This window comes from Microbacterium sp. Leaf159, from assembly GCF_001423615.1.
Lineage (GTDB): Bacteria > Actinomycetota > Actinomycetes > Actinomycetales > Microbacteriaceae > Microbacterium.
In genome coordinates, this window is the sequence record NZ_LMOU01000003.1 from 79,710 (window position 1) to 135,217 (window position 55,508).

The window sequence follows — 55,508 nt, forward strand, 5'->3', positions numbered from 1 at the left end:
CGAAGGGGGCGATCGTCGTGCCGACCGTGAAAACGAGCGTCTGACCCAGCAGGCGGAAGAAGTCGCCGGTCAGCACATCGATGATGTTCTGGAATCCGACGAACTCGCGACCGGGCTCGACGAGGCTCTGCTTGAAGAACGCGGTGATCAGAGCGGTGATCAGGGGGTAGACCACGACCGCCGCGAGGAGCGCCAGGCCGGGGGCGGTGAGCAGCAGTGCGAACATGCCGTCGGTGAGCCGTCGAGGCTTGCGACCTGTGTCTAACTGTGTAGAACTGCTCGTTTCTGTCATCTAGGTCATCCTTGGCCTTGGGGTGGACAGGAGCACAAACGCTGTGCTGCGGGGGAGACTCCAGTATTTCCGGAGAATCAGGCCAAGGTCAACTGAGATCGACAATCGGTAAAAGTTGTTAAGAAGTGCGCGTTTATGTGCCTTACGTAAGACGGTCTTCTGGCCTCGGCGGGGTGGTGGAGGATGTGTCGAGGGGTGGAGACTCAGGCGCTCGCGCGCCGTGCGCGGTACGCGGCCACGGCGTTGCGGTTCGTGCAGGTCGTCGAGCAGTAGCGCTTCGAGCGATTGCGCGAGAGGTCGAGGGCGAGAGCGTCGCACGTGTCGTCGGCGCAGATCGAGATGCGCGAGCCCTCGTCCGCACGGATGACGTCGATCAGCGCCATGGCGGTCTCGATCAGCACGCGCTCGGCGAGCGGGCGTTCGTCGGCGACGGCGTGCAGGTGCCAGTCCATGCCGTCGTGGCGCACGAGCCTCGGCGCGAGGGAGGACTCGGCGAGGGCTGCGTTGACGTGTGCGGCCATCTCGTCTCGGGGCGCGAGCAGCAGGGCGCGCAGACGCGGGCGCAGGTCTCGCAGGGAGGCGAGCTCGGCCTCGTCCCGGTCGAGCCGACCCGAATAAGGGAAGTCCACGAGGAAGGCGTCGTAGTCGGCGAGCGTCTCGAGAGTCTCAGGCTCCTCTGCCGAGTTCACCAGCCAGACGGCCGAGCGCAGGGCCTCTTCCGTGTCATCGGTGAAGTTCATGTTGACACCTTACATCCTGCGCGAGTAGCGTCACCTGTCATGAGCAAGGTTGCAAATGACATCACCGCGCCGGGCGTGCGCCTCGGTCTGCCGTTGGCGATCGGCGCGGCCTTCGCGTTCGGGATGTCGGGCGCCTGGGCCCGCGGCCTCATCGATGCGGGGTGGACGCCGGGAGCAGCGGTAACCGTCCGCGTCTGGGTCGCGGCGCTCGTGCTGCTCGTGCCGAGCATCCTGTCGCTGAGGGGTCGATGGGGCGTGCTCAAGAAGAATGCCGGCATGGTCGCCGCCTACGGCCTGCTCGCCGTGACCGCCACCCAGCTCTGCTACTTCCAGGCCGTCGCCGTGATGGACGTCGGCCTCGCGCTGCTCATCGAATACACTGCGCCGATCGCCGTCATCCTCTGGCTGTGGCTCCGCCGGGGCGAACGGCCCAGCCGTCGCAGCGTGATCGGCGCCGCCATCGCCTTCGTCGGCCTCGTGCTGATGCTCGACATCATCACCGGCGCCGAGGTCAATGTCGCCGGCATCCTCTGGGCGCTCGCCGCGATGGTGGGGGCGGCGACCTACTTCCTGCTCTCGGCCAAGGCCGACACCGGGCTGCCGCCGATCGCGCTCGCCGGGGGAGGGCTGCTGCTCGGCGCGGTCGCTCTCACGATCGCCGGCCTCATCGGCATCCTGCCCATCGCCTGGACGACCGACGACATCACCTATCGTTTCGGCACCGTGCCGTGGTTCCTGCCGGTGCTCGCGATCGGCCTCATCGCGACCGCCCTCGCCTACGTGCTCGGCATCGCCTCGACCCGGATGCTCGGTTCCCGCCTCGCGTCGTTCGTCGCGCTCTCCGAAGTGGTCGCCGCGCTCCTGTTCGGCTGGCTGCTGCTCGGTCAGCTGCCCGATCTCCTGCAGGCTCTCGGTGGCGTGCTGGTGCTGGTCGGCGTGGTCGTGGTGAAGCTGGGCGAGCCGCGGCCCGCCGAGTTCGTCGAGCCGATACCGGATGCCGTCGAGCAGCCGCAGCGTTAGTGCAATGTATACGCGAAGCACTCGTCGGTCACCCGAATGACCGCGTTACTGCATTTGTGTATACACTGAGAGCATGAGCTCTGTCGCCGATCGCATCACCGCGAGCGACCGAGCGCACGCGGCGTTGCTGGATGAGATCCAGTCGGGCGCCCTCCCCGCCGGGTTCGTACTGGGCGAGGTCGAACAGGCCGCCCGCCTCGGGATCAGCCGCACGCCGATGCGCGAGGCCCTCCGCCGCCTGGCAGCCGACGGGCTCGTCGTGCAGCAGTCGCCGCGGGTCACGGTGGTGGCAGACCTGGATGCCGACGACATCCGTGCCCTGTTCGAGATCCGCCGCGCGCTCGAGGAGACATCCGCCCGTCTCGCCGCCCAGCGAGGAGACGCCTCCCTCTTCGCCGCGCTCGCCGACGAATTCGCGCACGTCGACCTCGCCGCCGTCGAAGGCCGCGACGCGTACTACGCCCTGATCGCCCGGTTCGACGCCGCGCTCGACCAGGCCGTCGACAACGACTACATCGCCTCGGCGCTGCGCACCGTGCGCACCCACCTCGTGCGGGTGCGGCGCATGGCCCGCGACAAGCCCGACCGCCTCGCGGCCTCGGCGGCCGAGCACCGCACGATCGCCGCAGCCCTCGGCGCGCGAGACGGCGACCTCGCCGCCCACGCCACGCACGTGCATCTGCACAACGCGCTCACCGGCATCCTCGACTCCCTGACAGCCAACCCAGAAGGTGTGAAATGACCGTCACCCACCACGTCCGCGTCCACCGCAGCGACGAGAACCTCGCTCGCGAAGACCAGCTCGCCTGGAAGATCGCCGAGGTCGCCGCCGATCCGGTCGAGGTCGAGCAGGACGTCACCGACATGATCATCAACCGCATCATCGACAACGCGTCGGTCGCCGCGGCATCGCTCACTCGCGGCCCCATCAACGCGGCCCGCGCCCAGGCGTTCAGCCACCCCGTCTCGACCGGCGGCATCGGCGCCACGGTCTTCGGCGCGGCGCTCGATCACCGCACCAGCCCCGAGTGGGCGGCCTGGGCCAACGGCGTGGCCGTGCGCGAGCTCGACTACCACGACACGTTCCTCGCGGCCGAGTACTCGCACCCGGGTGACAACATCCCGCCGATCCTCGCCGTCGCCCAGCACGTACAGGCCGACGGTCGCGCGCTGCTGCGCGGCATCGCCACCGGTTACGAGATCCAGATGGACCTCGTGCGCGCGATCTGCCTGCACAAGCACAAGATCGACCATGTCGCGCACCTCGGCCCGTCGGCCGCAGCAGGCATCGGCACCCTGCTCGGCCTCGACGTCGAGACGATCTATCAGGCCGTCGGCCAGGGTCTGCACACCACCACCGCCACCCGCCAGAGCCGCAAGGGCGAGATCTCGACCTGGAAGGCGCACGCCCCGGCGTTCGCCGGCAAGCTCGCGGTCGAGGCCGTCGACCGGGCGATGCGCGGCCAGACCAGCCCCGCCCCGATCTACGAGGGCGAAGACGGCGTGATCGCCTGGATGCTCGACGGCAAGGATGCCGCCTACGAGGTGCCGCTGCCCGCCGCGGGCGAGGCGAAGCGTGCGATCCTCGACTCGTACACGAAGGAGCACTCGGCCGAGTATCAGGCGCAGGCGTGGATCGACCTCGCCCGCAAGCTCGGCACCGAGAACCCGGCGCTGCGCGACCCCGCGAACATCGAGGCCGTCGTGCTGCACACCAGCCACCACACGCACTACGTGATCGGCTCGGGCGCGAACGACCCGCAGAAGTACGACCCCACCGCATCGCGCGAGACGCTCGACCACTCGATCCCGTACATCTTCGCCGTCGCCCTGCAGGACGGCGGCTGGCACCACGTCGACTCGTACACCCCCGAACGTGCGGGCCGCGAAGACACCGTCGCGCTGTGGCACAAGATCACCACGGCCGAGGATGCCGAGTGGACGCGCCGCTACCACTCGGAAGATCCCGATGTGAAGGCGTTCGGCGGTCGCGTCGAGTTCCGCCTGACCGACGGCACGACCGTCGTCGACGAGATCGCGGTCGCCGACGCGCATCCGCTCGGCGCCCGTCCGTTCGCACGGGACAACTACATCGCGAAGTTCCGCCTGCTGGCCGAGCCCGTGCTCGAGCCCGCCGAGATCGAGCGGTTCCTCGAGCTGGTGCAGCGTCTGCCCGAGCTCACGGCGGCCGAGGTCGGCGAGCTGTCGATCATCGCCAAGCCCGGCCTGCTCGAGGGTGCCGACGCCCCGAAGGGCCTGTTCTGATGCTGTACTCCCACGTCACCCCGGCCGAGAAGCGCCGCCTGTTCCGCGAGCGGCTCGAGAGCGGTGAGCTGCTGCGGTTCCCCGGCGCCTTCAACCCGCTGAGCGCCCGACTGATCGAGCAGAAGGGCTTTGACGGGGTCTACATCTCGGGCGCGGTGCTCTCTGCCGACCTCGGAGTCCCTGACATCGGCCTCACCACACTGACCGAGGTCGCCGGCCGGGCCAAGCAGATCGCGCGGATGACCGACATCCCCGCGATCGTCGATGCCGACACCGGCTTCGGCGAGCCGATGAACGTCGCCCGCACGATTCAGGAGCTCGAGGACGCAGGCCTCGCCGGCACGCACATCGAGGACCAGATCAACCCGAAGCGCTGCGGCCACCTCGACGGCAAGAGCGTGGTCGACGAGAGCACGGCGATCCGTCGCATCCGCGCGGCCGCCGACGCGCGTCGCGACCCGAACTTCCTGATCATGGCGCGCACCGACATCCGTGCGGTCGAGGGACTCGATTCGGCGATCGATCGCGCCAAGGCGCTGGTGGATGCCGGGGCCGATGCGGTCTTCCCCGAGGCGATGCGCACGCTCTCGGAGTTCGAGGCGATGGCGGAGGCGCTCGACGTGCCGATCCTCGCCAACATGACCGAGTTCGGCAAGAGCGACCTGTTCTCGGTCGACCAGCTGCGGGATGCCGGTGTGAACATGGTCATCTGGCCCGTCTCGCTGCTGCGCATCGCGATGGGCGCGGCGGGCCGTGCGCTCGATACGCTGAACGAGGAGGGGCACCTCACCTCGAAGCTCGGTGAGATGCAGCACCGTGCCGATCTCTACGACCTGATCGACTACGAGTCCTACAAGGAGTTCGACTCGGGCGTCGCAGGCTTCACCGTCACGAAGGAGTGAGCATGACCGAGCCGGACATCAAGAAGGGCCTCGCCGGGGTCGTCGTCGACACGACAGCGATCTCGAAGGTCAACCCCGAGACGAACAGCCTGCTCTACCGCGGGTACCCCGTGCAGGAGCTGGCAGCGACCCAGCCTTTCGAGGCGGTCGCCTACCTGCTGTGGCACGGCGAGCTGCCGACGTTCGAAGAGCTGGCGGCCTTCCGCGCGCAGGAGCGCCCGCATCGAGCCCTGACCGACAACGTCAAGGCGGCGATCGACCTGATCCCGCTCGAGGCGCACCCGATGGACGAGGTGCGCACGGCTGTCAGCCTGATCGGCGCCTCCGACACGAACGCCGGCGGGTCTGTGCTCGATGCCGGCGGCAGCCCCGAGGAGAACCTCGAGCGCAGCATCCGCCTGTTCGCCGCTCTTCCGGCGATCGTCGCCTACGGCCAGCGCCGACGCCGCGGCGAGGAACCGATCGCGCCGCGCGACGACCTCGACTACTCGGCGAACTTCCTCTGGATGACGTTCGGCGAAGAGCCCGATGCGGTCGTCGTCGACGCGTTCAACCGCTCGATGATCCTGTACGCCGAGCACTCGTTCAACGCCTCGACCTTCACGGCCCGCGTGATCACGTCGACCCTCAGCGACCTGTACTCGGCCGTGGTCGGCGCGATCGGCGCGCTCAAGGGGCCGCTGCACGGCGGCGCGAACGAGGCCGTGCTGCACATCTTCGACGAGATCGGCGAGGCCTCGAACGTCGTGCCGTGGCTCGACAAGGCTCTGGCGGAGAAGCGCAAGATCATGGGCTTCGGACACCGCGTCTACAAGAGCGGCGACTCGCGGGTGCCGACGATGAAGGCGGCACTCGACACCCTGGTCGAGCACTACGACAAGGCAGAGGTGGCAGAGCTCTACGACGCTCTCGAGTCGGAGTTCGTGGCGCGCAAGGGCATCTACCCGAACCTCGACTACCCGTCGGGCCCCGCGTACAACCTGATCGGCTTCGACACTCTCACCTTCACCCCGCTGTTCGTCGCGGCGCGGGTGACCGGCTGGACGGCCCACGTCATCGAGCAGGCCGGCGCCAACGCGCTGATCCGCCCGCTGTCGTTCTACGACGGTGTCGACGAGCGGCACATCGAGGGCTGACCGCTCACCGCGTACCGCTCACCGCAGACGCAGAGATGCCCGGGCCCTCCGCGGACCCGGGCATCGCTGTGTCAGGGGATCAGGCCAGCTCGATCACCGACCACGACAGCGGCGGCAGTGTCGCGCGCACCGCGCCGTCGACGACCTCGGCACCCGCCAGCGGCACCATGTGCACGGCATCCTGCGTGGTCTCCAGGTTCGCGGTGTGGCGGTCGCCGCCCTCGGGGATCGTCAGGGTCTCGGCGTTCACGACCCGGAGCCCCGTGAGTCCGCGGAGCTCCACCGTCAGGTCGCTCTCCTCATCGAGCGAGCGGTTCGCGACGAAGACGACGACGCGTCCGGTCTCCTCATCCCAGGTGGCTGCCGCGTCGACCGCGTCGACCCCGCCGTAGCGCTTGGTCTCGATCTGCGGCGCCGACACCGCGAGGCGCAGGATGCGGCCCTTCGCGAGACGAGCCATGCGCTCGAAGGGCCAGAAGCTCGTCTGACGCCACGCCGGACCGTTCTCCTCCGAGCGGATCGGCGCGATCACGTTCACGAGCTGCGCCTGGTTGGCGATCTTCACGCGGTCGCCGTGGCGCAGGAGGCTGTTGAGCAGCGTGCCGACGACCACGGCATCCGTCACGTTGTAGCTGTCTTCGATCAGACGCGGATGCTTCTTCCACCCGGCCTTGGCGATCTCGACCGACTCGACGTCGTTGAACTGCACCTGGTCCCACACGTTCCACTCGTCGAACGAGATGTCGACCTGCTTGGTGTGCTTGCCTGCGGCCTTCACGGCGTCGATCGTCGCGATGACGCCGTCGATGAAGGCATCCATGTCGACCGACTCCGCGAGGAACGACTCGGCGTCGCCGTCGTGCTCCTGGTAGTACGCGTGCATCGAGATGAAGTCGACCTCGTCGTAGGCGTGGGTCAGAACCGTGTTCTCCCAGGTGCCGAACGTCGGCATCGACCGGCCGGACGAGCCGACCGCGACGAGCTCGATGGTCGGGTCGACGAGCTTCATGGCCTTGGCCGACTCCTGGGCCAGGCGTCCGTACTCGGTCGCGGTCTTGCCGCCGATCTGCCACGGTCCGTCGAGCTCGTTGCCCAGGCACCACAGCTTGATGTCGAACGGCTTCTCGGCGCCGTTCTTGCGACGGAGATCCGACCAGTAGGTGCCGCTCGGGTGGTTCGCGTACTCGACGAGCGAGCGGGCCTCTTCGACGCCGCGGGTGCCGAGGTTGATGGCCTCCATGACCTCGACGTCGGCCTCCTTCGCCCAGTCCATGAACTCGTGCAGACCGAACGCGTTGGTCTCGATCGTGTGCCAGGCGCCGTCGATGCGCACGGGGCGATCCTCGACGGGGCCCACCCCGTCTTCCCAGCGGTAGCCGGAGACGAAGTTGCCCCCGGGGTAGCGGACCACGGTCGGACCCATCTCCTTCACCAGGGCGAGGACGTCCTGACGGAAGCCGCGCTCGTCGGCCTGCGGGTGCCCCGGCTCGTAGATGCCGGTGTACACGCAGCGCCCCATGTGCTCGACGAACGACCCGAAGAGCCTCCGGGGGACGTCGGCGATGGTGAAGTCGCGGTCGATGGTGATGCGGGCCTGAGACATTGCTCTCCTAGATTTCTGGCTCTCGAGCCGGGTGGGGGACTACTGACCGCCGAAGCCGCTGGTCGCGACTCCCTTGACGATCTGCTTCTGGAAGATGATGAACACGATGATCAGCGGCAGCGCCGCGAGCACGGCCTGCGCCATGACCTGGGCGTACTGCACGCCGTAGGCGCTGATGACCGTCTGGAGTCCGACCGGCAGCGTCATCAGTGTGGTGTCGTTGATGACGAGGAACGGCCAGAGGAAGTTGTTCCACGCGCCGATGAACACGAAGATCGCGACGGATGCCAGGATCGGCCGCGAGAGCGGCAGCACGATCGACCAGAAGATGCGCAGTCGGCTTGCGCCGTCGACCCGCGCCGCATCTTCGAGCTCGATCGGGATCGCGTCGAAGAAGCGCTTCAGGATGAACACCATCGCCGGGGCGACGACCTGCGGCAGGATCAGACCCCAGTAGGTGTCGATCATGTTGAACGCGAGCATCTCGTAGAACAGCGGGATGATCAGCACCTGCGGCGGCACCACGATCGAGGCGATGATCGCCACGAACAGCCACTTGCGACCGGTGAAGTCGAGTCGAGAGAACGCGTAGGCGGCCAGGGCCGAGATGGTCAGCGTGATCAGGGTCACGGCGATCGAGGTCCACAGGCTGTTGAACGCCCAGGTGTAGACGTTGCCCTGCGACAGGATCGCCGTGAAGGCCTCGACCGTCGGCCCGGTGGCGCCGATCCACGACGGGTCGCCGCTGGCGGCATCCGTCTCGGTCTTGAAGGCGGTCGCGACCGCCCACAGGAACGGCAGCAGCCAGCCGACCGCGAGGATGATCAGCACGACGAGAGCGCTGATGCGGAGGGCGCCGAACGGCTTCTGACCCGGCAGGTGCGAGCGGCGGGCGCGCGCGGGCTTGGCGGTGGTGATGGTCTCGGTGAGAGTGGCGGTGGACATCACAGCTGCGACTCCTTCCGGCGGCGCGAGATCAAGGCCTGCGCGACGCCGATGATGACGATGAGAGCGAAGAACACATAGGAGATCGCGGCCGAGTAGCCGAATCGGTAGCTGACGAAGCCGGCTTCGTAGATGTACTGGACGATCGAGCGGGTGGTGTCGCTCGCGACGCCGCCGAGCATCTGGTACGCCTGGTCGAACAGCTTGAGCGACGCCAGGATCTGCAGGATCAGGATCAGGACGGTCGCGGGGCCGAGCTGCGGGAGCGTGATCGACCAGAACTGCCGCCACGGGCCCGCGCCGTCGAGGGATGCCGCTTCGTACTGCTGCGGCGGGATGTTCTGCATCGCCGCGAGGTAGAGCAGGAAGTTGAATCCGACCGTCCACCAGACGGTGGCGATCACGATCGACAGCATGTTCGTGTCGGGGTTCTGCAGCCAGGCGAGCGGCTCGAGACCGAAGGCCTTCAGGATGTTGTTGGCCGCGCCGATCTGCGGGTTGAAGATCCAGACCCAGATCTGCGAGATCACGGTCGAGGCGAGCAGGTACGGCATGAAGAACGACAGCCGCCACAGCCACTGGCCGGGGATGCCGCGGTCGACGAGTGCGGCCATGATCAGAGCGATCGCGACGAGCGGGACAGTCGAGAGCAGCGTGAACCACACCGTGTTGCCCATCGAGCGCCACATGACCGGGTCGGCCAGTGCCTCGGCGTAGTTCGCGAAGCCGACGAAGGCGCCGCCTGCGCCGGTGAGCGACTGGTCGGTGAAGCTGAGGATGATGCCGTGCACGATCGGCCAGGCGAGGAACAGCACGAAGGCGATGAGGAACGGGGCGAGGAACGCCCAGCTGATGAGCTGCTCGCGGTTGCGAGAGCCGGCGCGACGGATCGGCAGCGCGGCCTTGGAGCCGGTGACGATCGTGCGGGTGGAGTCGGTTGCCGTGGTCATGATGCGAACTTCCCCTCGGGATCAGCCGGGTTCGGCTGGCTGAGGAGCGTGTTCACGCGGGCCTCGAACCGGTCGATCGCGGCGGCGGGGTCGTCGCCCGAGAGCAGCACGCCCTGCACGGCGGCGCCGAACTCGCCCTGGAAGTTCGATCCTGATCCGGTGAACCACGCGGTCGGGTCGTAGACGACGTGCTGAGCGGCCTCGGCATAGTGCGCCTGCGGGATCAGGTCGTCGTACTCGGGGGATTCGGTGACGGGAAGGAAGGCGGGGATGTGTCCGGCTTCTGCCCAGCCGAACGAGCCCTTCAGCATGTCGGCGACGAACTGGTAGGTCAGGTCGCGCTTCTTCTCGTCGGCGTTGGTCTGGTGCGGCAGCACGAACGAGTGCGAGTCGGCGTAGACCGCCGGCGTGCCGTAGAGAGTGGGGATCATGGTCGCGTCGAACGGGATCCCGGCGTTCTGCATGGTGCGCAGCTCCCAGACTCCGGTGAACAGCATCCCGCTCTTGCCGGTCGCGAATTCGGCGACGGCGCTGCCGTAGTCGGCCTGCGCGAGGGCGATCTCGCCGTCGAGCAGGGTGCGCATGAGCGAGAGCGATTCGACCGCGGCATCCTTGTCGATCACGGCCTTGCCCCCAGGCGGGAGCTCCATCGCGCCGCCGTGCTGCGAGTAGAAGGTGTAGAAGAGGCGCCACATCTGGGCGCCGTCGCCGAGGTAGCCGTACGAGAGCGCATGGCCGTCGGCCTGGCCGCCGATCGTGCGCAACTGGTCGACGAACTCGTCGGGGGAGGAGGTCTCGATCAGGCGGCCGTCGCTGTCGAGCACACCCGCGGCGTCGCAGATGTCGGTGTTGAACATGGCGACGAACGGATGCGCGTCGAGCGCGATGCTGTACATGTTCTCGCCGACGAAGCCCTTCTCCCAGATGGGCTTCGGGAACTTCGTGCTGTCGACGCCGAGCGAGGAGAGCCGGTCGAGGTCCCACGTGTCGAGCAGGCCCCCAGGAGCCCAGCCGACGGTGCGGGTCGCATGCATGATCGCGACATCGGGGGCCCGGCCACCGGCGCCGGCCATCGCGAGCTTCGTGTAGTACGGGGTGCCCCAGGCGAGGACCGTGGGTCGGATGCGGTACGCGCTCTGCGCGGAGTTCGCGGTGTCGAGCAGCTGCGACATGGTGACGCCGTCGCCGCCCGAGAGCAGATGCCAGAACTGCAGGGTCGTGGTGTTCGAGCCGGGGACGGTGCCGGGGGCGCAGCCGGCGAGCAGGGCTGCTGCGGCTGTGACCGATGCTGCGGTCAGGAACTGCCGTCTGGACATATCGAGCGGGGGCGTCATCGTCACTCCTTCGTGACTGCGGGCGGGATCGAGGTACATCATTACATCGATGTAATCGCGGGCGCAAGAGGGATCGTGAGCGGGCCGGTCGCCACGGGATGCCGCGCGGCTGCGCGCGTCAGGGGCGGTAGCCGCGCGGAGTGCCCTGCGTGCTGTCGCGCTCGAGCAGGTGGTGCGAGAGGGTGAGAGCCCTGGGTGGGGTCGCCCGGTCGTCGATGCGTGACTCGAGCAGCCCCAGCGCCGCATCCGCGAAGGCACGACGATCGAAGGCGATCGTCGTGAGCGACGGCGAGGTGTAGCGCGAGAACTCGACGTCGTCGAAGCCTGTCACGATCACATCGCCCGGCACGCTCACGCCGTGGTCGTGGAGGGCGTGCAGGGCGCCGAGAGCCAGCGAATCGGTGAAGGCGACGATCGCGTCGAACGCGACGCCACGGCCCAGCAGCGTCTGCACGCCATCGGCTCCGCCGGTCATCGACCACGGCATCGGGTTGATCTCGAGCGCGGTGTCTCGTGCGATGCCGGCCTCGCGCAGGGCGTCGTGCACGCCCTCGAGGCGCAGACGGCTGGTCGCCGTGGCGACCGAGGGGTCGTCGTCGGCGCCGATCACCGCGATGCGAGTCGCGCCACGCGAGAGCACATGCCGAGTGACGTCGGCGGCTGCCCGGCGGCTGTCGATGCGCACGTGGTCGGCCCTGTTCTGCTCGACCTCGCCCAGCACGACGAGCGGAGGAAGGCGATCGGCGTACTTCAGCACGCTGTCTTCGAGGCGGATGGGGTTGAGGATCAGCCCATCGACGAGATGGGCGCGAGCGCGAGAGACCAGCTCCCTCTCGCGCTCGGGGTCGGTCGCCGTCTCTTCGATCTGCACGGCGAGCCCACGTTCGTGGGCGGCGTCGACGAGGCGGTGCATCAGCTCTGCCGAGAAGGCGGTCGCCAGATCCGGCAGAGCCACGGCGATGATTCCGGAGCGACCCTTGCGGAGTCCTCGGGCGCTGAGGTTGGGCACGAAATCGAGCTGCGCCATCGCCGCCTCGACCTTGACGCGGGTCTCGTCTCGCACGGCCACCGTGCGGGTGACGACGTTCGAGACGGTCTTCGTCGAGACTCCCGCCAGAGCGGCGACGTCTTTCATCGTCGCGCGGGGAGGCGGCATCGCTGTCATCCGGTCAGCCTATCCATGCGCGTCGTCATCGTCGCTGCTCCATCGATGGAGGCAGAGGCCGCCTGACTAACATGGCGCCATGACCATCGAACGCAACTGGGCAGGCAACCTCACCTATCGCGCATCCGCGGTCGAGCATCCGTCTTCGATCGAGGAGCTGCAGTCGCTGCTCGCGCGCGGCGGGTCCGTGCGGTTCCTCGGCTCTCGGCACTGCTTCAACGACATCGCCGACACCGACGGGGTGCTCATCGCGCTCGACCGGCTGCCCGTCGTGTTCGAGATCAATGACGCCCGCGACGCCGTGCGCGTCTCGGGCGGGCTGCGCTACGGCGACATCGCGCCGCGCCTCGGGGCGGAGGGGCTTGCTCTCGCGAACCTCGCTTCGCTGCCGCACATCTCGATCGCCGGGGCCGTGGCCACGGGCACGCACGGGTCGGGCGATGCGACCGGGTCGCTGGCGACAGCGGTGCGCGCTCTGACGATCATCACCCCGGCCGGTGAGGCGCGGACGCTCTCACGCGGTGACGCGGACTTCGACGGCGCGGTCGTGAGCCTCGGGGCGCTCGGCGCCGTCGTCGAGGTCACACTTGACGTCGAGCCGACCTACGACGTCGCACAGCATGTGTTCGAGCATCCGTCGTGGGATGCGATCCTCGCCGACTTCGACGAGGTCACGGGCATCGGCACGAGCGTCAGCATCTTCTCGACCTGGACCCGCACCGACATCGCCGACCAGATCTGGGTCAAGCAGCGTCACCCCGAGGCGCATGAGCTCGTCCGCGACGACCTCTTCGAGCGGCTCGGTGCGGAGCCGGCGACGGCGAAGCGGCATCCGATTCTCGGCGTCGATCCTGTCGCCTGTACCGAGCAGCTCGGCGAGCCGGGGCCGTGGTTCGAGCGGCTCGCGCACTTCAAGCTCGAGTTCACGCCGTCGGCCGGCGCCGAGATCCAGAGCGAGTACCTGGTGCCCCGCGCAGACGCGGTCGCCGCGATCCAGGCGGTACGCACGCTCGCCGGTCAGATCGCACCGCTGCTGCTCGTGAACGAGATCCGCACGGTCGCCCCTGACTACCTCTGGCTGAGCTCGTCGCAGGGGACGGATGCCGTCGGCATCCACTTCACGTGGAAGCCCGACGAGGCGGCGGTGCGTGCGTTCCTGCCGACGCTCGAGGCGCTTCTGCCGGCGACCGCCCGCCCGCACTGGGGCAAGGTCTTCACCCTCGACCCGGCGGAAGTGCGTTCGCGCTACCAGCGGTGGGACGACTTCGCCGCGCTCGCCGCCCGATTCGACCCCGAGCGCCGGCTCGTGAACCCGTACCTGGAGCGCCTCGGGCTGTAGAGCTCTTCCGTTCCGCTCGTCCGAATGGCCCCATCTCGCATCGAGGTGGGGCCATTCGCGTGAGTCGGGCACCGCTCGAAACTGCATCCCGGAACATCGGTATGCGCGACTCCGATGCCGATTACGTACTCGTATGAGGACGTAGCGTTGTCATTTGTGACCTTCGGGAGGTGCGATGACGGACGTGGAGACCGACGAGCTGCGAGCCTTCGCGACGAAGGCGGCGAGTCTGCGGAGTGACTTCGGTTCGGCGGTGGTTGCCCAGTCGTCGGGCCTGGGGGCGGGGCCGATCACCGCGGCGGTGGCTCGATTCGGTGACACCTGGACGACGGCATTGGGGCGGCGTCTCGGAGACGTCGACATGGTGGCGGAGAATCTGCGGCAGACGGCCGAGGTGTTCGACCGGGGCGATGACGCGTCGCGCAGCGAACTCGACCAGATGATCTGGGCCGAGAGCGACTACTGATGTCCGAACTGGGGGCGACGACGGATCCGGTCGCGCTGGTGCCCGGATCGTGGGCCGCGGCGCACACGGTCGCGGCGGCGTGGCGGTCTCGGTCCGAGGCCGCCACGGCGCTTCATGACGGGTTGCGTCGCCTCGAAGTCGATTCCGCGTGGACCGGGCACCCGTATGAGAAATACCTCGAGCGGGCCGAGTACGTGCGGTCGTCCTGGCAGAAGTGCAGTGAGCACCTGATGAACGGCGCCGCCGCTCTGTCGGCCTATGGGGATGCTCTGCGGTGGGCGCAGGACGAAGCCGCACGCGCCATCGACTTGTGGGAGCAGGCGGAAGCAGCGACGATCGCTTCACGCCAGGAGCACCAGATGAAGGTGCGCGAGCTGGAACGCGACCTTCACCTGCGACCCGTCGAACTCGACGTCCCGTTCATCGATGGCGGGGCGGACCTGCGCGCACAGGCGGTCGACGTCTTGACGAACGCGCGCGGTGTGCTGAATCGGTATGCCGTCGACGCCGCGAACGCCATCCATGATGCGGCGGATGCGGCGCCCCTGCAGACACCGAAGCAGGCGGAAGGCGCAAAGAACTGGGCGGTCGCGGGGGCGATCGGCACGGTCATGTTCGAGACCGCCGTGCTCAACCCGGCGATCGAGCAATTGAACTTCATCGCCTCGATGGGCACCGCGCTCATCAACCACCCCGACATCCTCCTCGAGCTCCTCGGGGGAGTCGCGCTCGTGGTCGGGGGCGGCACGATGATCGGCGGCGGAGGTGCGCTCGCGCTCACCGGGGTGGGAGCTGCGCCCGGTGGCGGTCTCGCCTGGGTCGGTGTAGGCGTCGCCGGCGCAGGACTCGCCGCAGCCGGGCACGCCGGGACCCGATGGATGAACGAGGCGACCGGTGACGACGCGGTCTCCATCGCTCAGCGGCCGCCGCCGCATCCCGAACATGGTGGCCGTGACGTCCTCGGTCACTACAACGGCGATGGACAGCGCCCCTGGGTCGACACCGAGAAGCTCGGGTTGGATCGAGTCGCGGAGAGCACCGGTGCAGATATCGTCCGCGACAAAGTACGTGCGACGATCGAGGGGTTCCGCCAACCCGGAGCGACTTCCGATCAGCACCGGTACTTCGATGGTCTATTCAGCAACGGCGACGGGACGTGGACGGCGATCGAGGTGAAGGGCGGCACCGGATCCCGCGATGCAGCTCAGAGGGGATTCGACGCGATGGTCAGTGTCGAGCGACCTGCGACCGCGACGTTGAATGGTCAGACCATTCGGATCGTGGACGTGATCCTCAAACATGTTCCGTGAACCGAATACTCCAGAATCAGAGAGAGTCACCTGATGGCGATCACACGCACACATGTCACACAGCAGAACGGCTACAGCCGCATGGCGTTGATCGACAGCATCAGGCCGTACCCGGAGCAGATCCGATACTCGCTGAATCGGATGAACGGCTCGTCGTTCTGGGCGTGGAGCCTGTGGCGCGCACCAGAAGGTGCGGACCTGCTGGAGAGCATCCCGTTCAGCGAGGAGTACATGCAGTGCGCCGGCACCGCCGATGCACTGGCACTGGAGGTTCGCCGCATCGAGGCCGACGGCACCCCCCACCAGTACGCGATCGGCAAGCCCGGCGGTGACCGCACCGGGGAGCCCACCGAGGTGATCCACTACGACGACGGTCGCCACAGCACCACGGTCTACCCACACGAGGTCTTCACCGCCGACGAGGCGGCGGTCATCTTCTACACGTATTTCCTCACCGACGAGGTGTCTCAGCCATACGAGCTCCGCGATCTGCACCTGAGCTGGCCGACGCCCGAGCCCGACGAGGGTCAAGGTTGATGCGCATCCGCGTCGAACACGAGCCGCTGGCCCAGTCGATCGCCGTTCTCGCCGACACCGCGCAGCAGATCCGAGCGCTTCTCGAAGACCTGGACTCCGAAGCAACCGAGCTGAAGCACCTGTGGACCGGGCACGCCCAAGACGCCTACTCCCGCGCTCACCGCGAATGGAGCGAGTGTGCCGACGGCATGCAGACCGCTCTCACCAGCGCCGCGACCGCCGCAGCCCGTGCTCAAGCGCGCACTCGCGAAGCCGAAGCCCACGTCGCCGGCCTCTGGAGCTGAATCACTCCGTCGGGATCCAGACCCGCATGGTCGACGGACCGCGCCGAGCCCAGTCGTGATACGCGATCAGCGGGGCATCGACAGTGTCGCCCGTCGAGCGATGCCGCACCGGCAGCACCACATGACCCTCGCGCTCGACGGGCTCTCCCGCAACGATCGCGTCGCCGACATCGGCTCCGAGATCGATCGACTCGAGCGCCAGAACTTCGGGGCCTCGTTCGATCACGACGCTGCCTCGCACCGCATCCACCATCGGATTCGGTGACGTGGCCCGCGCCACGATCGGCAGGTTCAGCTCGACGACGTCGCCGGCGCGGAACGATCGCGTCACCGACACAGAGCCGACGGCGGCGGGCTCCGACGACTCGTCCTCGCCCGAGCGCACTCGCACGAGCGCGCCCTCGGCCCACGCCGGCACCCGCAGCGTCAGCGTGAACTCGGCATCCTCGGCGATCGTGACGCGAACATCGCCCTCGACGGGGTAGGCCGTCGACACGTCGAACGCCGCGACGCGGCCGTCGGGCAGCGTCGTGCGCACGGTCGACGGTGCGTACTGGTGCAGCTGCACGCCGTCCTCATCGGCCGTGGCCACATACGCCGCGAGACTGGCGAAGGTGCGGGCCACGTTCGGCGGGCAGCAGGACACCTCGAACCAGGGCGCGCGCAGCGATGACGAGGCGCGCGGCGACGTGGCATCCGGATCCGCAGGAATCCCCGGCGTGCGCTGATGCAGCGTGTTGGCGTAGAAGAACGAGCGTCCGTCGTCACCGGGCGAGGTCGCGACGACGTTGAACAGGGTCCGCTCGATCAGGTCGGCGTACTGCGCCTCACCGGTGGCGAGCAGCAGCCGCCACGAGAACATGATCGAGCCGATCCCGGCGCAGGTCTCGGAGTAGGCGCGATCCGGCGGCAGCTCCCAGTCGTCGCCGAACGCCTCGTCCTGATGGTGCGACCCCTGGCCACCGGTGACATAGGTGCGGCGCTCGACCGTGCGATCCCATTGCGACCGCAGCGCGTCGAGCAGCGACCCGTCGGACAGCTCGGCGGCGACGTCGGCCGCAGCCGACGACAGGTAGTTCGCCCGCACGGAGTGCCCGCGAAGAGCCTCGGCGTCGCGCACCGACACGTCATCCTGGAAGTAGCTGCGCCCCCATTCGATCTCGCCCAGCGACCCACGCCCGTGGCGCTCGACGAACAGGGCGGCCTGGTCGATGTAGCGCTGCTCGCCGAGTGCGCGACCGAGCTCCGCGAGACCGACCTCGACCTCGGCGTGCCCGCAGATCGCGTCCCGGCCTTCAGAGCCGAACTCCCGGCAGACGAGGTCGGCCGCGCGTCGGGCGATGTCGATCAGCCCGTCGTCGGCATCCGGCCTCGTGCGCACCCGGGCGACGGCCGCCTGGAACAGGTGCCCGAGGCAATAGAGCTCGTGCCCCCACTGCAGCGCCGACCAGCGCTCGCCCTGACCGTCGCGCCCGAACATCGTGTTGAGGTATCCGTCGGACTCCTGCGCCGCGGCGACCCGGTCGACCACGCGACGGAACCGCTGCTCGAGGTCGTCGTCGGCTGCGGCATCCGTGCGGCCGATCTCCCAGGCCAGCGCCTCGAGATATTTGTAGATCTCGGAGTCGGCGAACTCGCGCCCGCGGCGTCCTGCGGGCAGGGTGCCGGCGGCGGCGAGATCGAAGTTCGGCAGCCATCCCTCGGACTCGAGTCGCGACTCGATGTGCGTGAGCGTGGCCGTTCCGTTGACGGCCTGGCGGTCGCCCCAGAATCCTCCGGTGATGCGCACCTCGCCCAGGCCGAGCGGGCGCAGGCGACCGCGCGTGGGGACCACGGGAGCGGCCGGTGTGGTGGTGTCGAACATGGTCATCCCTTGAAAGCGCCGGACATGAAGCCGCGCACGTAGTGTCGTTGCAGGATCAGGAAGAGCAGGATGCAGGGGAGTGCCAGCACGACGACCCCCGCCTCGGTCGCGCCGTAGTCGACGACGCCCTGCACCTGTCCTCGGAGGTTGGCCACCGCGAGCGGCAGCGTCATGCGGTTGGTGTCGTTGATGAGGATCAGCGGAGCCATGAAGTCGTTCCACGCCGTGAGGAACGCGAACAGCCCGACCGTGACGAGCCCCGGCTTGACCGCCGGGAGCAGCACCCGCCACAGGGCGCCCCAGCTGGAGCATCCGTCGACCATCGCGGCCTCGTCCATCTCCCTCGGGATCGACTCGAACGAGATGCGCATCATGAACATCGAGAACGGCAGCTGGAACATGGTGATCACGAGCGCGACGCCGACGAGCGAGTTCTGCAGCCCTACCGCGTTGAGGATCACGTAGAGCGGAATGAGCAGCGTCGCGTACGGCACCATCAGGATCGCGAGGGTCAGCAGGAACAGCGCGTTCTTGCCGGGGAACGAGAAGCGTGCGAACGCGTATCCGCCCAGCAGCGAGATGAACAGCGTGAGCGCCACCGTGAGCACCGACACGAAGAGCGAGTTGCCGAGGTACACCCAGATGCCGGCCTGGTACTCGCCGAGGGCGGCGTAGTTGCCGAAGCCCCAGCCGTCGGTCTGGCTGGTGCCGGCCATCGGGCTGATCGACGAGACGCCGGTCCAGATGAGCGGATAGAGGAAGATCACCGCGAGGGCTGTGGTGAACACCCAGTACGGGATGCCGAAGACGACGCGTGCGGCCTTCGAACGGTACCGAGGCGCAGTGGGCTGATGATTCGGGGCGACGATGGTGCGCGTCAGGGTCTGGGACATGGTTCTCAGCTCAGTTCTCATCCGTGCGGCGGAACGCGCGCAGCTGGAAGACGTTGACGACGATGAGTGCGAGCAGCACGATCACCGAGAGGGCGCCGGCGATGCCGAGGCTGTTCTGCCCCTGGAACGCGACGTTGTAGATCAGCTGCACGACGGTCATGGTGCTGTTGTCGGGGCCGCCCTTGGTGAGGATGTAGAACTGCTCGAACGCGAGCAGCGACCCGGTCACGCACATCACGGTCGTGAGCGCGAATGTCGGCTTGAGCAGCGGCACCGTGATGTCGCGGAACGTCTGCCACCGATTCGCGCCATCGATGCGAGCGGCCTCGTAGACGTCGTCGGGGATGCCCTGCAGTCCCACCAGCATCAGCAGCATGTAGAAGCCGGCGTAGCGCCAGACGATCAGGAAGATCGTCGACCACAGCGCGCCCTCCGGTGTGCCGAGGAAGGTGATGCCCCACGACTTCATCAGCTGCGCGAACGGGCCGGCGATGGGGGAGTACAGCACATAGAAGAGCAGCGAGGCGGATGCGAGACCGAGGGCACTGGGGATCAGGAACGCCGTGCGCAGGAACCCCTTCCACCGGGTCGATTCCTGCACGAGCAGGGCGAGTCCGAGACCGAGGCCGATCAGGATCACGGTCGTGATGACCGTGTACAGCAGGGTGAAGCGGATCGAATCCCAGAAGAGGCGGTGAGTGACGGCATCCGCGTAGTTCTCGGGGAAGTTGATGCCCTGGTTGCCGCTCAGCAGTGGCCAGTCGGAGGCCGACATCTGCACCACGAGCACCAGCGGGACGATGAAGAGCAGGGCGACGAAGATCGCCGTCGGGGCTGCGTACAGCCAGCCCTGCACCGGGCCGCCGAAGGCGGTGCGCCGTCTGCGGCGACGCAGCGGAGGTGCGGTCGAGGTCATCACGTTCTCTTTCGATCAGAAGTGCGGGGGCGTGCGGGAGGCGGGGGCGGCGCGATGCGCGTCGCCCCCGCGATGGGTCACTGCGACAGGATCGCGGTGATCTCCTCGTTGTCTGCCGGCACCGAGTCGTCGCCGTTCAGCACGGCGTTGCGCACCAGCGTCAGCCACGGGCTGCCCGGGGCGTTGAACGCCTGCTGGAAGTTCAGCGCGACCGGGGTGTCGCCCTGAGCCGCGACCTCGTTGATCGTGACCAGGCGCGGGTCGGCCGCGGCGTACTCGTTGTCGGCCAGGTCGCCGCGTGAGACGGCGTTGCCGTCCTTCGCGAGCACCTCGACCTGGGCATCCTCCGACATCATCCAGTTGAGGAAGTTCCAGGCCTGCGCGGCCTTCTTCGAGTCCTTCGAGATGCCGATGCCATCGCCGCCGACGAAGGTCGAGGCGCCGCCGTCGACACCGGGGATGCCGGCCACGCCCGCGTCGAACTCGAGGGAGGGGAGGAGGGTCGCCGGGAACGGCATCACGCCGACCTTGCCCTCGCTGAACGCGGCGGTCCAGGTGGGGCCGGCCTCATCGGTGGAAGAGGGGAGGATCGCCCCGGCATCCTGCAGCTCGGCCCACGTGTCGTAGACGGCCTGGGCGGAGTCGCCGTCGAGCAGGGATTCGGTGCCGTCGTCGCTCATGACCTCGTCGCCGGATGCCCAGATCGAGGGGAACCAGGTGAAGACCAGGCAGCCACCGCAGTTGAGGCCGGTCGCCGTGCCGTACGTGTCGGGCTTGTTCAGCGCCTGCACGGCCATGGCCGCCTCGGCGAACTCCTCGAGTGTGGCGGGTGCCTTCTCGGGGTCGAGACCGGCCTCGGCGAAGAGCTCCTTGTTCCAGAACAGCATCGACAGGTCGAGGGCGAACGGCAGCACGTATTCGGCGCCGTCGACCGTGCCGGCCGACAGGTGACCCGGGTTGATCTCATCCTTGAAGTCGAGGGCATCGATCTGCTCGGACATGTCCTGGAACAGGCCCTGCTGGGCCCAGTTGGGCACGTAGACGATGTCGGCGGCGAACAGATCGGGCAGGCCGCTGGAACCGGCTGCGGCGCCGACCTTGGCGACGTAGTCGTCGTTGGGGACGACAGTGAGCTCGACCTGGTTCTCATGGCTGGCGTTGTAGGCGTCGACGAGCAGCTTGGCCTGGCGCTCGATGGGCGCGCGGGTCCACAGCGTCAGCGTGGTGCCGTCGTCGGTGCCCTCGGCGGGGATGGGCTCGTCTGCGGCGGTGTCGTCGGCGGCGGGTGCGCAGGCGGCGAGACCGCCGACGAGCAGGCCGGCCGCGATGACGGCTGCTGCTGCCCGGCGTGCGGCGTGTGTACGGGTGGTGTTCATGGGCGGGGGCTCCTCTGGGCTCGTCCTCGAGCGGGTGCGGTGTGGCGCTTCGACAGTGCAGCGCCGGGTGTGGAGATGAGGTGGAGATCGGGTTCTCCGAAATCTACGAAAACCCTTTCGAAAGGTATAGCGTGGTTTCAGCGGGGGCGTCAACCCTCGTTCCGATAACCTTTCAGCAACAGGGAGTGGGATGAGCGATACGACGGCAGCACGGGCGGTGACCCTCGGCGACGTCGCCGCGCGCGCCGGAGTCTCGATCTCGACGGCCTCCAAGGCGCTGAACGACCGGGGCGACGTATCGGCGGCGACCCGGGCCAAGGTGCGCGCGATCGCCGATGAGCTCGCCTTCACGCCCAACGCCATGGCGCGCGGACTGCTCGCCGGGCGTACGGGAACCGTCGGGCTGCTCACCAGCGACCTCGAGGGTCGCTTCATGATCCCGATCCTGATGGGAGCCGAGGATGCCTTCGGCGCCGGTCGCATCAACGTGTTCCTGTGCGATGCGCGGGGTGACGCGATCCGCGAGCAGCACCATCTGAAGGAGCTGCTGAGCCGCCGGGTCGACGGCATCATCGTGGTGGGGCGGCAGACCGACCCTCGACCCTCGCTCGGGCAGGAGATCCCTGTACCGGTCGTCTACGCGTACGCGCCGTCGGACGACCCGCGCGACCTGTCGCTGACCCCGGACAACTACGCCGGAGGGCGTCTCGCGATCGAGCACCTGCTCGCGTGCGGGCGGCGGCGCATCGCGCACATCTCGGGCGACCCGACGTATGCCGCAGCCCAGGATCGCCTGGCCGGGGCCAGGGCTGCGCTCGGCGAAGCGGGGCTCGAGCTCGTGGGCGAGCCGATGTTCTCGGAGTGGACCGAGCACTGGGGGCGGGATGCTGCGGCGATGCTGCTGCAGCGGCATCCCGACATCGACGCCGTGTTCTGCGGATCCGACCAGATCGCTCGCGGCGTGCTCGATTCGGCGCGGGATCTCGGGCGCACAGTGCCCGACGACCTCGCCGTGATCGGCTACGACAATTGGGAAGTGCTCGCCACCAACGCGAGACCCGAGCTCACCAGCATCGACGCGAACCTGCAGCAGCTGGGGCGTCAGGCGGCCCTCCGCGTATTCGATGCGATCGACGGCATCGACGTCGGCGAGGGTGCACACCACCTGCCCGTGCGGCTCGTGATCCGCGGATCGACCATCGCCCGGCGCTGAGCCGCCCTGGCGGGTCTTCGAATCGCGCAAATGACCCTTCTTCTTGGCGAAACAGGGCCATTTGCGCGATTCGAAGGCGGTCCGTCCGTTCAGGCGTGGTCGCGCCAGGAGTGCTGCGGGTCGAAACCCAGCACCCGACGGGCCTTGTCGATCGACAGCAGAGTCTCGTTCGGGCCGAACTCGCGGGCTACCGGAACATCGGGGAAGACCTCGGAGAGCAGCTCGGCGTTCGGGCGCGACATGACCGTGTCTGCCGCGGCGATGATGAAGTTGTCGAACCCGGGGGCCGCCACCTCGAGCGCGCGCTGCACGGCCTGGGCGCCGTCGCGGGCGTCGATGTAGCCCCAGAGGTTCCACTTGCGGCGCAGGGCGTCGGCATCGAAATCGGGGAACTCGGCGTAGTCCGCAGGGTTCATGACGTTCGAGAACCGCAGGGCCGTGATCGAGAGGTCGGGGTGCCAGCGCACGAGCTCTCGCGCCAGCTGCTCTTCGAGCGTCTTGACCAACGAGTAGACCGATTCCGGGCGGGCCGGGTAGTCCTCATCGACGGGCACATAGGGCGGCGGCACGTCGAACGGCAGCCCCAGCACGGTCTCGCTCGAGGCGTAGACGACGCGCCGGATGCCGAGGCGCACCGCCGCCCAGAAGACGTTGAACGTGGCCGGCATGTTGTTGTGGAAGGTGGCGACGTCACTGCGGATGCCGGGGGCCGGGATCGCGCCGAGGTGCACCACGGCGTCGATGCCGTCGTGCCGGTCGCCGACGGCAGTGAAAGCATCCACGACCTGGCCGTAATCCGTGAGGTCGACCTGCACGAAGTCCGGGCCGCGCGTGCCCGCCACGTCCATGCCGATGACCTCGTGGCCGTGGGCGCGGAGCTCCCGCGCGACGACGCTGCCGAGCTTGCCCGATGATCCGGTGAGTGCGATGCGCATGTCACCAGAGTGGCACGAAGGCGAGGTGGCCGGGCCGCTCGGCATACACTCGTCGGCGTGAGTGACACGAGCAGCGAGCCCCGCCGCACCGTCGGCGTGCGCGACGTCGCGGTGCTCGCCGGGGTGTCTCGGCAGACGGTGTCGCGGGTGCTGAACGATCACCCGGAGGTCGCCGCCGAGACCCGCGAACGGGTGCTCGCCGCGATGGCCGAGCTCGGCTACCGCATGAACAACGCGGCCCGTGCGTTGGGCACCCGGCGCTCCCGCACCCTCGGAGTGCTGGCCACCGACGCGCTGCACTACGGACCCTCGCGCAGCATCGCCGAGCTCGAGGCCTCGGCCCGCGAGGTCGGCTACTGGCTCAGTGCGGCCTTCGCGGATGCGGGCGATGCGGATGCCGTGGTCGCCGCCGTCGACCACCTCGTGATGCAGGGGGTCGAGGGCATCGTCGTCGTCGCGCCGCACGCCCACACCCTCGACGCGCTCGACGAGGTGCGCATCGGCGTTCCGGTCGTGACCCTGCACGCCGCCGACCGGGGTGCGCGTGGTCTCTCGGTCGACCAGGCGGCCGGAGCCCGACTCGCCGTCGCGGCGCTCGCTGAGGCGGGGCACACGCGCATCGCACACCTCGCCGGCCCCGCCGACTGGCTCGAGGCCGAGTCGCGCGCCGAGGGGTTCGCCGCCGAGCTCGACGCCCGTGGACTCGCCGCAGGGCCCGTGTTCGAGGGTGACTGGACCGCGGGATCAGGCTACGCGGCGGCGGATGCCGTGCGGGACTCTGGTGTGACGGCGGTCTTCGCGGCGAACGACCAGATGGCACTCGGGCTGCTCGGTGGCCTGCACGAGGCCGGGCTCACCGTGCCGGGCGACATCAGCGTGGTGGGCTTCGACGACACCCCGGATGCCGCCTACTACTGGCCGAAGCTCACGACCGTGCGGCAGGACTTCTCGGAGTTGGCGCGCCGCGCGGTCGCGGCGGTGCTGGCGGGGAGCGCCGGGGCTGCGGCATCCGACCTGCCTCCCGTGGCGCCCGTGCTGGTGACCCGCGATTCGGTCGCTCCACCGCGCTGAGCCGCGCTGGATTGCGGGGCCAGTTCTGCATGTGTCGCGCGGTGCGGGGTCAGTTCTGCACGTGAATACGCCGTATCCGATGCGAAAGTGACCCCGCCCGAGACGGGAGATGCGAAAGTGGCCCCGCACACCGCCCTGCCCCGCACCACACCGCCCCGCCGAGCGGTCGCCCGCGTCTTGACGGCCCGCCGACCCTCGTGACACACTTCTGTGACCGGTCACAGTGACCACCGCCGACCCTGAGGTACCCGTGAGCAACGAAGCCCCCGCTTTCTCTGACGAGAACGTCTTCTCCCCTGAGATCGCCGCATCCATCCAGGCCGTCCGCGAGGACGTCGCCCGTCTGCACGGCGAACTGGTCCGCTACGACCTCATCGTCTGGACCGGCGGCAACGTCTCGGGCCGAGTGCCAGGCGCCGACCTGTTCGTGATCAAGCCCTCCGGCGTCAGCTATGACGACCTCGCCCCCGAGAACATGATCCTGTGCGACCTCGACGGCGCCGTGATCCCCGGCACGCCCGGCAGTGAGCGCTCGCCCTCGAGCGACACCGCGGCCCACGCCTACGTCTACCGGAACATGCCCGAAGTGGGCGGCGTCGTGCACACGCACTCGACGTTCGCGGTCGCCTGGGCTGCTCGCGGCGAGGAGATCCCCTGCGTCATCACGGCGATGGCCGACGAGTTCGGCGGACCGATTCCGGTCGGCCCTTTCGCGATCATCGGCGACGACTCGATCGGCCGCGGCATCGTGCAGACCCTCAGCGGTCACCGCAGCCGCGCGGTGCTCATGCAGAACCACGGCCCGTTCACCATCGGAGTCGACGCAAAGGATGCCGTGAAGGCCGCCGTCATGGTCGAAGACGTGGCCCGCACCGTGCACTACGCCCGCGAGGCCGGGCCCCTGATCCCGATTCCGCAGGAGGCCATCGACAGCCTCTTCACCCGCTACCAGAACGTCTACGGACAGAACTCGGACGCCCGACGATGAGCGACACGACCCCCACCCCCAGCAACGAGGCGACCACCGCCCGCGACGACATCGCCGCCGGCCGCACGAGCCTCGGCATCGAGCTCGGCTCCACGCGCATCAAGGCCTGCCTGATCGGTCCGAACGCCACCGACGTGCTCGCCACCGGTTCGTTCGCCTGGGAGAACCGGCTCGAGGACGGACTCTGGACGTACGCGATCGACGAGGTCTGGGCCGGCCTCCAGGCCGCATATGCAGAGCTCGTCGCCGACGCGGAGAACCGTCACGGCGTGCGGCCCGAGACCTTCGGAGCGATCGGCATCTCGGCCATGATGCACGGCTACCTCGCGTTCGACGCGCAGGGCGAGCTGCTCACACCGTTCCGCACCTGGCGCAATACGAACACGGGCGCGGCGGCGACCGAGCTGACCGACCTGCTCGGTGTAAACATTCCGCTGCGGTGGTCGATCGCGCACCTGCACCAGGCGGTGCTCGACGGCGAGGCGCACGTGCCGCAGCTCGACTTCGTCACCACCCTCGCCGGATACGTCCACGCGAAACTCACCGACGAGCGCGTCCTCGGCGTCGGCGATGCATCCGGCATGTTCCCGATCGACTCGGCCACCGGCGACTACGACGACCGGATGCTGCAGGCATACGACGCGCTTGCCGCCGACCGTCTACCGGCGAGCGCGAAGAACCTGTTCCCGACCGTGCTTCCCGCGGGCGCCGCCGCCGGATCGCTCACCGAGGCGGGCGCAGCCCTGCTCGATCCGACGGGCGCCCTGCAGCCCGGCATCCCTTTCTGCCCGCCCGAGGGCGATGCCGGCACCGGCATGGTCGCGACGAACTCGGTGTCTCCGCGCACCGGCAACGTCTCGGCGGGAACGAGCATCTTCGCGATGGTCGTCCTCGAGCGCCCGCTCGCCGAGGTGCACCACGAACTCGACCTCGTGACGACCCCCGCGGGCGACGCCGTGGCGATGGTGCACTGCAACAACGGGGCCAGTGAACTGGCCGCCTGGGCGGGTCTCTTCACCCGTTTCTCGGCCGCAGCGGGCCAGCCCCTGAGCGACGATGCAGTCTTCGACACGCTCTTCCGTGAGGCGCTCGACGGCGAGGCGGATGCCGGTGGGCTGCTCGCCTACAACCACCTCGCAGGCGAGCCGATCGCAGGCCTCACCGAGGGGCGTCCGCTGTTCGTGCGCACCCCCGACAGCGCCTTCACGCTCGCCAACTTCATGCGCTCGCAGCTGTACGGCGTGTTCGGCACGCTCGCGCTGGGGATGCAGGTGCTCGCCGCCGAGGGCGTCGAGCTCGACCGCATGTTCGCGCACGGGGGCATGTTCCGCACCGCCGGGGTCGCGCAGCGCTTCCTCGCAGGCGCCCTCGGTGCTCCGGTCGCGGTGGGCGAGCTCGCCTCCGAAGGCGGGGCGTGGGGCATCGCCGTGCTCGCGTCGTACCTCGCGCACGCCGAGACGCAGACCCTCGGGGAGTACCTCGACGGCGACGTCTTCGCCTCGGCATCCCTCGCCGTCGCAGACCCCGACCCCGCCGACGTCGCCGGCTTCACGGCCTACCTCGACCGCTACCGCGCGGGCCTCGCCATCGAAGCCGCCGCGACCACCGCTCTCTGACCCCCCGCGAACTTCTTCACGCCGACCGGAACACCGAAGGACCTCTCATGCCCCGCACCCCGCTCACCACCTCGCTCGACGGCTACGAGGTCTGGTTCCTCACCGGCAGCCAGCACCTCTACGGCCCCGAGACGCTCGCGCAGGTCGCCGAGCAGTCGCAGGAGATCGCCCGCATCCTCGACGAGGCCGGAGAAGTTCCGGTCACCATCGTCTGGAAGCCGGTGCTGACGGATGCCGCAGCCATCAAGCGCACGGCCCTCGAGGCCAACGCCGACGACAAGGTCATCGGTCTGATCGCGTGGATGCACACGTTCAGCCCCGCGAAGATGTGGATCGCCGGTCTCGACGCGCTGCAGAAGCCGCTCGCCCACCTGCACACGCAGGCGAACGTCGAGCTGCCGTGGGCCGACATCGACTTCGACTTCATGAACCTGAACCAGGCCGCGCACGGCGACCGCGAGTTCGGCTACATCCAGACCCGTCTCGGCGTGCCCCGCAAGACCGTCGTCGGCCACGCGAGCGACCCGCGCGTTCGCCAGGAGATCGCGACCTGGCAGCGGGCCGCCGCCGGTCTCGCGGCATCCCGTTCGCTCAAGCTCGCCCGCTTCGGCGACAACATGCGTTACGTCGCCGTCACCGAGGGTGACAAGACCGAGGCCGAGCTGCGCTTCGGCGTGCAGGTCAACACGTGGGGCGTGAACGACCTGGCGGATGCCGTCGCCACGGCATCCGACTCCGAGATCGACGCCCTCGTGGCCGAGTACGAAGAGCTCTACGAGGTCGTGCCGGAGCTGCGCCGCGGAGGCGACCGCCACCAGTCACTGCGAGACGGGGCCGCGATCGAGATCGGTCTGCGGACGTTCCTCGAGGAGGGCGGCTTCGGCGCCTTCACCACCTCGTTCGAAGACCTCGGTGCGCTGAAGCAGCTGCCGGGCCTCGCGGTGCAGCGTCTGATGGCCGAGGGCTACGGCTTCGGTGCCGAGGGCGACTGGAAGACGGCGATCCTCGTGCGCGTCGCCAACGTGATGGGCGCGGGACTGCCCGGCGGCGCGAGCCTCATGGAGGACTACACCTACGACATGACTCCCGGCGATGAGCTGATCCTCGGGGCGCACATGCTCGAGGTCTCGCCCTCGCTCACGACTGCCAAGCCGACGCTCGAGATCCACCCGCTCGGCATCGGCGGCAAGGACGACCCGGTGCGCCTGGTCTTCACCGCCGACCCTGGTCCCGCGATCGTCGTGGCGCTCAGCGACATGCGCGACCGGTTCCGCCTCACCGCGAACGTCGTCGAGAACGTTCCGCCGCGCCAGTCGCTGCCGAAGCTCCCTGTCGGCCGCGCCGTCTGGAAGCCGCAGCCCGACTTCACCACCTCTGCCGCCGCCTGGCTCACCGCGGGTGCCGCGCACCACACGGTCATGTCGACGGCTGTCGGGCTCGAGGCCTTCCGTGACTTCGCCGAGATGGCCGAGGTCGAGCTGCTCGTGATCGACGATGCGACCACGCTCCCCGAGTTCCAGAAGCAGGTCCGCTGGAACCAGGCCTACTACCGACTCGCGCAGGGGCTGTGATGACGAAAGCGGGCCGGCCGCGGTCGGGGCGCCAGCTGCGCATCGCCGGGCACGGCTATGAGGCCGTGATCGCGAGCGTCGGCGCCTCGCTGCGTGTGCTCACGTTCGAGGGACGCGACCTGGTCGTGCCGTTCGATGCCGACGAGGTGCGCCCCGGATACCGCGGCACCACCCTGGCGCCGTGGCCCAACCGCATCGTCGACGGTCGCTACACCTTCGGCGGCGCCGAGCATCAGCTCGCGCTCACCGAACCCGCCCGCGGCCAGGCGCTGCACGGCCTGCTCGCGTGGGCGGAGTTCGAGGATCGTCTCGTGCTCGACGACCGCGTCGTGCTCGCGGCAGTGATCGAGCCGCAGACCGGATACCCGTTCCGCGTCGAGGTCGAGACGGAATACCGAATCGACGCCGACGGCCTTCGTCAGACCGTGACCGCACACAACCTCGGGACGGATGCTGCGCCCTGGGGCACCGGTCCGCATCCCTATCTCGTCGCCGGCCCCGACGGCCGGGTCGACGACTGGACGCTCACCCTGCCGGCATCCGAGGTGCTGACCGTGACACCCGACCGGCTGAGTCCGGTGGCTCTCGAGGGTGTGGCGGAGCATCCGCAGTGGGACTTCCGCGCTGCGCGACCGATCGCCGACGTGTTCATCGACCACGCCTTCACCGGCCTCGCCCGCGAGGGCGGCGTCGCCGAGGTGCGCCTGGTGACGGATGCCGGAACCGGCGTCGCGATGACCTTCGACGAGCGTTGCCCCTGGGTGCAGGTGCACACGGCCGACAACCCCGAGAGCGACGCGATCCACCGCATCGGTCTCGCCGTCGAGCCCATGACCTGCCCGCCTGACGCGTTCAACTCGGGCACCGACCTCGTCGTGCTCGAACCCGGAGCTGCGCACGCGGCATCCTGGAGGATCTCCGCGGTCTGAGTCATCGGCCGGGGTCGGGCTTTGCCCGCCGTGTTCGGCCTGTCGGTGCGTTCGTTCCCGGGTGTACCGCTCGCGGTCGCGCTCGCGTTCGTTGTCGCGCTCGCGTTCGCGTTCGCGTCGCGGGGTCGCTTTCGCCTCCGATCTTCCGTGCGGGGTCGTTTTCGCATCCGAAACGTCCGAGTGCGGTGCGTTTTCGACCCCGCACGAAAAGGGAAGGGTGCGCACCGCACGGCGACGGTGACCGCGACCGCGACCGCGACCGCGACGGTGACCGCGACGGTGACCGCGACTGCGGACGCGACCGCCGGACCGCACCCCGTCGATCAGGCGAGAGCCGCGACCAGGGCCTGCGCTGCGGAGGTCGACGACTGCGGGTTCTGACCGGTGATCAGCAGCCCGTCGACGATCGTGTGATCGCTCCACGGGTCGGTGACCTCGATGTCGGCGCCGAGGTCGCGCAGCGCGGTCTCGAGCAGGAACGGCGCACGGTCCGCGAGGCCGCCGATGCGCTCCTCTTCGTCGGAGAATCCGGTGATGCGGCGGCCCGCGACGATCGGCTCGCCCTCTGCGGTGCGCGCGGGCAGCAGAGCGGCGAGACCGTGGCATACCGCGGCGAGAGGGCGACCGCCGGCGATGGTCGCGGCGATGAGCGCGGCGGAGTCGGCGTCCACCGCGAGGTCCTGCATCGGGCCGTGGCCGCCCGGGTAGTAGACGGCCGCATGGTCGCCGCTGTCGACGTCGGCGAGAACCAGCGGTGTGTTGAGGTGCGGGATCGACGCGAGGGCGGCGGCATCGCCTTCACCCAGGCTCGACGCGTCGGCGACGGGCGCGACGCCACCCGGGGTCGCGAACACGACGTCGTGGCCTGCGGCGGTGAGCAGTCGGTATGGGGCGAGCAGTTCTTCGGCCCAGTAGCCGGTGGGGTGCTCGGTGCCGTCGGACAGGGTCCAGGTGCGGGCGCCGGTGACGACGAAGAGGACGGATGACATGGATGCTCCCAAGGGGTCGGACGGCGGATGCCGTGCGGTTGGCGATACCCGGGACAACCCGGACCGATGAAACCCGATTCCGATAGATTGACGATATGAGCGATCGAAATTCCGATGGGCTGCGGGATGTCGGACTGTGGCGCACCTTCCTCGCCGCGCACCGATCGGGCTCGGTCTCGGCGGCGGCTCGGACACTCGGGCTCGCGCAGTCGTCGGTGACCACCCAGCTCCAGACGCTCGAGGCGAGTGTCGGCGAGCCGCTGTTCGTGCGGCATGCCCGCGGCATCCGTCCGACGCCCCGGGCCGATGAGCTCGCGGCCAGAGTCGCCGGTCCTCTCGACGCGTTGGCGGATGCTCTCGGCAGCCGTCCGGCCGTCGAGCAGCCGGTCGTGCGCCTGGGCGGCGCCGGGGAGTTCCTGGCAACCGTGGCGGCGGCGGCTCTCGCGAGCGCTGTCGCCGACGGATTGCGGCTCGCGGTGACGGCCGGCCTTGCCGACGACCTGCTCGATCAGCTCAGGGCAGGAAGCCTCGACCTCGTGGTCTCGGCTGTGCGGCCGCGCGGGCGCTCGCTGCCCAGCGTGCCGTTCTTCGATGAGGAGTTCGCGCTCGTCGCATCCCCGTCATCGAGCATCGCGCCGTCGGCGGATCTGAAACCGGATGCTCTCGCCGAGGTCCCCCTGCTCGCCTATGCGCGGGATGTCCCGATCCTCCGGCGGTACTGGCGCCACACCTTCGGCATCCGTCTCGAGCGTGAGCCCGCGCTCGTGGTCGCCGATCTGCGTGCGCTCGCTGCCGCTGCCGTCGCCGGCGCGGGCGTGACGGTGCTGCCGACGTATCTGATCGCCGACGAACTCGCCGACGGCCGACTCGTGGTGCTGCGCGAGACCGATGATCCGCCCATCAACACGCTGCATCTCGTGCGTCGCCCCGGGCCGCTGACAGGCGGCGTCGCGCTCGTCGAGCGGATGCTGCGCGCGGCGGTCGTCGGCCTCTGACCGGCGTCACGGAGACTCCCCGTCGATGCGGGGTCACGTTCGCATCCGACTGCCGGTGCAGGGTCACTTTTGCATCCCACCGCCGGTGCGGGGTCACTTTCGCAGCCGAGACGTCCGATTCCGGTGCGAAAATGACCCCGCCTGGCAGCGGCGGCAGCGTGCGCAGGCGGCCTCAGCGGGTGAGCCAGCGGCGCAGCGACCTCGTGACGAACGGCAGCACCCAGTAAGCCATGATCGGGGTCAGCACCGCGGTCGTGGCGAGCACCCGCAGCCAGATCGGCAGCTCGTTCCAGCCCGGGACAGGGCTCATCGCATAGGTGAAGGCGAGGTTGACGGGGAAGAATCCGAGCCAGATCGACACGGCCTGCTTCCATCGCGGGGGAGTGCTGACCATCGCGACCGTCGTCGTCGAGCCGTCGGCGCGGGGCAGCGTGATCGTGTCGGTGGTCGGCTCGTCGAACCAGCCCTCGATGCCGGTGCGACGCTTCACGCGCTCGCTGCGCACGAACTGGTCGCCCGTCGACTTCCACCACTCCCGCTCGCCCGACTGCTCCCAGGCGATCAGCGACTTCTCGTCGGTGAACCGGTAGAGCATGTGCCAGACGTGCGAATCCTCGCCGTCGCGCACCCAGCCGGAGCCGAGGAAGCCCGGATACCGGTGGGCGAGATTCACGCCGGTCTGCACCCAGGCGGTGGCGGCGGCCACATGCTCGGGGTCGACCTCGCGGCGGATGGAGACGGTGATGGGTTCGCTGGACATGGTGCGGTCCTCGATACAGCGGTCGGCCCGGGTCACGGGCGCCTCGACGGTGGGGGGATGCGCCGGGGTGCGGGCGCATCAACGATTGTATTTCGGATGCCGGGGGTCGCCGTTCGTTTTCGCGGCGGGCGAAGGCGGCATCCCGAGGTTCTGACGGCGCGCGTGAGGCCGGATGCCGGGGGCGGGTGCCGGATGCCGGACGCCGGGTGCCGGGTGCTTCGGAAGGTCGAACGCGCCTGCGAAGGCTGGATGCCGAGAATTCGGCCTTCGCAGGCGCGCATGGCCGAGGCTGGTGCAGGGCAGCGAAGCGGCATCCGTCCCGAACTCGGCGAGGGGGGAGAGAATGGGACGCATGAGCACGCGCAGCGAAGCCGTCCTGATCGATGTCGTCCGCACCCCGGTCGGACGTGGCAAGCCGGGTGGTGCCCTGTCGGGCGTGCATCCGGTCGATCTCGCGGCCGGAGCGCTCGCCGCGATCCTCGAGCGCAGCGGCCTCGATTCGCGGCAGATCGACGACGTGCTGCTCGGCTGCGTGAGTCAGGTGGGCGATCAGTCGTCGAACATCGCGCGCCAGGCCGTGCTCGCGGCCGGCTTCGACGAGTCGATCCCCGCCGCGACGATCGACCGGCAGTGCGGGTCGAGCCAGCAGGCCGTGCACTTCGCCGCACAGGGGATCATCGCCGGGGCCTACGACGCGGTGATCGTCGGCGGCGTCGAGTCGATGAGCAGGGTGCCTCTCGGGTCGTCCGCCGCGGGCGGCTCGCCGATGTCGCCTCGTCTGCGCGCGCGCTACCCCGAAGGGCTCGTGAACCAGGGGGTCTCGGCCGAGCTGATCGCGCAGCGGTGGAACCTCGATCGTGCTGCCCTCGACGCCTTTGCGGCCGAATCGCACCGCCGCGCAGCCGCCGCGTGGACCGAGGGGTTCTTCGACCGCACGGTCATTTCTGTCGCGGAGGCCCCGGATGCCGTCGCCGACGAGACCGTCCGCGCGGGCACGACGGCCGAGGGCCTGGCGGGGCTTCAGCCCGCGTTCCGGACGGATGCGCTCGCCGCCCGCTTCCCCGACGTCGACTGGCGCATCACCCCCGGCAACTCCTCGCCGCTCACCGATGGAGCATCCGCCGCGCTGCTGATGAGCGCCGAGCGCGCCGAAGCCCTCGGGCTCACGCCGCGGGCGAGGTTCCACGCGTTCACGGTGGTCGGAGACGACCCGCTCATGATGCTCACCGGCCCGATCCCCGCGACGCGACGCATCCTCGAGCGCACCGGACTCTCGATCGACGACCTCGACGCCTACGAGGTCAACGAGGCCTTCGCGTCGGTGCCGCTCGCCTGGGCGACCGAGCTCGGGGCGAATGCCGCCAAGCTCAACCCGCGGGGAGGGGCGATCGCCCTCGGGCACGCCCTCGGCTCGTCGGGCACGCGCCTGCTCGGAACGCTCGTCGACCAGCTCGAGGCCGTCGGCGGACGCTTCGGGCTGCAGACCATGTGCGAGGGCGGCGGCATGGCGAACGCCACGATCATCGAGCGGCTGTAGAGGAGGCATCCGGCCTTTTCGAATCGCGCACTTTGCAGAAAGGGCGTCTGGAAAACTGCAAAGTAGGCGATTCGAAAGGGGGTCAGGCGCCGAGAGCTGCCGATACGCGCCGCACCAGCTCCTCCGGCCGACGCAGAAGCGGTGAGGTGACCTCGATGACGACCCACCCCGCGGCGCGGAGGCGCGCGAGTCTCTCCACGTCCGCCGCCCACTGCTCCCCATGCAGCATCCCGAGGTACTCGACGATGACACGTGCTTCCCGGTAGACCATGTCGACGCATCCGAGGAAGCGCCTGCGGTCGTCGTAGAGATCGACGTTGAGTTCTGGCTCCGGCAGCCCGCCGGCGACCAGGATGCAACGCACCCGCGTCTCGCGAGGAGACCAGGAGTCCTCGCGGACCAGTTCGAGGGCGTCTCTGAGACGTGCTGCTCCGCGCCGTCGCCCTGCGTCAAGCGTCGTCAGCAGACCCTCGCGCGTCGAGAGCGGTGCGCGCCCGGGCGTCTGTCTGCCCCGTCCGTCACGCCATACGCGACACATGTGATCCCCGATCGCGACGATGTCGAACAGCCGAAGTCCTCCGAGCGATGCCCAGGTCGCGGCGGGCGAGGTGACGCGCAGGCCGTCGTACATGGTGACCTCCGTCATGCTCGCCAGTGTCCGGTGGCCGACGATGCCGGTCGCCCGGGGAAACGGCGTGTGACCGGCGGCGCTGACGTGCACGTGGAGGTCGCTGTACCCGGCGATCGTGTCGTCCTCGGTGAATTCGAGAGGCAGCGGCGCGCCCCAGACGGACGCAGCCGTGTGATGGCTGAAGAAATGACCGGTGTGCAGTCGCGGCGCGTAGGTGTGTGCGCGGTGTACCCGCGCGCGGCGCTGTCGTTCATACGGATCCTCGACATCGTCGAACGTCGGCACGCTTCGGGCGGGCGCACGCACGCCGAAGAACGGTGCCTCGAGGTCGACACCACGCAGGCGATTGCGGCTCACGCCGTGCAACCGTGCGATGTGCACCGAGAAACCGGTGCCGATGAACTCGTCAGGAAGGTCGTCTCGCGGCGTCATGGTCGACACCGTGGCATGCCGCGGCGCTCGATGGATGCCGTTGTCCACAGCCCTGGCCGGTTCCCACTGGCTTCGAATCGCGCACTTTGCAGAAACAACGACCCGAGATCTGCCAAGCGCGCGATTCGAAAGGCCGCCCCGCGCGAAGCACGATTCGGAACGCGCACAGAGAAGACCCCCGCCGACCCGATTCGGCGGGGGTCTTTCGCGGTGTGTCACCGCTACGGGAGCAGACGCTCACCGTGGTGCGCGGATGACGTGACTACCCGATCCGGTCTGAGTCTGTGTCCGCGCATCTGCATTTGTAGTCGGTCGACATGTCCGGGCGGTGAACGGGTGGCGAACACGCGGCCGGATCGCGCGTCCTACCAGGCGTACGCCTCGGGGGCGGTGCCGCCGGGCCCGGGCCAGATGCGGTCGAGCTCGGCGAGTGTGTCGGCGTCGAGCACCACGTCGAGCGCCTCGACCGCCGAGTCGAGCTGGTCGATCGTCCGGGGGCCGATCACCGGCGCGGTCACGGCCGGCTGGTGCAGCAGCCAGGCGATCGCGACCACACCGGGACGGATGCCGAGCTCGGCGCAGAATTCTTCGTAGCGTTCGATCGCGGGGCGCCGCGCGCCGAGCGCGTCGAGGCTCGATCGCGAGCGATCGGTCTTCTGCAGGACACCGCCGAGCTGCCCGCTGGCGAGTGGCGACCAGGGCAGCAGACCCATGCCGTACTGCTCCGCGGCCGGCACGACCTCGAGCTCGACCGTGCGTTCGGTGAGGTTGTACAGCGACTGCTCGGTCACCGGGGCCGGGTAGCCGGATGCCGCGGCGACCTCGTGCACGCGCGCGAGGTGCCACCCGGCGAAGTTCGAGCTGCCGAGATAGGTGATCTTGCCCTGCTCGCGCAGCGTCGCGAAGGCGCTGAGGGTCTCGTCGATCGGCACCTCGCGGTCGATATGGTGCATCTGGTACAGATCGATGTGGTCGGTGCCGAGGCGCCGCAGCGAGGCATCGACCGATGCGCGGATGTGCACGGCCGACAGCCCGCGATCGTTCGATCGGGGGCCCATCACGCCGAACACCTTGGTCGCGACGATCAGGTCGTCGCGATTGCCGCGGTCTTTCATCCAGCGCCCGAGGATCTCCTCCGACTGCCCGGGGTGGTCGCCCCAGCGGCCGCCGCCGTAGACATCGGCGGTGTCGATGAAGTCGATTCCGGCGTCGACAGCGCGATCCAGGATGGCGCGCGAGGCCTCCTCATCGATCACGGGACCGAAGTTCATGGTGCCGAGAGCCAGGCGGCTCACTCGGGCGCCGGCTCGTCCGAGACGTGTGTGCTGCATCAGCTGTTCTCCTTCTGCGGTTCCTGCGAGTTCTGCGAAGCGCTCGTGTCGACGAACGCCCATCCGTACGCGCCGAGCTCGCGCCGCGCGTCCGTCGATCCGGTGAGCACATCGGCACCGGCCACCTCGACGGCGAACGGCTCGGCACTGTGGTTGATGACGGTGAGGATGCTGCCGCGGCGGGCGATCTCGACGTGCTCGGGAAGCCCCTCGATCTCGGCGGTGACTCCGGCTTCGGCAGCGAGCCAGCCGAGCACGGCGGTCATGCCCGCGTCATCGGGGATGGTCGCGAGGTAGTAGCCGTGACCTGCGCCGAAGTCCTTGCGCGTGAACGCGGCTCGGCCCTCGGTGCGGCCCTCGGTGAAACGACCGAGCACCTCGGCATCCTGCACGAGCAGCTCCTCGGCGAAGTACTGTCCGAGGATCCGGCCCGCGGGCCCGTCGAGCGGAGCCTCCGACTGACCGGGGCCGTCGGGCACCGCGTGGCTCGCGATCTCGCCGGCCGAGTCGGCCGAGCGCACGGACTCGGGGGGAACGAGCGCCCCGAAGTCCTCGAGCGCCACACCGAGCGCGTCGCGCAGCGAGACGATGAATCCGCCGTCGCGGAACGCGTCGTCCTGGTCGACGACGTCGCTGAATGCCGAGACGAAGAGGTTGCCGCCCTGGCTCACATAAGACGTGAGGTTGGCTGCGCCCTCGTCGCCGAGGAGGTACTGCTGCGGTGCCACGACGAGCGAGTATCCGCTGAGGTCGCTGGTCGTGTTCACGATGTCGACGGCGAGGTTCTGCCGGTGCAGCGCCGCGTGCCAGCGGTGCGAGAGCGTGAGGTAGTCGAGCACGATGGGGTGGTCGCGACCGTCGATGGCCCACCAGTTCTCCCAATCGAACACGAGCGCGATCTTCGCCCCCGAGGTCACATCCGGCAGGTCGGGCAGCTGGGCGAGCTGGCCGCCGAGTTCTGTGACCTCCCGCCAGGTGCGGGTGTCGAGCCCCGCCTGCGGCACCATCGCCGAGTGGAACTTCTCGCTGCCGCGGCGCGACTGCCGCCACTGGAAGAACATGATGCCGTCGGCACCGCGCCCGACCGCCTGGGCGCTGATCGCCGCCATCTGTCCCGGCGCCTTCGGCGCATTCGTCGGGCGCCAGTTGAGCGCATTGGTCGACTGCTCGGTGAGGATCCACGGCACGCCCGGCTTGAGGCCGCGCATGAGTTCGCGCGCGAACGCGGCCCCGCGGAACGACTCGGGGTCGTTGGGGTCGGGGTAGTTGTCGTCGCAGATCACGTCGACCTCGTCCGCCCACTTCCAGTAGTCGGCCGGCGGGAACGCACCCATGAAGTTCGTGGTGATCGGCTGCGTCGCTCCGGAGGCGCGGATGATGTCGCGCTCCATCACGTACAGCTCGAGCAGGGTGTCGGAGGTGAACCGCTTGAAGTCGAGCACGCTGGTCGGGTTGATGCTGTACGGCGCCTTGCGCGGCGGCACGATCTGGTCGAACGCGGTGTAGCGCTGCGACCAGAAGTCGGTGCCCCACGCGTGGTTGAGGGCGTCGATCGTCTCGTACTTGCGCTGGAGCCACACGCGGAACGCGTCGCGCGCCGCATCGGAGTAGTCGTAGTGCAGGTGGCACCCGTACTCGTTGTTGACGTGCCAGAGCACGACCGCAGGATGCTGCGCATAGCGCTCCGCGAGTGCCGTGACGAGCTCGGACGCGAGGCGACGGTAGACGGGCGAGGCGGGCGCGTACGCCTGGCGACTGCCCGGCCAGAAGGTCGAGCCGTCGGCATCTTGCGGCAGCATCTCGGGATACGCGGCGGAGGCCCATGGGGGAGGGGATGCGGTCGCGGTGGCGAGGTCGACCTGGATGCCGCCCTCGTGCAGCAGCCCGATGATCTCGTCGAGCCACTCCCATTCGAACTCGCCCTCTGCGGGCTGGATCCGCGACCACGAGAAGATTCCGAGGCTCACGAGCGTCACACCCGCTTCGCGCATGAGCCGCACGTCTTCGGGCCACACCTCTCGTGGCCACTGCTCGGGGTTGTAGTCGGCGCCGTAATGCATGGATCTCCTGGGTCGGTGGTCGCGATGACCGGGTGGGTGGGAAGGTCAGAGAGAGCGGGTCGAGGCCCGCACGACGAGTTCGGGGAGGAAGCGGGCCTCGATCGGATCGTCGGATCCCGCGAGGTGGTGCATGAGCAGCTCGACGGCCCGCGCGCCCATCTCTCGGGCGGGTTGTCGCACCGATGTGAGGGGCACGACGGCGGCTCCGGCGAACTCGATGTCGTCGTAGCCGACGAGCGATATGTCTTCGGGCACACTGAGGCCGCGTCCGACGAGGCCCTGCAGCAGTCCGAGGGCGAGGTGGTCGTTACCGGCGAGGATGCCGTCGGGGCGCTCGGCCGCGGGCAGATCGGCGATCTGCTCGCCGATCTCACGGCCGAGGCCGGTGTTCAGCGTGGTCGTCTCGATCAGCGTGGTGCGCACGCCCGCGGCGTCCGCCACCTCGTGCAACCCGGCGAGACGCTCGTTCATCTGCTCTCGTGACCGGGGACCTCCGACGAAGGCCAGGTGCCGGCATCCGCCGTCGAGCAGCGCCTGCGCCGCGATGCGACCACCGAGGCGGTTGTCGACCGAGACCGATGAGAACTCGCCGCGCGGATGCCGCTGGTCGACGAGCACGACGGGCACGCCCCTGCGGCGAAAGCGCTCAAGATACTCCTCGTGGTACTCGACCGGGGCGATGAGCACGCCGTCGACCCGCTGCCGCTCGAACAGGTCGAGGTACCGCGACTCGCGCTCGGCCGAGTCGAACCCGTTGCCGACGATGACCGAATATCCGGCGGTCAGCGCCTGCTCTTCGGCGCCGAACGCGAGGTCGGCGAAGAACGGGTTGGTGATGTTGATCACCGAGAAGCCGATCGCGTCGCTGCGACCCGCCTTGAGCTGGCGGGCGGCGATGTTGGGCACGTAGCCCAGCTCGTCCACGGCTTCGGCGACGCGGGCGGCCGCCGACTCCGAGACGAGCTCCGGGCGATTCAAGGCGTTCGAGACGGTGCCGATCGAGACTCCCGCCCGCTCGGCGACGTCTTTCAGACCGATGTCAGGCATGCTGCTGCTCCCTCTGCGTCGCGGTCACCGCGCGCAGGTCGTCGAGCAGCCGCACGCGATTGTCGAGTTTGGCGGGGGCCGGGCCGTGCACCACCACGACGCGCCAGTCCTCTCCGAGCAGGATCGCAGATCCCGCACCGTCGCTCCGCCAGTCGCCCGATTCGGCGACGAGTGCGATGCCGGCCTCGGCTGAGCGCAGCAGCCGTCCTTCGATCTCGGCTCCGGGCAGGTCGACGCGCAGCCCTCCGTCGACGGAGGCGACGCGGCCGACCTCTCGACCGTGGCTGTGCAGGGCGGCGCCGCCGGTCGGCAGACGCTCGAGAAGCAGGTAGCCGGAGGCCAGCAGCTCGCCGTCGTCGAAGCGATCGGCGAACCCCGTGGTGGCGATCTCGGTCGCTGCTGGCGCGAGCGCGATGAGTTCGTAGTCGAGCGCGGCGGCTGCGAGATCACGCGAGGGGGAGGATCCGTCCGGCGTCCCGCTCGGAGCATGTGCGGTTCCGAGCAGCTCGTCGATGAGCGCATGGATGAGCGCGCGCGTCCCCGCCGTGCGATAGGCCTCGACCCCGTGGCCGAGCGCCGAGTAGGCCACGCCGCCGCGACCGTCGGCTCCGCGGTGCGACCAGGCCAGGGCGTGGGTGATGCCGTCGTCGGTGTGGATCGCACGCAGTGCGGAGTCGTCGTCGACCTCGAGGTGCGAGTACCGCTCGTCGTAGACGCGGAACGGCGAAAGCGGCGCGGTCGGCTGCACCAGGCTCCATCCGATCTGCGGATGCATGGTCACCCCCGGCACCCAACGCCCGCCGAGCAGCTCCGCCCAGCGCGGGTCGTCACGGAAGGCGAGAGACGAGGAATGCACAGCGAGCAGCGGGATGCCGGCAGCCACGGCGTCGAGCAGCGGATCGAGCACCGCGCTCGCCGCAGACGCCTCCGTCGCGAGGTCGCCGCTGATGTTCATGACGATCAGTGCGGCATCCGTCAGCGTCCCACGGTTCGCGATCTCGTCCGTGTCGAGGTGGTGCACCGGCATCCGCTCGGCGAGCACTCCGGCGAGGGCGGCGCTGGTGGCTGCGAGACCGTGCCACGGGTCGGCGTGCGCGCCGACTCCGGTGACGATCAGGGCCGGGCGGTCAGTCATCGATCCAGGTCTCCTTCGACGGGCGTAGGGCCTCGAGCTCTTCCCAGAGCGCGTCGGGGACGACGGTTTCGGCCATGCCGACAGTCTGGTCGAGCTGTGCCGGGGTGACCAGTCCGCACAGGGTCGAATGGATGCGAGGATCGCCCAGCGAGCTCTGCAGTGCGGCGACGATCAGCGGAATGCCATGGCGTTCGCACGCCGCCCCCATCGCGTCGATCGCCGCGAGCATCTCGGTCGACGCCGTGGCGTAGTGATAGCGGTCGGAGGTGCGCGGCCAGTTCGCCAGGATGCCTCCGCCGTACACGGCGGCGTTCACCACGCCGATGTCGGCCGCTGCCGCCGCGTCGAGCAGGGCGTCGGCGGTGCGGTCGACGAGCGTGGCGCGGTTGTGCGTGATCAGCACGTCGAAGACGCCGGTCTCGACGAACCGCGTCAGCATCCGCGCCGGCCCTCCCGAGATCCCGATGAAGTCGGCGTAGCCCTCGTCGCGCAGTGCCCGCAGCACCTCGACGGGGCCGCCCGGTGCCATCGCGGCCTCGAAGCCGATGTGCTCGGGGTCGTGCAGGTGCAGGATCGGCACCCGGTCGATGCCGAGCCGGTCGAGGCTCTCATCGAGCGACCGGCGCATGCGGTCGGGATCGAACGAGTCGGTCTCGGGGTCGCGGTCGAGCTTCGTCTGGATCACGAAGCCCTCGGGAACGCCGCCCGCCCGTCGAACGGCCAGGCCGATGCGGCGCTCGCTCTCGCCGTCGCCGTAGTTGTTCGAGGTGTCGATGAAGGTGACGGGGCTCTCGAATGCTGCGAGGGCGAGCTGTACCGCATCCTCCTCCGGCACGGTCAACCCGTGCACGGGAGAGGAGACTCCCCAGGCGGCGGTGCCGATGCAGATCGGCGAGACCGACAGGCCGGTGCGGCCGAGCGTCCTCGTCGCGAGCGCGGTCGATGGATGCGCGCTCATTCGAAGGCGTCCCCACCGCGGAAGCGGTCGACGAGCACCGCGGCCAGCAGGATCACCGCGACGATGAGGTCGAGGTAGTCGGGGTCGATGAAGCTCACGTTCAGGATGTTCGTGATGCCCGCCACGACCAACAGGCCCAGAAGCGCGCCGATCGGGTTGCCGACGCCACCGCGGGTGATGGAGTATCCGCCGATCATCAGGGCCGCGTAGATCTGGAACTCCAGTCCGGTGCCGAGGATGTTGGATGCCGAGCCGAGCTGCCCCACATAGAAGATGCCGCCGATCGCCGCGCCGACCGCGCTCACGATCAGCGCGACAGTGCGCACCCTCACGACCGAGATGCCCGCACGCTGGGCGGCCCGCGGGTCGCCGCCGACGGCCTGGATCTTGCGCCCGATGCGGGTCTTGGAGACCACGCCGGCGGCGACCAGGGTCAGTCCGACGCCGATCAGCAGCAGAGTCGGGATGCCGAAGGTGGCGCCCTGGGTGACGTCGTAGAGCGGTTCGATCAGGGTGGTCGGCGGGGCCTGCACGACGATCGCCTGGCAGACACCGCGCAGCAGCGTCAGCATTCCCAGGGTGACCGCGAGCGGTTCGGCGCCGAGCCCCACGATCACGAACGCGTTGATCGAGCCGACGACGACGCCGAGCACGACCGTGATTCCCGCGGCGATCCACGGGTTCACGCCCGAGGCGACGATCTGGTTGAACGCGACGGCGCCGAAGCCCACCATCGAGCCGATCGACAGATCGACCACGCCGGCGAGCAGTGCGAACGAGGCGAGCACGCCCACGATGAGCGGGATCGCGACGGCGACGCCGACGATGCGCACGTTCGAGGCCGAGAAGAAGGCGGGGCCGACCGAGATCGCGCCGATGACGACGACGGCGGCGAGCATCAGGGCGATGCTGCCGACGGGACCTTTGAGGTACGAGAGCAGCTGGGGGAGGGCCCGGGGCGACTCGACGTCGGATGCCGGGGCGAGTGCCGTGGTCATCGTGCACCTCTCTTGATGCGGAAGCCGTCGATGCCGACGGCGATGATGAGGAGAGCGCCCTGGAAGATCAGCGCGAATGCCGGGGGGAGCCCGAAGAACGCGATCGACACCGGGATGGTCGAGAGGAATCCGACGCTGAGCAGCAGCACCAGGAAATTGCCCTTGCCGCCCGAGAGGCTGATGCCCGCGAGGATCACCGCGGCGATCACGATGAGCTGGTAGCTCGCGCCGGCGTTGGGGGTGAAGCTCGGCGTCACCGAGGCGAACAGCACTCCGGCGATGCCGGCGACCGCGCCCGCCCCCGAGAACGTGGCCAGCCGCACCCGACGCAGCGAGACGCCGCGAGCGCGGGCGGCCTGCGGGTTGCCGCCGACCGCGGTGAGGCGACGGCCCCAGCGGGTCCAGGCGATGGCGAGCCCCGCGAGGACGACGATCACGAGCATCGGCCAGAAGATGTTCGGGAGACCGAGGAACTGGCCGAGGCCGAAGGCGCGCAGCGCTGACCCCGAGGGGATCTGCGCCGACTTGAATCCGATCATCATGATCGCGAGGCCGCCGAAGCCGGTGGCGAGGGTCACGATGATCGGGTTGAGCTTGCCGTAGACGATGATGAGGCCGTTCAGCAGGCCCCATGCGCCACCGGCCGCGATGCCGCAGAGCACCGCGATGAGGTCGGGGATGCCCGCACCGAGCAGCGTGACCGTCGCCCAGGCGCTGACCACGAGCGAGACGGGGAGGCTGAGATCGAGCAGGCCGCCGCCGATGACGACGATGCCCTGCGCGACCGAGAGCACGCCCGAGATCGCCATCGTGAACGTGATGGCGAGCAGGGACTGGCTGGAGAGGAAGTCGGGGCGGACGATGGTGGTCGCCGCCGCGAGCAGGAACCAGACTGCGGCGATGCTCAGCGCATCGCGCAGCGTGGTGCGGGTCCCCGCGTCCGAGCGCGCGGTGCGTGCGCTCGGACGCGGGGCGGCCGGATCGGCCGTGAGGGTGGGAGTCGTCATGAGAGTCTCGTTCTTCTCGAGACCGATCCGGGAGGAACGGCTAGTTCTTGCAGTAGAGGTCGTAGAGGGTCGTGCCCTCGTCGGCCTGGGAGATCTCGGCGACGCGCTCCTCGATGCCGGGGATCGCTGCGGCCTCCTCCTGCGTCACGGCGCACGGCTGCACGCTCACGGCCGCGTCGTCACCGGAGTCCTTGACGGCGGGGGCATCGCCTGCGGCGATCGCGTCGAGGATCTCGAACGCGTACGCCGCGTAGCCCTCGAGGAAGTACATGACGCTGCCTGCGAGGTTCGGGTCGACGTTGTCGCCCGTGATCAGGCCGCCGTCCTGACCCCAGCCCATGATGTTCGCGTCGCGGCCGAGCTGTGTCGCCGCCTGCAGGGCGCCGACGACCGCCTGGTCGTTGAGTCCGACGACGAGGATGTTCTCGGCATCCGGATGTGCGGCGAAGACGCCGGGGGCGTTCTGCAGCGAGGTGGTGAGGTTGCCGTCTGCCTCGTACGCGACGTACGCGTCTTCGGGGATGTCGGGGCAGACCTCGCCGATGGCGGTCGCGGCGTTGCCGGTGCGCCAGGTGTCGATCTGTCCGGCTGCGGTGCCCTGCGCCGAGATGACCAGGTCGACGTCGCAGTCCCACTCGCTCTTGGCGAGCTCGCCGAGAGCTGTGCCGCCCTCGGTGCCGGCTGCAGCGTTGTCGATGCCGACGAAGTACCAGCCCTCCTGAGCGATGTCGAACGTGATCACCGGGATGTCGGCGTCCTTGTACTTCTTCGCGATGACCGGGTTCGCCTCGGGTCGTCCGTTGAACATCATCACGGCGTCGACGCCCTGCTGCACGAAGAGGTCGGCGTTCTTCACGGCCGTGGCCTCGTCGCCGTCGTTGCTGAGCTCGACGTACTTCCAGCCGCGCTGCTCGGCGAGTGCCTGGGCGACGTCGCCCTGGTAGTCCTGCCAGTCGGCGTCGGCCTGGCCGCCGACGGCGAATCCGAGGGTGAAGGTGTCGTCGTCTCCGCCTGAGCCTGAGCCGCCGGATGCCTGATCGGCGCAGCCGACCATCGCGATGCCGGCGACGAGTGCGACGCTCGCGCCCAGAAGGCGCAGGGCGGTGCGGGATGAGTTATGCGTCATTGCAGTGCTCCTCTTGAATGGATGTGTTCGGGTGGTGCGGTGTTCGGGTCGTGCGGGTGGTGAAGTCTGGTCTCGTCAGCTGACGAGTGTCTCGGTGTCTTCCGGGGTGGGCACGTCTGCGGGGATCGCCCCGGTGATGAGGCCCACGATGTCCTGCGCGGTGACGTCGGCGATGTCGCGCACGGCGACCGAGCGCCCGAGGCGCATCACGGTCACGCGATCGGCGACCGTGTGCAGCTGCTGCATGTTGTGGCTGACGAGGATCACGCTGACGCCGTGCTCGCGCAGACGACCGATCAGGTCGAGCACCTGCTGCGACTCGCGCACGCCGAGAGCGGCGGTGGGCTCGTCGAGGATCACGATGCTGCGGCCCCAGAGCAGGGCGCGAGCGATCGCCAGGCACTGGCGCTGTCCGCCCGACATGCCCTTGACCGAGACGTTGACCGACTGGATGCCGACGCCGAGCTCGGCGAGCACCTCGCGGGACCGTGCGCGCATGCCGCGATCGTTGACGATGTTCAGCGCCTTGAGGATCGGGTTGGTCGACAGCTCCTCGCGGCCGAGGTACACGTTCTGCACGGCCGACATCGTGTCGACGAGGGCGAGGTCCTGGTAGACGGTCTCGATCCCTGCGGCGAGGGCGTCGGTCGGGCGGCGGAAGTCGACGGCTGCGCCTTCGACCTCGATCGTGCCGCCGTCGGGGATCACGGCGCCGGAGAGCACCTTCAGCAGGGTCGACTTGCCAGCGCCGTTGTCGCCCACGAGGCCCATGACCTCGCCACGGCGCAGGGTGAGCGAGGCGTCGGCGAGAGCGGTGACCGCGCCGTAACGGCGAGAGATGTTGCGAGCGTGGAGAGCCAAGTCCTGGTCAGCGGCGAGTGCCATGATCAACCTCATTGTCGAAGGGCCGAAGCGTTACTTTAAACGTTTCAGGTGTTTAAAACGTTTCAGACTCTACAACCGGATCTTCGGATCAGGCAAGGACTTTTCTCGCCGGAACATGGTCGAATCGCGCACTTTGCAGAAGTCGCATCCCGGAAACTGCAAAGTGCGCGACTCGAAAGGGCAGATGCAAGGACGCCCTAGTAAATCCCAGGATGCCGAAGTACTATCGTCATAGTGCCAACGACGGCATGAAGGGACATCGCACAATGACTCGTACCATTCCCCATTTCGTAGGCGGATCGCATCTCACCCCCGAAGGCGGCCGCTTCGCCGACGTGTTCGATCCGAGCACCGGATCCGTGCAGGCGCGGGTTCCGCTGGCCTCGGCGGAAGACGTGGGCCGCGTGATCGCGAACGCAGAGGCCGCGCAGGTCGAGTGGGCCGCGACCAATCCCCAGAAGCGCGCTCGGGTGCTGCTGCGGTTCCTCGATCTGGTGCAGCGCGAGATGACCTCTCTTGCCGAGCTCCTCGCGAGCGAGCACGGCAAGACCGTCGACGACGCGAAGGGCGACATCCAGCGCGGTCTCGAGGTCATCGAGTTCTCAGCCGGAGCCCCGCATCTGCTGAAGGGCGAGTACTCCACCGGAGCCGGTGCGGGCATCGACGTCTACTCGATGCGGCAGCCGCTGGGAGTGGTCGCCGCGATCACCCCGTTCAACTTCCCCGCGATGATCCCGCTCTGGAAGGCAGGCCCCGCTCTCGCGGCGGGCAACGCCGTGGTGCTCAAGCCCAGTGAGCGCGACCCCTCGGTCCCCGTGCGCATCGCCGAGCTGTTCCTCGAGGCGGGCCTCCCCGCCGGCGTCCTCAACGTCGTGCACGGAGACAAAGAGGCCGTCGATGCGCTGCTGACCGATGACCGCATCCGAGCCGTCGGCTTCGTCGGCTCGACCCCGATCGCCGAGTACATCTACTCGACGGCGGCCGCCCAAGGCAAGCGCGCGCAGTGCTTCGGCGGTGCCAAGAACCACATGATCGTGATGCCCGACGCCGACCTCGATCAGGCCGTCGACGCTCTCATCGGCTCGGGCTACGGCTCGGCGGGCGAGCGCTGCATGGCGATCTCGGTCGCGGTGCCGGTAGGGCAGGAGACGGCGGATGCTCTCGCCGCCAAGCTCGCCGAGCGCGTGGCGCAGCTGCGGGTCGGCCCGTCGCTCGCGGCCGACGTCGACTACGGGCCGCTCGTCACGCGCGCGGCGGTGGAGCGCGTCGAGGGCTACATCCAGCAGGGCATCGACGAGGGAGCGACCCTCCTCGCCGACGGGCGCGGGTTCTCGGTGCCGGGGCATGAGCAGGGCTTCTACCTCGGACCGACGCTGTTCGACCACGTCACGACCGACATGGCGATCTATCGGGAGGAGATCTTCGGCCCGGTGCTCGTGATCGCGCGCGCCGCCGACTACGAAGAGGCGCTGCGCATGGCATCCGAGCACGAGTACGGCAACGGCGTCGCGATCTTCACGCGCGACGGGGATGCAGCCCGCGACTTCGCCGCCCGGGTCGAGGTCGGGATGGTCGGAGTGAACGTGCCGATCCCCGTGCCGATCGCGTACTACACGTTCGGCGGCTGGAAGCGCAGCGGATTCGGCGACCTGAACCAGCACGGTGCAGACGCGTTCCGCTTCTACACGAAGACCAAGACGGTCACGAGCCGCTGGCCGTCCGCGGGGATCCGCGAGGGTGCCAGCTTCGTGATCCCCACCATGCACTGATCCGCCGCGACATCCCACAAGGAACCACGATGACCATGACCACCGTCACCACCACCGCCGAAGAACGCGAGGCCATCCTCGACGCGGTCCGGGAGTTCGCCGACACCGAGCTCGCTCCGTTCGCCGCCGAGCGCGACGAGAAGCACATCTTCCCCCGGGAGTCGCTCGGCAAGGCAGGGGAACTCGGGCTCGGTGGCATCTACGTGCGCGAGGACTTCGGCGGCACCGGCCTCAGCCGCTCCGACACGGTCGCGATCTTCGAGGAGCTCGCCAAAGGCGACCCGGCGGTCGCCGCCTACATCTCGATCCACAACATGGTCGTCTGGATGATCGACACCTACGGCGATGACGCTCAGCGTGGCGAGTGGCTGCCGAAGCTCACCGCCATGGCGGAGTTCGGCGGCTACTGCCTCACCGAGCCGGGAGTCGGATCCGATGCTGCGAACGTCGCCACGAGCGCGGTGCGAGACGGTGACGACTATCTGCTGACCGGCGTCAAGCAGTTCATCTCGGGCGCCGGTGAGGCCGCGGTCTACGTGGTGATGGCCCGCACCGGCGAGCCGGGTGCCCGCGGCATCAGCGCCTTCCTCGTCCCGGGTGACGCCGAGGGGCTCAGCTTCGGCGCCCCCGAGAAGAAGATGGGCTGGCACGCCCAGCCCACCCGTCAGGTCATCCTCGACGGCGTCCGCGTTCCGGCATCCGGCATGCTCGGCGACGAGGGTCGCGGTTTCGCGATCGCGATGTCGGCGCTCAACGGCGGTCGCCTCAACATCGCCGCCTGCTCGTTGGGCGGCGCCCAGTGGGCACTCGACCGTGCGGTGCAGTACGTGCACGAGCGCGTGGCGTTCGGTGAGCCCCTCGCCGAGAAGCAGTCGATCCTCTTCGCGATCGCCGACATGCGCACCGACCTGCAGGCCGCGCGTCTCATGGTCCGCGACGGAGCGCTGGCGGTCGACGAACATGCTCCGGATGCCACGATGCGCTGCGCGATGGCCAAGCGCTTCGCGACGGATGCCGGCTTCGACGTCGCCAACCGCGCGCTGCAGCTGCACGGCGGCTACGGATATCTGCAGGACTACGGCATCGAGAGGGTCGTGCGTGACCTCCGGGTGCACCAGATCCTCGAGGGCACGAACGAGATCATGCGCCTGATCGTCGGTCGCGAGATGCTGCGACCCGCGGGATCCGCCTCCATGCGGAGCGGCGGAGACCGGATGCGGAGCGCATCATGACCGAGGCGTCGAAGGCGCGGATCGCGTTCCTCGGCCTCGGCCACATGGGGCTGCCGATGGCGAAGAATCTGGTCGCGGCCGGTCATGAGGTGCACGGGTTCGATCTGGTACCTGCGGCGATAGATGCGGCGCTGGCCGTCGGCATCCCGATCGCTGCGAGCGGGGCGGATGCCGTCGCCGACGCCGACGTCGTCATCACGATGTTCCCCGCGGGCAGGCACGTGATCGACGCCTACCGCACCGAGCTGCTCGCCGCCGCGCGTCCGGACACCCTGTTCATCGAGTCGTCGACGATCGCGGTCGACGAGGCTCGCGCGGCCCATGCCCTCGCCCTCGCGGCCGGGCACCGCAACATCGACGCCCCGGTCTCGGGCGGAGTCGTCGGCGCCGAGAACGGCACGCTCGCCTTCATGGTCGGCGGCTCCGACGAGGACTTCGCCGCAGCTCTCCCCGTGCTCGAGATCATGGGAAAGCGCATCGTGCACTGCGGTGGGCCGGGGCTCGGGCAAGCGGCGAAGGTCTGCAACAACATGGTGCTGGCGGTCTCGCAGATCGCCGTGGCCGAGGCGTTCGTGCTCGGAGAGCGGCTCGGACTCGAGCATCAGGCGCTGTTCGACGTCGTGTCGCAGGCATCCGGTCAGTGCTGGTCGATCACGACGAACTGCCCGGTGCCGGGACCGGTGCCGACGAGCCCCGCGAACCGCGACTACCAGCCGGGATTCGCCGGTGCCCTGATGGCCAAGGACCTGGGTCTCGCGCTGCAGGCGATCGAGCAGACGTCGACCGACGCGAAGATGGGGCGCCTCGCGCAGCAGCTCTACGCCGAGTTCGCCGCGGGCGACGGGGCCACCAGGGACTTCTCGGGCATCATCACCGACATCCGCGACGGTCGTGTGTGACGATCGTTCCATCGGGTTTCGAATCGCGCACTTTGCAGTGATTCAGACCTCTGATGTGCAAAGTGCGCGATTCGAAACGGGAGAGGGAACCCTTCATGACCGAGTACGAGACGATCCTGGTCGAGCAGCGCGGACGCGTCGGATGGATCACGCTCAATCGACCGCAGGCGTTGAACGCCCTGAACAGCCGGCTCGCCGAGGAGGTCACCGCTGCGGCACTGGCGTTCGACCTCGATGACGGCGTCGGCGCGATCGTCGTCACCGGGTCCGAGAAGGCGTTCGCCGCCGGTGCCGACATCAAGGAGATGGAGGGCATGTCGGCCTCCGAGATGCTCGAGACCGACCACTTCGGCGTGTGGCACGAGTTCGCCGCGGTGCGCACGCCCGTGATCGCCGCCGTCTCGGGCTTCGCGCTCGGGGGAGGATGCGAGCTCGCGATGATGTGCGACATCATCCTCGCTGCCGACACCGCGAAGTTCGGTCAGCCCGAGATCAACCTCGGCGTGATCCCGGGCATGGGCGGTACCCAGCGTCTGATTCGTGCGGTCGGCTACTACAAGGCCGCAGAGCTCGTGCTGTCGGGCCGGTTCATGGGCGCCGAGGAGGCCGAGCGCTCAGGCCTCGTGTCACGGGTCGTGCCGGCATCCGACCTGCTCGCCGAAGCCACGACTCTCGCCGAGACGATCGCCTCGAAGTCGCTGCCGTCGGTGTTCGCCGCGAAGGCCGCGCTCGACGCGGCGATGGAGATGACCCTCGCCGACGGCCTGGCCCACGAGAAGAAGGCGTTCGCCGCGCTGTTCGACACCGAAGACCAGAAGGAGGGCATGTCGGCCTTCCGGGAGAAGCGTGCGCCCGACTTCCAGAACCGCTGACCTCCGCTCCAGAACTCCGGAGGAACGGCCCAGTGCGGGTGCGCAGGTGACTGCGGCGCGTCCGGGTCGACCGAATCTCCGGAGTTGTGGGGCAGTGCGCGCCGAGCTGCCGTGCACAACTCAGCACAGAAGCCGCAGAGCCCGCCCGTCGGTGCCGAATCGGAGCGCAGCGCCCCGCTTCCTGCTGAATTGTGAACGCGCGTCGGGCGGCTCAGCCGCGCAGCGCTTCGACGATCTTCTCGACGCGGCTATCGCGGGTCGCGTCCTGCTTGGCCTCGGCGACCGTGCGGGCATGCTCCTTGCGCACCGAATACGACAGGGCGTCGAAGGCGGCGCGCAGAGCGGGGTCCGCATCGAGCGCCGTCGCGAGTGCGGGCGGGATCTCGACCTCCCGCTCGGCGGCGTCCACCCGGATGACCGCGTCGACCTCCTGGTCGATCTCGACTCCCAGGTCGGCCCGCACGGCCTTGCTGAAGCCGATCATGTTCTGCCCGCCCATGCGGGCGAGACGCAGCCGGGCGGTGCGTCCGTCGATCGTGACGGCGACGGGGAAGGCCTTGCCGGCACCGAACGAGGCGACCTGCTCGTCGGTGAGGATGATGGCGGCGGCGGGGCCCCGACCTTCGAGGGTGGTGTGCAGGCGCAGTTCGCTCATGCGGGCAGTGTACGCCCGCGCCCCTCGGCCTCGATCGCCAGCCGATCGTTGCGCTCTTCGATCAGCCGCCGCATGTACGCGCCCAGGACGAGACGGTCGACCACTCGTCCGATCGGGCCGAACGGAGAGTGGAATCGGATCGTGTCACGCATCAGCGTGCCCTGCGGATGCTCCTCGAACACGTGCTCGTGCCAGAAGGATCCGAAGGGCCCCGAGATCTGCCGGTCGCGGAACCCGCGCGGTGGGTCGACGTCGTACACGATCGACCGCAGACGGAACGGGATGCCGAAGTGCCGCGCCCTCCACGTCACGGTCGTTCCCTCGCTGAACGTACCGCCGGCCGGGGCCTCGACCATCGTCTCGCCGTATCGCTCCATCGACCGCAGGTGCAGCCCGGGGTCGAGGGCGACGGCGAAGACGCGCTCGGGAGTGGCGGCGACCACTCGCTCGAGCACGAACTCGACCATGTCAGAGCGCGTCCGGCTGCGGCCGCGGGTCGCTGAAGTCGCCGGCGGCCTTGCGCATCCGCGCGACGATCGCGACGAGCTCGGCGGCGTCGGCCTTGCTGATCCCCGGGTCGGCGAAGACGTCGTCGTTCAGCGCGACGGTCGCACGGTCGACGAGTTCGCGACCGGCCTCGGTGAGCGCGAGCAGGGCTGCGCGTCCGTCGTGCGGGTGAGGTTCGCGCACGATCAGCCCGTCGCGCACCAGTCGCTCGGCGGTGCTCGTGACGGTCGTCGCATGCACCTGCAGTCGGGCCACGACGCTCGACAGCGGCAGGCGTCCGGACCGGCTGAACGCCAGCAGTCGCAGCATCTCGTAGCGGGCGAAGCTGAGCGCGAAGGGCTTCAGCGCCGCATCCACTCTCGCGAGCAGCAACTGCTGCGCCCTCATGACGGAGGTGACCACGGTCATGCCGTCGGCGGCATCGGTCCACCCGTGCGCGAGCCACTGCCGCTTCGCCTCGGCGAGCGGATCCACGGGCAGAGGGCGGGGTCGGACCACGGTTCTACGGTAGGGCATCCGCTCGCACGAGCGGGGAGGCGGTGCGGGACGGCCTCCTGGTTCTCAGTCGCTGCTCGGATGGGACTCAGTATCAACGCGCTAGAATCGACGCAGTCGTGAGGAGCAATCGATGAAGATCTTCGTCCTGGTCAAAGAGGTGCCGGACACCTATGGCGATCGCAAGCTGGACCTCGAGACCGGACTCGCCGACCGCGGCGCCGGTGACGTGGTTCTCGATGAGATCACCGAGCGGGCCCTCGAGGTCGCGCTGAGCCACGCCGACAAGAACGAGGGCACCGAGGTGGTCGCGCTCGCGATGGCCCCCGGCGGCTCGACGGCGTCGGTGCGACGGGCGCTCGCGATCGGGGCGGGCTCTGCCGTGCACATCGCCGACGAGCAGCTCGCCGGAGCCGACCTCGGGCTCACCGCCGAGACGCTGGCCGCGGCGATCCGCCGTGCCGAGCCCGATCTCGTCATCACCGGCAACCTGTCGACCGACGGCTCGGGCGGCGTCATGGCGGCCATGCTCGCCGAGCACCTCGGCTGGGCCCAGGCGACCGCGCTCACGAGCGTCGAGATCACGCCGGAGGGCATCTCGGGAACCCGAGGGGCGGATGCGGGAGCGCAGCCGGTCTCGGCATCCCTTCCCGCTGTCATCTCGATCACGGAGGCGCTTCCGGATGCGCGCTTCCCGAACTTCAAGGGCATCATGGCGGCCAAGAAGAAGCCTCTCGAAGTGCTCACCCTCGAAGACCTGGGTGTCTCTGCCGACCCTGCGGCGGCGCCGCGCACGATCATGACCGCGGTGGCCGAGAAGCCGCCGCGTGCGGCGGGCGTGAAGATCGTCGACGAGGGCGATGCCGCCGAGAAGCTGGTGGAGTACCTCGTGCAGAACAGGCTGGTGTGACATGACCTATCCCGAGAACCCGATCCTCGTCCTGGTCGACCTCGACCCTGCCGGAAACCCCGCCAGCAGCACCGCCGCCCTGATCGGCGCCGCGTCGACCATCGGTGCGCCCGTCGCACTGGTCGTCGGGGGTTCTGCGGAGGCCTCCGCGAAGGTCGCCGAAGCCGGAGCATCCGTCGTGCTCACGGCCGACGCCGACGAGGCGACCCTCACGGTGCCGATCGTCGACGCCCTGCAGGCCGCTTTCGAGCAGGTCCGCCCGGATGCCGTGCTGATCTCGAACTCCATCTCCGGCCGCGACGTCGCCGGCCGTCTCGCGGTGCGCGAAAAGCTCGCTCTGTCGGTCGACGCCGTCGGCGTCTCGCGCGATGACGAGGGCGTCGTCGCGCACCACTCGGTCTACGGCGGCGCCTACCTCGTCGATTCGGCGCCCACCTACGGCGCCGCGGTCATCACGGTGCGTCAGGGAGCCGTCGACGCGCGCGCAGAGGCCGTGACCTCGCCGACCGTCGAAGCGCTGGACGTCGAAGCATCCGGTGCCGCGAGCGCCACCGTCGGCGCGGTCGAAGCCGTCGAGGCCACCTCGTCGCGCCCCGAGCTGCGCGGAGCGACCCGAGTCGTCTCGGGCGGCCGAGGTCTCGCGTCGAAGGAGAAGTTCGTGCTCGTCGAGGAGCTGGCGGATGCTCTCGGCGCCGCCGTCGGCGCATCGCGCGCCGCTGTCGACGCGGGCTACATCCCGCAGTCGCACCAGGTCGGGCAGACCGGTGTCTCGGTGTCGCCGCAGCTGTACATCGCACTCGGCATCTCGGGGGCGATCCAGCACCGGGCCGGCATGCAGACCGCGAAGAACATCGTCGCGATCAACAAGGACGGCGAGGCGCCGATCTTCGACGTCGCCGACTTCGGCATCGTGGGAGACCTGTTCACGGTCGTCCCGCAGGTGATCGCGGCTCTCGAGGCGCGGAAGAAGTAGACATGGCGACGCGGATACTGAGGCGCGGGCTGCCGCGTGTGCGCGGTGGCGAGCCGTGGCCCCCCGGGGCCGCGGTCGATGATGCCGAGAGCGATTCGTCTCCGTCGGCTCCGCCGTCTTCGCTCGAGGAGCGTGAGACGGCGTCTCCGGTCGTCGAATCGGCTGTCGCCTCCCCGGTCGTCGAGTCGGCTGTCGCCTCCCCGGTCGTTGAGAGCGCCGCTCCCTCCCCGGTCGTTGAGCGAGGAGCGCAGCGACGAGACGAAACGCGCCACGTTGCGAGCGCGGCCGTCACGGCGTCATCCGTGCGTCGCGGTCTTCCGCGCACGTCGGGAGGAGAGCCCTGGCCTTCCGCGGGTGTGACGCCTGCGGGTGCGGATGGCGTTTCGACTCGGTCGGCTTCGTCGTTCTCGCTCAACGAGCAGGAGAACGCATCCGCCGTCGCTGCGGCTGTCGCCTCCCCGGTCCTCGAGCAGTCGGCGTCCCCCTCGGTGTCGGGATCCTCGACCGGTGAGCCCGCGACCTCGGCCTCTGTCGCTTCGGCTGCCGAGCCGACGGCCGGCCAGGCCGTCGAGCAGACCGGATCCGTGCGCCGCGGCCTGCCGCGAATCGCGGGCGGAGATCCGTGGCCGCCGGCCGGCACCGTTCCGCAGCTCGCCGTCTCGACGGGCTCCGCGACCGCGACCGCGACCGAGGACGTTGCCCCGGTCGTCGTGGCACCGTCTGCCGAGCCTGCTGCCGGAGAGGTCGCCGCGTCCGCTCCGGCCACCGCTCCCTCCACGGGCTTGGCCCCGGCCGCCGAGCCGGCGTCCGCATCCTTCGCCCTCGGCGATCCCTCGATCCCGCTGCCCGCCCCGCGCACGGTGTGGAACGGCAGCGCTCCCCGTCGCATCACCGCGGCCGCTCCGGCATCCGCTCGCCCTCGCCCTCCGTGGACGCAGGCGATCGCCGGTCTGCTCGGCGCCGCTGCCCTCGGCATCCTGGCTGCGGCCGCTGTGGCATTCGTCCGGGCGCTGTTGAGCTTCCCGTTCATGCAGGACTTCCTCGCGGCGTTCCCCGGCGAGTACGCACCCGCCGTCGCCGTCGAACCCGGGTTCGCGCCCTGGGTCAACTGGGCGCACTTCTTCAACGTGTTCCTGATGGTGCTGATCATCCGGTCGGGACTCCGCATCCGCAGCGAGAAGCGCCCCACCGCGTTCTGGACCCCTCGGGGCGACCCCAAGGGCAAGGTCAGTCTGACGATCTGGTTCCACCAGGCGCTCGACATCCTGTGGCTCGTGAACGGCGTGATCTTCGTGGTGCTGCTGTTCGTGACCGGGCACTGGGTGCGCATCGTGCCGACGAGCTGGGAGGTCATCCCCAACGCGCTGTCCGCGGCACTCCAGTACATCTCGTTCGACTGGCCGACCGAGCACGGCTGGGTGAATTACAACAGCCTGCAGCAGCTCGCCTACTTCGTGACCGTGTTCATCGCCGCCCCGCTCGCTGCCGCGACCGGCTTCCGCATGTCTGGCATGTGGCCGAAGAAGGCCGAACGCCTGTCGAAGGCGTACCCGATCGAGTGGGCCCGCGCGCTGCACTTCCCGGTCATGATCTACTTCGTGGTGTTCATCATCGGGCACGTCGCCCTGGTGTTCCTCACCGGATT

51 protein-coding genes and 1 pseudogene (1 of these 52 only partly in view) are annotated in these 55,508 nt (G+C 69.1%); 25 read left to right on the forward strand and 27 right to left on the reverse strand.

What is annotated here, in order from left to right:
- A pseudogene (locus tag ASF80_RS19490) lies at positions 1 to 292 on the reverse strand (hypothetical protein); the annotation flags it as partial.
- Positions 293 to 495: 203 nt separating this feature from the next.
- Entirely contained in the window at positions 496 to 1,032 is a 537-nt protein-coding gene (locus ASF80_RS18265; RefSeq protein ID WP_056313885.1) for a CGNR zinc finger domain-containing protein, read from the reverse strand.
- A gap of 39 nt (positions 1,033 to 1,071) precedes the next feature.
- Here ASF80_RS18265 and ASF80_RS18270 point away from each other — a divergent pair, with 39 nt between their 5' ends.
- The 5 genes from ASF80_RS18270 (at position 1,072) to ASF80_RS18290 (ending at position 6,355) form a co-directional block, all read left to right on the forward strand.
- Complete coding sequence (locus tag ASF80_RS18270; RefSeq protein WP_056313887.1) at positions 1,072 to 2,052, forward strand: EamA family transporter; 981 nt, start codon at positions 1,072 to 1,074, stop codon at positions 2,050 to 2,052.
- Positions 2,053 to 2,125: 73 nt separating this feature from the next.
- The gene (locus tag ASF80_RS18275; protein WP_056313889.1) at positions 2,126 to 2,794 is read left to right on the forward strand and encodes a GntR family transcriptional regulator; all 669 of its coding nucleotides are present in this window, start codon (positions 2,126 to 2,128) and stop codon (positions 2,792 to 2,794) included.
- A complete protein-coding gene (locus tag ASF80_RS18280; RefSeq protein WP_056313891.1) occupies positions 2,791 to 4,317 on the forward strand; it encodes an MmgE/PrpD family protein in 1,527 nt (508 codons plus the stop codon). Before ASF80_RS18275 ends, ASF80_RS18280 begins: the two co-directional genes overlap by 4 nt.
- Positions 4,317 to 5,219, forward strand: a complete 903-nt coding sequence (gene prpB / locus ASF80_RS18285; protein WP_056313893.1) for a methylisocitrate lyase — start codon at positions 4,317 to 4,319, stop codon at positions 5,217 to 5,219. Before ASF80_RS18280 ends, prpB begins: the two co-directional genes overlap by 1 nt.
- Positions 5,220 to 5,221: 2 nt before the next feature.
- A complete protein-coding gene (locus ASF80_RS18290) occupies positions 5,222 to 6,355 on the forward strand; it encodes a bifunctional 2-methylcitrate synthase/citrate synthase (RefSeq protein ID WP_056313895.1) in 1,134 nt (377 codons plus the stop codon).
- A 79-nt stretch (positions 6,356 to 6,434) separates the two neighbouring features.
- On the opposite strand, the gene ASF80_RS18295 is transcribed toward ASF80_RS18290, so the two are convergent.
- From ASF80_RS18295 to ASF80_RS18315, 5 genes are all read right to left on the reverse strand, one after another.
- Positions 6,435 to 7,958: an alpha-N-arabinofuranosidase gene (locus ASF80_RS18295; RefSeq protein WP_056313897.1), complete on the reverse strand. Its 1,524-nt coding sequence runs from the start codon at positions 7,956 to 7,958 to the stop codon at positions 6,435 to 6,437.
- A 39-nt stretch (positions 7,959 to 7,997) separates the two neighbouring features.
- Positions 7,998 to 8,903 carry a carbohydrate ABC transporter permease gene (locus tag ASF80_RS18300; RefSeq protein ID WP_056313899.1) on the reverse strand — a complete coding sequence of 302 codons (906 nt, stop codon included), beginning with the start codon at positions 8,901 to 8,903 and terminating at the stop codon, positions 7,998 to 8,000.
- Positions 8,903 to 9,853 carry a carbohydrate ABC transporter permease gene (locus tag ASF80_RS18305; protein ID WP_056313900.1) on the reverse strand — a complete coding sequence of 317 codons (951 nt, stop codon included), beginning with the start codon at positions 9,851 to 9,853 and terminating at the stop codon, positions 8,903 to 8,905. The genes ASF80_RS18300 and ASF80_RS18305 overlap by 1 nt, the downstream gene beginning before the upstream one ends.
- Positions 9,850 to 11,187: an extracellular solute-binding protein gene (locus ASF80_RS18310; RefSeq protein ID WP_056314023.1), complete on the reverse strand. Its 1,338-nt coding sequence runs from the start codon at positions 11,185 to 11,187 to the stop codon at positions 9,850 to 9,852. The genes ASF80_RS18305 and ASF80_RS18310 overlap by 4 nt, the downstream gene beginning before the upstream one ends.
- Positions 11,188 to 11,305: 118 nt before the next feature.
- Positions 11,306 to 12,352, reverse strand: coding sequence for a LacI family DNA-binding transcriptional regulator (locus tag ASF80_RS18315; protein ID WP_056313902.1), 1,047 nt, complete (start codon positions 12,350 to 12,352; stop codon positions 11,306 to 11,308).
- A gap of 79 nt (positions 12,353 to 12,431) precedes the next feature.
- Here ASF80_RS18315 and ASF80_RS18320 point away from each other — a divergent pair, with 79 nt between their 5' ends.
- The 5 genes from ASF80_RS18320 (at position 12,432) to ASF80_RS18340 (ending at position 16,288) form a co-directional block, all read left to right on the forward strand.
- Positions 12,432 to 13,691: a D-arabinono-1,4-lactone oxidase gene (locus tag ASF80_RS18320; protein WP_056313904.1), complete on the forward strand. Its 1,260-nt coding sequence runs from the start codon at positions 12,432 to 12,434 to the stop codon at positions 13,689 to 13,691.
- Positions 13,692 to 13,866: 175 nt separating this feature from the next.
- The gene (locus ASF80_RS18325; protein WP_056313907.1) at positions 13,867 to 14,157 is read left to right on the forward strand and encodes a type VII secretion target; all 291 of its coding nucleotides are present in this window, start codon (positions 13,867 to 13,869) and stop codon (positions 14,155 to 14,157) included.
- Positions 14,157 to 15,467 carry a putative T7SS-secreted protein gene (locus ASF80_RS18330; RefSeq protein ID WP_056313909.1) on the forward strand — a complete coding sequence of 437 codons (1,311 nt, stop codon included), beginning with the start codon at positions 14,157 to 14,159 and terminating at the stop codon, positions 15,465 to 15,467. Before ASF80_RS18325 ends, ASF80_RS18330 begins: the two co-directional genes overlap by 1 nt.
- 33 nt (positions 15,468 to 15,500) lie before the next feature.
- Positions 15,501 to 16,004: a hypothetical protein gene (locus tag ASF80_RS18335; RefSeq protein ID WP_056313911.1), complete on the forward strand. Its 504-nt coding sequence runs from the start codon at positions 15,501 to 15,503 to the stop codon at positions 16,002 to 16,004.
- On the forward strand, positions 16,004 to 16,288 hold the full coding sequence (locus ASF80_RS18340) for a WXG100 family type VII secretion target (protein WP_056313913.1): 285 nt from the start codon (positions 16,004 to 16,006) through the stop codon (positions 16,286 to 16,288). The genes ASF80_RS18335 and ASF80_RS18340 overlap by 1 nt, the downstream gene beginning before the upstream one ends.
- A 1-nt stretch (position 16,289) precedes the next feature.
- Here ASF80_RS18340 and ASF80_RS18345 read toward each other — a convergent pair whose 3' ends face one another.
- The 4 genes from ASF80_RS18345 to ASF80_RS18360 form a co-directional block, all read right to left on the reverse strand.
- Complete coding sequence (locus ASF80_RS18345) at positions 16,290 to 18,158, reverse strand: beta-L-arabinofuranosidase domain-containing protein (protein ID WP_157521137.1); 1,869 nt, start codon at positions 18,156 to 18,158, stop codon at positions 16,290 to 16,292.
- Positions 18,155 to 19,045 carry a carbohydrate ABC transporter permease gene (locus tag ASF80_RS18350; RefSeq protein WP_082488481.1) on the reverse strand — a complete coding sequence of 297 codons (891 nt, stop codon included), beginning with the start codon at positions 19,043 to 19,045 and terminating at the stop codon, positions 18,155 to 18,157. The genes ASF80_RS18345 and ASF80_RS18350 overlap by 4 nt, the downstream gene beginning before the upstream one ends.
- Positions 19,046 to 19,055: 10 nt before the next feature.
- Entirely contained in the window at positions 19,056 to 19,961 is a 906-nt protein-coding gene (locus ASF80_RS18355) for a carbohydrate ABC transporter permease (RefSeq protein ID WP_056313919.1), read from the reverse strand.
- A 77-nt stretch (positions 19,962 to 20,038) separates the two neighbouring features.
- On the reverse strand, positions 20,039 to 21,337 hold the full coding sequence (locus ASF80_RS18360) for an ABC transporter substrate-binding protein (RefSeq protein ID WP_056313921.1): 1,299 nt from the start codon (positions 21,335 to 21,337) through the stop codon (positions 20,039 to 20,041).
- Between the two features lie 190 nt (positions 21,338 to 21,527).
- Here ASF80_RS18360 and ASF80_RS18365 point away from each other — a divergent pair, with 190 nt between their 5' ends.
- Complete coding sequence (locus ASF80_RS18365) at positions 21,528 to 22,550, forward strand: LacI family DNA-binding transcriptional regulator (RefSeq protein WP_056313924.1); 1,023 nt, start codon at positions 21,528 to 21,530, stop codon at positions 22,548 to 22,550.
- Positions 22,551 to 22,639: 89 nt separating this feature from the next.
- On the opposite strand, the gene ASF80_RS18370 is transcribed toward ASF80_RS18365, so the two are convergent.
- The gene (locus ASF80_RS18370; RefSeq protein ID WP_056313927.1) at positions 22,640 to 23,485 is read right to left on the reverse strand and encodes an NAD-dependent epimerase/dehydratase family protein; all 846 of its coding nucleotides are present in this window, start codon (positions 23,483 to 23,485) and stop codon (positions 22,640 to 22,642) included.
- A gap of 57 nt (positions 23,486 to 23,542) precedes the next feature.
- Here ASF80_RS18370 and ASF80_RS18375 point away from each other — a divergent pair, with 57 nt between their 5' ends.
- The 5 genes from ASF80_RS18375 (at position 23,543) to ASF80_RS18395 (ending at position 29,660) form a co-directional block, all read left to right on the forward strand.
- Complete coding sequence (locus ASF80_RS18375; RefSeq protein ID WP_056313929.1) at positions 23,543 to 24,556, forward strand: LacI family DNA-binding transcriptional regulator; 1,014 nt, start codon at positions 23,543 to 23,545, stop codon at positions 24,554 to 24,556.
- Between the two features lie 301 nt (positions 24,557 to 24,857).
- Positions 24,858 to 25,544, forward strand: coding sequence for an L-ribulose-5-phosphate 4-epimerase (locus ASF80_RS18380; RefSeq protein ID WP_056314027.1), 687 nt, complete (start codon positions 24,858 to 24,860; stop codon positions 25,542 to 25,544).
- On the forward strand, positions 25,541 to 27,160 hold the full coding sequence (locus ASF80_RS18385) for a xylulokinase (protein WP_056313930.1): 1,620 nt from the start codon (positions 25,541 to 25,543) through the stop codon (positions 27,158 to 27,160). The genes ASF80_RS18380 and ASF80_RS18385 overlap by 4 nt, the downstream gene beginning before the upstream one ends.
- Before the next feature lie 47 nt (positions 27,161 to 27,207).
- On the forward strand, positions 27,208 to 28,731 hold the full coding sequence (gene araA, locus ASF80_RS18390) for an L-arabinose isomerase (RefSeq protein ID WP_056313932.1): 1,524 nt from the start codon (positions 27,208 to 27,210) through the stop codon (positions 28,729 to 28,731).
- Positions 28,731 to 29,660: an aldose 1-epimerase family protein gene (locus tag ASF80_RS18395; protein ID WP_056313934.1), complete on the forward strand. Its 930-nt coding sequence runs from the start codon at positions 28,731 to 28,733 to the stop codon at positions 29,658 to 29,660. Before araA ends, ASF80_RS18395 begins: the two co-directional genes overlap by 1 nt.
- Before the next feature lie 323 nt (positions 29,661 to 29,983).
- Here the strand turns inward: ASF80_RS18395 and ASF80_RS18405 are convergent, their stop codons facing one another.
- Positions 29,984 to 30,649 (reverse strand): type 1 glutamine amidotransferase domain-containing protein, encoded by a 666-nt coding sequence (locus tag ASF80_RS18405; RefSeq protein ID WP_056313938.1) that lies wholly within the window; start codon positions 30,647 to 30,649, stop codon positions 29,984 to 29,986.
- Positions 30,650 to 30,744: 95 nt separating this feature from the next.
- Between ASF80_RS18405 and ASF80_RS18410 the strand changes: the two genes are divergently transcribed.
- Entirely contained in the window at positions 30,745 to 31,644 is a 900-nt protein-coding gene (locus tag ASF80_RS18410) for a LysR family transcriptional regulator (protein ID WP_056313940.1), read from the forward strand.
- 172 nt (positions 31,645 to 31,816) lie between these two features.
- Here ASF80_RS18410 and ASF80_RS18415 read toward each other — a convergent pair whose 3' ends face one another.
- Positions 31,817 to 32,404, reverse strand: a complete 588-nt coding sequence (locus tag ASF80_RS18415) for an antibiotic biosynthesis monooxygenase (RefSeq protein WP_056313942.1) — start codon at positions 32,402 to 32,404, stop codon at positions 31,817 to 31,819.
- A gap of 352 nt (positions 32,405 to 32,756) precedes the next feature.
- Between ASF80_RS18415 and ASF80_RS18420 the strand changes: the two genes are divergently transcribed.
- Complete coding sequence (locus tag ASF80_RS18420; protein ID WP_056314029.1) at positions 32,757 to 33,941, forward strand: thiolase family protein; 1,185 nt, start codon at positions 32,757 to 32,759, stop codon at positions 33,939 to 33,941.
- 82 nt (positions 33,942 to 34,023) lie between these two features.
- On the opposite strand, the gene ASF80_RS18425 is transcribed toward ASF80_RS18420, so the two are convergent.
- The 10 genes from ASF80_RS18425 to ASF80_RS18470 all read right to left on the reverse strand — a co-directional run bounded on the left by ASF80_RS18425 (position 34,024) and on the right by ASF80_RS18470 (position 45,551).
- On the reverse strand, positions 34,024 to 35,004 hold the full coding sequence (locus ASF80_RS18425; protein ID WP_157521139.1) for a DUF559 domain-containing protein: 981 nt from the start codon (positions 35,002 to 35,004) through the stop codon (positions 34,024 to 34,026).
- Between the two features lie 365 nt (positions 35,005 to 35,369).
- Positions 35,370 to 36,335, reverse strand: coding sequence for an aldo/keto reductase (locus tag ASF80_RS18430; protein ID WP_056313946.1), 966 nt, complete (start codon positions 36,333 to 36,335; stop codon positions 35,370 to 35,372).
- Positions 36,335 to 38,395 carry a beta-galactosidase gene (locus tag ASF80_RS18435; protein ID WP_056313948.1) on the reverse strand — a complete coding sequence of 687 codons (2,061 nt, stop codon included), beginning with the start codon at positions 38,393 to 38,395 and terminating at the stop codon, positions 36,335 to 36,337. The genes ASF80_RS18430 and ASF80_RS18435 overlap by 1 nt, the downstream gene beginning before the upstream one ends.
- A 45-nt stretch (positions 38,396 to 38,440) precedes the next feature.
- On the reverse strand, positions 38,441 to 39,442 hold the full coding sequence (locus tag ASF80_RS18440) for a LacI family DNA-binding transcriptional regulator (RefSeq protein WP_056313950.1): 1,002 nt from the start codon (positions 39,440 to 39,442) through the stop codon (positions 38,441 to 38,443).
- Complete coding sequence (locus ASF80_RS18445) at positions 39,435 to 40,577, reverse strand: ThuA domain-containing protein (RefSeq protein ID WP_056313953.1); 1,143 nt, start codon at positions 40,575 to 40,577, stop codon at positions 39,435 to 39,437. Before ASF80_RS18445 ends, ASF80_RS18440 begins: the two co-directional genes overlap by 8 nt.
- Positions 40,570 to 41,535 (reverse strand): aldo/keto reductase, encoded by a 966-nt coding sequence (locus ASF80_RS18450; protein ID WP_056313954.1) that lies wholly within the window; start codon positions 41,533 to 41,535, stop codon positions 40,570 to 40,572. The genes ASF80_RS18445 and ASF80_RS18450 overlap by 8 nt, the downstream gene beginning before the upstream one ends.
- A complete protein-coding gene (locus ASF80_RS18455) occupies positions 41,532 to 42,533 on the reverse strand; it encodes an ABC transporter permease (protein WP_056313958.1) in 1,002 nt (333 codons plus the stop codon). Before ASF80_RS18455 ends, ASF80_RS18450 begins: the two co-directional genes overlap by 4 nt.
- Positions 42,530 to 43,540 (reverse strand): ABC transporter permease, encoded by a 1,011-nt coding sequence (locus ASF80_RS18460; protein WP_056313960.1) that lies wholly within the window; start codon positions 43,538 to 43,540, stop codon positions 42,530 to 42,532. Before ASF80_RS18460 ends, ASF80_RS18455 begins: the two co-directional genes overlap by 4 nt.
- A gap of 40 nt (positions 43,541 to 43,580) precedes the next feature.
- Positions 43,581 to 44,666, reverse strand: coding sequence for a sugar ABC transporter substrate-binding protein (locus ASF80_RS18465; RefSeq protein ID WP_056313961.1), 1,086 nt, complete (start codon positions 44,664 to 44,666; stop codon positions 43,581 to 43,583).
- 75 nt (positions 44,667 to 44,741) lie between these two features.
- Entirely contained in the window at positions 44,742 to 45,551 is an 810-nt protein-coding gene (locus tag ASF80_RS18470) for an ATP-binding cassette domain-containing protein (RefSeq protein WP_056313963.1), read from the reverse strand.
- A 266-nt stretch (positions 45,552 to 45,817) separates the two neighbouring features.
- Here ASF80_RS18470 and ASF80_RS18475 point away from each other — a divergent pair, with 266 nt between their 5' ends.
- The 4 genes from ASF80_RS18475 (at position 45,818) to ASF80_RS18490 (ending at position 50,323) form a co-directional block, all read left to right on the forward strand.
- The gene (locus ASF80_RS18475) at positions 45,818 to 47,320 is read left to right on the forward strand and encodes a CoA-acylating methylmalonate-semialdehyde dehydrogenase (RefSeq protein ID WP_056313965.1); all 1,503 of its coding nucleotides are present in this window, start codon (positions 45,818 to 45,820) and stop codon (positions 47,318 to 47,320) included.
- A gap of 29 nt (positions 47,321 to 47,349) precedes the next feature.
- Positions 47,350 to 48,552: an acyl-CoA dehydrogenase family protein gene (locus tag ASF80_RS18480; protein WP_056313967.1), complete on the forward strand. Its 1,203-nt coding sequence runs from the start codon at positions 47,350 to 47,352 to the stop codon at positions 48,550 to 48,552.
- Positions 48,549 to 49,451, forward strand: a complete 903-nt coding sequence (mmsB, locus tag ASF80_RS18485; RefSeq protein WP_056313969.1) for a 3-hydroxyisobutyrate dehydrogenase — start codon at positions 48,549 to 48,551, stop codon at positions 49,449 to 49,451. Before ASF80_RS18480 ends, mmsB begins: the two co-directional genes overlap by 4 nt.
- A 95-nt stretch (positions 49,452 to 49,546) precedes the next feature.
- Positions 49,547 to 50,323 carry an enoyl-CoA hydratase-related protein gene (locus tag ASF80_RS18490; protein WP_056313971.1) on the forward strand — a complete coding sequence of 259 codons (777 nt, stop codon included), beginning with the start codon at positions 49,547 to 49,549 and terminating at the stop codon, positions 50,321 to 50,323.
- Positions 50,324 to 50,534: 211 nt separating this feature from the next.
- Here ASF80_RS18490 and ASF80_RS18495 read toward each other — a convergent pair whose 3' ends face one another.
- The 3 genes from ASF80_RS18495 to ASF80_RS18505 are packed head-to-tail and all read right to left on the reverse strand — an operon-like array spanning position 50,535 to position 51,983.
- Positions 50,535 to 50,978, reverse strand: a complete 444-nt coding sequence (locus ASF80_RS18495; RefSeq protein WP_056313973.1) for a YdeI/OmpD-associated family protein — start codon at positions 50,976 to 50,978, stop codon at positions 50,535 to 50,537.
- Positions 50,975 to 51,445, reverse strand: coding sequence for an SRPBCC family protein (locus ASF80_RS18500; protein WP_056313975.1), 471 nt, complete (start codon positions 51,443 to 51,445; stop codon positions 50,975 to 50,977). Before ASF80_RS18500 ends, ASF80_RS18495 begins: the two co-directional genes overlap by 4 nt.
- 1 nt (position 51,446) lies before the next feature.
- Entirely contained in the window at positions 51,447 to 51,983 is a 537-nt protein-coding gene (locus ASF80_RS18505; protein WP_082488483.1) for a MarR family winged helix-turn-helix transcriptional regulator, read from the reverse strand.
- A 130-nt stretch (positions 51,984 to 52,113) separates the two neighbouring features.
- Between ASF80_RS18505 and ASF80_RS18510 the strand changes: the two genes are divergently transcribed.
- The 3 genes in view from ASF80_RS18510 to ASF80_RS18520 are tightly spaced (at most 2 nt apart) and all read left to right on the forward strand, a layout consistent with a single transcriptional unit that may run on beyond the window.
- Positions 52,114 to 52,890, forward strand: coding sequence for an electron transfer flavoprotein subunit beta/FixA family protein (locus tag ASF80_RS18510; protein ID WP_056313979.1), 777 nt, complete (start codon positions 52,114 to 52,116; stop codon positions 52,888 to 52,890).
- 1 nt (position 52,891) lies between these two features.
- Positions 52,892 to 53,863 carry an electron transfer flavoprotein subunit alpha/FixB family protein gene (locus ASF80_RS18515; RefSeq protein ID WP_056313981.1) on the forward strand — a complete coding sequence of 324 codons (972 nt, stop codon included), beginning with the start codon at positions 52,892 to 52,894 and terminating at the stop codon, positions 53,861 to 53,863.
- A gap of 2 nt (positions 53,864 to 53,865) precedes the next feature.
- Positions 53,866 to 55,508: the 5' portion of a cytochrome b/b6 domain-containing protein gene (locus ASF80_RS18520; protein WP_056313982.1), read on the forward strand. The gene runs 166 nt beyond the window's last position; only the first 1,643 of its 1,809 coding nucleotides appear in the window; its start codon is at positions 53,866 to 53,868; its stop codon lies off the right edge, out of view.

Excerpts from the sequence above, each read along its gene's own strand:
- ASF80_RS18275 (WP_056313889.1), top strand. The coding sequence starts at position 2,126 with ATGAGCTCTGTCGCCGATCGCATCACCGCGAGCGACCGAGCGCACGCG.
- ASF80_RS18470 (WP_056313963.1), bottom strand. The coding sequence starts at position 45,551 with ATGGCACTCGCCGCTGACCAGGACTTGGCTCTCCACGCTCGCAACATC.
- ASF80_RS18300 (WP_056313899.1), bottom strand. The coding sequence starts at position 8,903 with ATGTCCACCGCCACTCTCACCGAGACCATCACCACCGCCAAGCCCGCG.
- ASF80_RS18490 (WP_056313971.1), top strand. The coding sequence starts at position 49,547 with ATGACCGAGTACGAGACGATCCTGGTCGAGCAGCGCGGACGCGTCGGA.
- mmsB (WP_056313969.1), top strand. The coding sequence starts at position 48,549 with ATGACCGAGGCGTCGAAGGCGCGGATCGCGTTCCTCGGCCTCGGCCAC.
- ASF80_RS18480 (WP_056313967.1), top strand. The coding sequence starts at position 47,350 with ATGACCATGACCACCGTCACCACCACCGCCGAAGAACGCGAGGCCATC.
- ASF80_RS18305 (WP_056313900.1), bottom strand. The coding sequence starts at position 9,853 with ATGACCACGGCAACCGACTCCACCCGCACGATCGTCACCGGCTCCAAG.
- ASF80_RS18330 (WP_056313909.1), top strand. The coding sequence starts at position 14,157 with ATGTCCGAACTGGGGGCGACGACGGATCCGGTCGCGCTGGTGCCCGGA.
- ASF80_RS18455 (WP_056313958.1), bottom strand. The coding sequence starts at position 42,533 with ATGACCACGGCACTCGCCCCGGCATCCGACGTCGAGTCGCCCCGGGCC.
- ASF80_RS18500 (WP_056313975.1), bottom strand. The coding sequence starts at position 51,445 with ATGGTCGAGTTCGTGCTCGAGCGAGTGGTCGCCGCCACTCCCGAGCGC.
- ASF80_RS18415 (WP_056313942.1), bottom strand. The coding sequence starts at position 32,404 with ATGTCCAGCGAACCCATCACCGTCTCCATCCGCCGCGAGGTCGACCCC.
- ASF80_RS18460 (WP_056313960.1), bottom strand. The coding sequence starts at position 43,540 with ATGACGACTCCCACCCTCACGGCCGATCCGGCCGCCCCGCGTCCGAGC.
- ASF80_RS18420 (WP_056314029.1), top strand. The coding sequence starts at position 32,757 with ATGAGCACGCGCAGCGAAGCCGTCCTGATCGATGTCGTCCGCACCCCG.
- ASF80_RS18395 (WP_056313934.1), top strand. The coding sequence starts at position 28,731 with ATGACGAAAGCGGGCCGGCCGCGGTCGGGGCGCCAGCTGCGCATCGCC.
- prpB (WP_056313893.1), top strand. The coding sequence starts at position 4,317 with ATGCTGTACTCCCACGTCACCCCGGCCGAGAAGCGCCGCCTGTTCCGC.
- ASF80_RS18475 (WP_056313965.1), top strand. The coding sequence starts at position 45,818 with ATGACTCGTACCATTCCCCATTTCGTAGGCGGATCGCATCTCACCCCC.
- ASF80_RS18435 (WP_056313948.1), bottom strand. The coding sequence starts at position 38,395 with ATGCATTACGGCGCCGACTACAACCCCGAGCAGTGGCCACGAGAGGTG.
- ASF80_RS18340 (WP_056313913.1), top strand. The coding sequence starts at position 16,004 with ATGCGCATCCGCGTCGAACACGAGCCGCTGGCCCAGTCGATCGCCGTT.
- ASF80_RS18370 (WP_056313927.1), bottom strand. The coding sequence starts at position 23,485 with ATGCGCATCGCACTCACCGGATCATCGGGCAAGCTCGGCAGCGTCGTC.
- ASF80_RS18350 (WP_082488481.1), bottom strand. The coding sequence starts at position 19,045 with ATGTCCCAGACCCTGACGCGCACCATCGTCGCCCCGAATCATCAGCCC.
- ASF80_RS18465 (WP_056313961.1), bottom strand. The coding sequence starts at position 44,666 with ATGACGCATAACTCATCCCGCACCGCCCTGCGCCTTCTGGGCGCGAGC.
- ASF80_RS18295 (WP_056313897.1), bottom strand. The coding sequence starts at position 7,958 with ATGTCTCAGGCCCGCATCACCATCGACCGCGACTTCACCATCGCCGAC.
- ASF80_RS18360 (WP_056313921.1), bottom strand. The coding sequence starts at position 21,337 with ATGAACACCACCCGTACACACGCCGCACGCCGGGCAGCAGCAGCCGTC.
- ASF80_RS18365 (WP_056313924.1), top strand. The coding sequence starts at position 21,528 with ATGAGCGATACGACGGCAGCACGGGCGGTGACCCTCGGCGACGTCGCC.
- ASF80_RS18445 (WP_056313953.1), bottom strand. The coding sequence starts at position 40,577 with ATGACTGACCGCCCGGCCCTGATCGTCACCGGAGTCGGCGCGCACGCC.
- ASF80_RS18265 (WP_056313885.1), bottom strand. The coding sequence starts at position 1,032 with ATGAACTTCACCGATGACACGGAAGAGGCCCTGCGCTCGGCCGTCTGG.
- ASF80_RS18430 (WP_056313946.1), bottom strand. The coding sequence starts at position 36,335 with ATGCAGCACACACGTCTCGGACGAGCCGGCGCCCGAGTGAGCCGCCTG.
- ASF80_RS18495 (WP_056313973.1), bottom strand. The coding sequence starts at position 50,978 with ATGAGCGAACTGCGCCTGCACACCACCCTCGAAGGTCGGGGCCCCGCC.
- ASF80_RS18515 (WP_056313981.1), top strand. The coding sequence starts at position 52,892 with ATGACCTATCCCGAGAACCCGATCCTCGTCCTGGTCGACCTCGACCCT.
- ASF80_RS18450 (WP_056313954.1), bottom strand. The coding sequence starts at position 41,535 with ATGAGCGCGCATCCATCGACCGCGCTCGCGACGAGGACGCTCGGCCGC.
- ASF80_RS18325 (WP_056313907.1), top strand. The coding sequence starts at position 13,867 with ATGACGGACGTGGAGACCGACGAGCTGCGAGCCTTCGCGACGAAGGCG.
- ASF80_RS18290 (WP_056313895.1), top strand. The coding sequence starts at position 5,222 with ATGACCGAGCCGGACATCAAGAAGGGCCTCGCCGGGGTCGTCGTCGAC.
- ASF80_RS18315 (WP_056313902.1), bottom strand. The coding sequence starts at position 12,352 with ATGACAGCGATGCCGCCTCCCCGCGCGACGATGAAAGACGTCGCCGCT.
- ASF80_RS18385 (WP_056313930.1), top strand. The coding sequence starts at position 25,541 with ATGAGCGACACGACCCCCACCCCCAGCAACGAGGCGACCACCGCCCGC.
- ASF80_RS18355 (WP_056313919.1), bottom strand. The coding sequence starts at position 19,961 with ATGACCTCGACCGCACCTCCGCTGCGTCGCCGCAGACGGCGCACCGCC.
- araA (WP_056313932.1), top strand. The coding sequence starts at position 27,208 with ATGCCCCGCACCCCGCTCACCACCTCGCTCGACGGCTACGAGGTCTGG.
- ASF80_RS18410 (WP_056313940.1), top strand. The coding sequence starts at position 30,745 with ATGAGCGATCGAAATTCCGATGGGCTGCGGGATGTCGGACTGTGGCGC.
- ASF80_RS18440 (WP_056313950.1), bottom strand. The coding sequence starts at position 39,442 with ATGCCTGACATCGGTCTGAAAGACGTCGCCGAGCGGGCGGGAGTCTCG.
- ASF80_RS18345 (WP_157521137.1), bottom strand. The coding sequence starts at position 18,158 with ATGACCATGTTCGACACCACCACACCGGCCGCTCCCGTGGTCCCCACG.
- ASF80_RS18510 (WP_056313979.1), top strand. The coding sequence starts at position 52,114 with ATGAAGATCTTCGTCCTGGTCAAAGAGGTGCCGGACACCTATGGCGAT.
- ASF80_RS18270 (WP_056313887.1), top strand. The coding sequence starts at position 1,072 with ATGAGCAAGGTTGCAAATGACATCACCGCGCCGGGCGTGCGCCTCGGT.
- ASF80_RS18405 (WP_056313938.1), bottom strand. The coding sequence starts at position 30,649 with ATGTCATCCGTCCTCTTCGTCGTCACCGGCGCCCGCACCTGGACCCTG.
- ASF80_RS18320 (WP_056313904.1), top strand. The coding sequence starts at position 12,432 with ATGACCATCGAACGCAACTGGGCAGGCAACCTCACCTATCGCGCATCC.
- ASF80_RS18280 (WP_056313891.1), top strand. The coding sequence starts at position 2,791 with ATGACCGTCACCCACCACGTCCGCGTCCACCGCAGCGACGAGAACCTC.
- ASF80_RS18425 (WP_157521139.1), bottom strand. The coding sequence starts at position 35,004 with ATGACGCCGCGAGACGACCTTCCTGACGAGTTCATCGGCACCGGTTTC.
- ASF80_RS18335 (WP_056313911.1), top strand. The coding sequence starts at position 15,501 with ATGGCGATCACACGCACACATGTCACACAGCAGAACGGCTACAGCCGC.
- ASF80_RS18310 (WP_056314023.1), bottom strand. The coding sequence starts at position 11,187 with ATGACGCCCCCGCTCGATATGTCCAGACGGCAGTTCCTGACCGCAGCA.